Source organism: Thermocatellispora tengchongensis (assembly GCF_014202315.1).
Classification (GTDB): domain Bacteria; phylum Actinomycetota; class Actinomycetes; order Streptosporangiales; family Streptosporangiaceae; genus Thermocatellispora; species Thermocatellispora tengchongensis.
In genome coordinates this window covers 176,496-226,875 of the sequence record NZ_JACHGN010000002.1, presented here as the reverse complement: position 1 = coordinate 226,875, position 50,380 = coordinate 176,496, and the positions used below count along the sequence as shown (strand labels likewise).

The window sequence follows — 50,380 nt, the reverse complement described above, 5'->3', positions numbered from 1 at the left end:
GCACCCACCCGGGGCGGCGGGGCACGGGCCGCACCCACCGCACCCACCCGGGGCGGCGGGGCACGGGCCGCACCCACCGCACCCACCCGGGGCGGCGGGGCACGGGCCGCACCCACCGCACCCACCCGGGGCGGGGGAGCACCCGCACCCACCCGGGGCGGCGGGGCAGGTGCCTTATGGGGCGCATGCGCATGTCACGGGCTATGGGCATGGGACGCGTCCTGGAGGGCCCGGGGACGTGGGGTTCGTGCACGTTCATGGGGCGGGGCCGGAGGGGATGGGGTTCGCGCCTCCACCGCCTCCACCGCCTCCCCTGCCGCCGGTGCCGCCGGTGCCGCCTTTGCCGCCTCATCCTGGGATGCCGGGGGCGTTTCACATGGCGTACGTCGCGGAGGCGGCGGAGCGGGGGTTCGGTGGGGCCGGGTTCGCGCCGCGGGTGCGGCGGGGGGACGTGCGGGCGGCGGCGTTGGTGTTGCTGGCCGAGGAGGAGCGGAACGGGTACCAGATCATTCAGGAGATCCGGGAGCGGAGCGGGGGCTTGTGGCGGCCCAGTCCGGGGTCGGTGTATCCGGCGCTGCAGCAGCTTGAGGACGAAGGGCTGGTCGAGAACGAGGAGGTGGCCGGGAGCCGGCGTTATCGGCTGACCGAGGCCGGGCGGGCGTACGTCGAGGAGCGGGCGGAGGAGCTGGGCGAGCCGTGGGCCGAGGTGGCGCGGTCGGTGCCGGAGGACCGGCATGAGCTGCGGCTGCTGTGGGGGCAGCTCAGTGAGGCGTTCGTGCACCTGACGCACGTGGCGAACGACCGGCAGGTGGCGGCGGCCAAGCGGCTGCTGGCCGGCACCCGCAGGGGGATGTTCGAGATCCTCTCGGACGACGGGGAGGCCGAGGACGAGACGGAGAGCGCGGATGACTGAGACGAGCGGATCGGCCGTGTCCGTACGGGGGCTGAAAAAGGTCTTCGGCAAGGTCGAGGCGGTCAAGGGCATCGACTTCGAGGTGGCCCCCGGCGAGGTTTTCGGGTTTCTCGGGCCCAACGGCGCGGGCAAGACGACCACCATCAGCATGCTGTGCACGCTGGCCCGGCCGTCGGGCGGCACCGCGCTGGTGGCGGGGCACGACGTGGTCAGGGAGCGGGACGAGGTCCGGCGCAACATCGGGCTGGTGTTCCAGGACCCGACGCTGGACGGCTACCTGACCGCCGAGCAGAACCTGCGTTTCCACGCCGAGCTGTACGGCCTGCCGCGCGCGCTCGTCGGCGAGCGGATCAGGCAGGTCATGGAGATGGTGGCGCTGTGGGACCGCAAGGACGGCAAGGTCATGACGTTCTCGGGCGGCATGAAGCGGCGTCTTGAGATCGCCCGCGGCCTGCTGCACTCGCCGCGCGTGCTGTTCCTGGACGAGCCGACCGTGGGCCTGGACCCGCAGACGCGCTCGGCGATCTGGGGCTACATCAACAAGCTGCGCCGTACCGAGGACATCACCATCTTCATGACCACGCACTACATGGACGAGGCGGAGTACTGCGACCGCATCGCGATCATCGACCACGGCGAGATCGTGGTGATCGACTCCCCCGAGGCCCTGAAGGCGAGCGTGGGCAAGGACCGGGTGCAGATCCAGACGGGCGACGACGAGGCGGCCATCGGCGCGCTGCGCGAGCGCTTCGGCGTGGAGGCGGCGGTGCACGAGGGGCAGGTGACGTTCGCGGTGCCGTCGGGCGAGCAGTTCGTGCCGCGTCTGTTCGCCGAGCTGGGCGTGCCGATCAAGTCGGTCAGCGTGTCGCGGCCCTCGCTCGACGACGTGTTCATGTCCTACACCGGTACGACCATCCGCGACGCGGAGTCCGACGCGGGCGGGGCGAACCAGTGGATGCGCGCGATGGCGCGCCGGTGAGGAGGGAGGGCCGTCATGACCGCTGAGACGATTCCGATCCGGGTGCCCGCGCCCGGCGCGGCGCGCGACGTACGCGCGATCAAGGTGGTGCTGCACCGCGAGATGCTGCGGTTCGTCAACGACCGCACCCGGCTGGTGACGATGTTGTTCCAGCCCGTGCTGTGGCTGTTCATCATGGGGACCGGGCTCGGCACCCTGGTGGCGGGGGCGATCCCGGGGCTCGACTTCCGCACCTTCATGTACCCCGGCATGATCGCGATGACCGTGATCTCGACGGCGATGTTCTCGGCCGGGTCGATCGTGTGGGACCGCGAGTTCGGGTTCCTGCGCGAGATGCTGGTGGCCCCGGTGAGCCGGGGCGCGATCGTGCTCGGCAAGTGCCTGGGCGGGGCGATCGTGGCGACCGGGCAGGGCGTGGTCATCCTGGCGATGGCCGGGCTGGTCGGGGTGCCGTACGACCCGTTGCTGATGGTCACGCTCCTGGCCGAGATGTTCCTCGCCGCGTTCACGATCACCGCGTTCGGCGTGACGCTGGCCGCCCGGATGAAGAACATGCAGACGTTCTTCGGCATCATGCAGATGGCGATCATGCCGATGATCTTCCTGTCGGGCGCGATGTTCCCGCTGGCGAACCTGCCGTCGTGGCTGCACGTGCTGACGACGGTGAACCCGCTGACGTACGCGGTCGATCCGATGCGGCAGGCCGTCTTCGCCCACCTGGACGTGGCGCCCCAGGTGAACGCGATGCTCAACCCGGGGGTGAGCTGGTTCGGCTGGCAGGTGCCGATCGCGGTGGAGGCCGGCCTGGTCGCGGCGGCCGGGCTGCTGCTGCTCGGCGTGGCCGTCGCGCAGTTCCGCCGCGCCGACTGACGCCGGCGCGAGGCGGCCCGGGGCGCTGGGCCCCGGGCCGCCGGTGGTCGCCGCCCGGCTACCGCTTCACGCGTACGTAGTCGAGCTTGCTCGCCGAGCCGTGGGTCTCGGAGTCACCGCGGTAGACGGCCCGCCACCACCCCGACTGCCACGCCTTGGCGCGGGTGAAGAACCGGCCGTCGTCATCGGTGCGCACCGTCTTGACGTACTCCCACCTGTGGGAGCCCCTGGCCTTGAACAGCAGCGCGACCCTGGACTCGTAGCCGTCCCAGCCCCAGTCCTCGGCCACCTGGAGCCTGCCGCCGAAGTACAGGTACCTGCCGTACTTCGCGGGCTCGCGGTAGGCGTCGAACCTGGAGACTCGGGTGTCGGCCTTCGACGGCGGGGCGATCACCCGGACGTGCTCGCCGTCGCTCACCGACGGCTTGGCGTCGTCGCCGCCGGCGTACTCGGCGCGCCACCAGCCGGTGGCCTCGGCGCGCACGCCGATCCTGAACCAGCCGCCGCGCCCGGTCGTCACCGTGGCGACGTGCCGGTACGCGTCGGCGCCCCGCTCCCGGAAGGTGATCTTCACGCTCTGGCGGCCGAAGCCGTCCCAGCCGTGCCGGTCCTCGATCTGGAGGCGGCCGGAGGCGACGATGGTGTCGCCCCTCCTCACCCGGTCGGGCGAGGCGTCGAAGCGGGCGATCCTGGTGTCGTAGACCTGCTTGACGGTGAACTCGCCGGTCTTGGACGCCTCGCCCTCGCCGTGGGCGATGGCCAGGTAGGTCCACTTGCCGGCCTTGCTGGACCTGCCGAAGTCCTTGGTGGCGGTCCACTTCGTCTGCTGCCCGTGCGGCTGCGGCGTCAGGTCGAGCTTGGTGTAGACGCCTGCGCCCGGCGGCTTGATCTGGAGTTCGGCCCTGCCCGCCCCGGTGGTGAGCACGGTGAACGTCGTCTTGACCGCCGGTCCGGTCACCACGACCGGATTCGGGTTGACCTGCACCTCGTTCACTGCTGGGGCCGCCCGCGCGGTCGCGGGGGGCGCCAGGGCCAGTGCCCCGGCGGCCACCGCGACGACGACGGCCGCGGCCTGGATGCGTCGCAACATACGGTTCTGATCCTTCCCCGTAGGTCGGAACGCGGCATGAGGGTGCCACGTCTCACTACCAAGTAGACGTTTCAGAGCGGTAAACCGTTGGTAATCCTGACAAACTGTCATTCATGACTGTCGAATAGGACCGCTCCACAACGGATGTCGGCGGGCGCAAGACGGGGCCGCCCTCCTGGCGACATAATCGGCCTTGTGGCGCGCGACACTGTTGAGACGCATTTCACCGAGGCGCTCGCGGCGCTGGAGCCGTGCCCGCCGCGCGACCCCGCCCTTCCGGTCGCACCGGGCACCGAGCTGACCGGGCGGCGCTGTCTTGAGCTGTACGAACACCAGCTCGGCAGCCGGCTGCTCGACATCGCGGCGCGGCTGCTGCGCGAGCAGGGAGAGGGCTTCTACACGATCGGCTCCGCCGGGCACGAGGGCAACGCGGCCATCGCGGCTGCGCTGCGCCCGACCGACCCCGCTCTGCTGCACTACCGCTCGGGCGGGTTCTACCTGACCAGGTCGGCGATGGCCGGGCGGCTGCCCGAGGAGGGGCTGCGCGACGTGCTGCTCGGCCTGACCGCCTCCAGCGAGGAGCCGATCGCGGGCGGCAGACACAAGGTGTTCGGCCACCCCGACCTGGCGGTGATCCCGCAGACCTCGACGATCGCCAGCCACCTGCCGCGCGCCGTGGGGGTGGCCTTCGCCATCGAGCGGGCCCGCAAGCTGGGCGTGCCGTGCCGCTGGCCCGACGACTCGATCGTGGTGTGCAGCTTCGGCGACGCCTCGGCCAACCACGCCAGCGCGCTGACCGGCTTCAACACCGCCGCGTACGGCTCCTACCAGGGCCTGCCGATGCCGATCCTGTTCGTGTGCGAGGACAACGGCCTGGGCATCAGCGTGCGCACCCCCGAGGGCTGGATCGGCGCCGGGCACCACCCGCGCCTTGAGTACCTCACCGCCGACGGCGCCGATCTGTGCGGCCTGTACGAGACCGCCGGCCGCGCCGCCGCCCTCGTACGCGAGCGCCGCGTCCCCGTCCTGCTGCACGTCAGGACCGTGCGGCTGATGGGCCACGCCGGCTCCGACGTCGAGAGCGCCTACCGCACCAAGCGCGAGATCGAGGCCGACCTCGCCCGCGACCCGCTGCTGGCCACCGCGGCCCTGCTGGTGCGCTCGGGGCTGACCACGCCCGACGAGCTGCTGACCCGCTACGAGACCACCCGCGAGCACGTGCTGAAGATGGCCATGGAGAGCACGCGCAGGCCGAAGCTCACCTCGGCCGGCGAGGTCATGGAGCCGCTCGCGCCGCGCACTCCCGGCCGGGTGGCCGAGCTGGTGCGGGTGGCGGCCGAGCCCGCGGCGCGCAACCGCGCCTTCGGCGCCAGTCTGCCGGAGGAGGAGGGGCCGCTCACGCTCGCGCAGGCGATCAACCGCACCCTCGCCGACGCGCTCGCCGCCCACCCCGACATGCTGGTCTTCGGCGAGGACGTCGCGCGCAAGGGCGGCGTGTACGGCGTCACGCGCGGGCTGCAGAAGCGTTTCGGCGCGGGCCGGGTGTTCGACACGCTGCTCGACGAGCAGGCGATCCTGGGCCTGGCGCTGGGCTCGGGCGTGTCGGGCCTGCTGCCGGTCCCGGAGATCCAGTACCTCGCCTACCTGCACAACGCGCTGGACCAGATCCGCGGCGAGGCGGCCACGCAGTCGTTCTTCTCCCGGGGGGCCTACCGCAACCCGCTGGTGGTGCGGGTGCCGGGCTACGCCTACCAGAAGGGCTTCGGCGGCCACTTCCACAACGACAACGCGGTGGCCGCGCTGCGCGACATCCCGGGCGTGGTCATCGCCTCCCCCGCCCGGCCCGACGACGCCGCGGCGATGCTGCGCACCTGCCTGGCGGCGGCCCGCGCCGACGGCTCGGTGTGCGTGTTCCTGGAGCCGATCGCGCTCTACTCGACCCGGGATCTGTTCGACGACGGCGACAACGGCTGGCTGGCGCCGTACGCGCCGCCCTCGCGCTGGCACGAGACCCACGTGCCGCTGGGCCGGGCGCGCAGCTACGGCGACGGGCGCGACCTGACCATCGTCACCTTCGGCAACGGCGTGCGCATGAGCCTGCGCGCCGCGGTCCGGCTCACCGCCGAGCGCTACAGTTGCCGGGTGCTCGACCTGCGCTGGCTGGCGCCGCTGCCCACCGAGGATCTGCTGCGCGCCGCCGAGCTGACCGGCAAGGTCCTCATCGCCGATGAGACCCGGCGCACGGGCGGGGTGTCCGAGGGCGTGATCGCCGAACTCCTCGACGCGGGTTTCGAGGGGCAGATCGCCCGGGTGACCTCGCAGGACAGCTTCGTGCCGCTGGGCGAGGCCGCCAACCGGGTGCTGCTGTCGGAGGCAGAGATCGAGATGGCCGCGCGCAAGATGCTGGGCTGACCAGCCCATCCGCCGCAAGGCGCGCACGTCAGGAGGCGGACGCGCCTGAAGGCGGGCGTCGGGGCCACTGTGCCGTAAGGGCGGCCGTCAGGAGGCGGGGTCGGCGGTCCTGGCGCGCACGTTGGCTTCCAGGGCGTCGGCGAGGCGGGGCACCAGGCGGGTCAGCTCGCGCAGATCCTCCTCGGGCCAGTCGGCCACGACGTCGCGCAGCCACGCCGAGGAGATCGTGCGGCAGCGGGTCATGGCCTCCAGGCCCGCGTCGGTGGGCTCGATCAGCCAGGCCCGGCGGTCGGCGGGATCGGGCAGCCGGCGTATGTAGCCGCGCCGTTCCAGGTGGCCCACGTGCCGGGTGATGTGCGGGCCCTCGACCTGGAGCTCGGCCGCGATCTGGCCGATGCGGCGCGGCTCCCCCGCGTCGCGCAGCACGTTCATGATGGCCAGCCCGGGCCGGTCGATCTGCACACCGGCCTGATTGACCAGCGAGTCGTGCAGCCGGCCCGACTTCAGCACCCGTACCAGCCGGGTCAGCGCGTCGCCCACGGCGTCGATGTCAGCCGCCATAACCTCTTGCCTACCTAAGTTAGGTATGTAGTATCGTCGTCTCCTGCAAGGTTACCTACCTAAGTTACATAAGGAACCTCCTCATGCAGCTCACCGTCTCACCGGAACGGCCCGCGGCGAAGGTCCGCAACCCGTGGCTGGTGGTGGTACCGCTCGCAGTGGCCTCCGCCACCGCCGCGCTGCAGCAGAGTGCGATGGTTCCTCTGCTGCCGACCCTGCCCGAGGCGCTCGGCACCTCGGTAGGCGCCGCGACCTGGGCGTTCACCGCGAGCCTGCTCGTCGGAGCGGTGGCCACCCCGCTGTTGTCGCGCTTCGGCGACATGTACGGCCGCCGCCGCGTCGTCCTCATCGCGCTCGGGCTCCTCGTGATCGGCTCGGTCATCGGCGGCGTGTCCACCACGTTGCCCGGCCTCCTCACCGCCCGCGTGCTCCAGGGATTCTCAGCCGCGCTCATCCCGCTGTCGATCGGGCTCGCCCGGGAGGCGCTCCCCCGCCACCAGCTCGCGACCGGCATCGGGGTGCTGAGCGCCACGCTGGGGTTCGGCAGCGGTGGAGGAATGATACTGGCCGGGGTCGCCGGCGGTTACCGTGCGGTCTTCTGGGTCACCGGGGCCGTCGCGCTGGTCATCACCGTGGTCGTCGCGCTCCTGGTGCGCGAGCCCGCCCCCGCCCCCGGCGGGCGGCCCGACCTGCCCGGCACCATCCTGCTCACCCTCGCCCTGACCGCGCTGCTGCTCGCCATCAGCCAGGGCGGCTCGTGGGGCTGGACCTCGCCGGCCGTGCTCGGCCTGTTCGCCCTCTCGGCGGTGATCGCCGTGATCTGGGTCGCCGTGGAGCGGCGCGTCGCCGAACCGCTGATCGAGATCCCCATGCTCACCCACCGCGGCACCCTCGGCGCCACCGGATCGGGGCTGATCCTCGGCTTCACCCTGTTCCTCAGCATGACGACCATGTCGGGGTTCGCGCAGAGCCAAGGCAGCACCACGCTCCAGGTCGGCGTCTACCTGCTGCCCACCACCATGCTCATGCTGGTCATCTCACTGTTCGCCGGGCGCATGATGCGCCGGCTGAGCGCGCCCACGCTCGTGGCGACCGGATCGCTCGTCGTCGGGGCCGCCGACCTGTGGCTGCTGGCCTTCCACCGCGGCGAGTTCGACATGTACGCCGCCACCACGCTGCTCGGCATCGGCATCGGCGCCGCCTACGCCGCGCTCGGCACCATGGCCGTCCAGCACGTCGAGCCGGCCAAGACCGCGGTGGCCAGCGGCGTGAACTCCCTGATGCGGGTCGTCGGCGGCAGCATGTGCGGCGCGGTCCTCGCCGCGATCCTGGCCGCGCACACCCCCGCCGGCAGCGCCGTCCCCTCGGTCACCGGTTACGAGGTCAGCCTCGCCGTGGCCGCCGCCGGCGCGCTCGTGGCCGCCCTCTTCGCCGCCGGATTCGCCCGGTACGCCCGTGCCGCCGCCCCCGAGCCGGCCCTGGCGGACGCGTAGCCGTCAGAGCCAGTCGCGGCGCTTGAACACCACGTACAGGGTCACGCAGACCAGGCCCATCAGCACCAGCGCGAGCGGGTAGCCCAGCGCCCAGTGCAGCTCGGGCATGTGGTCGAAGTTCATCCCGTAGATCGTGCCGACCAGGGTCGGGGCGAACAGGATGGCCGCCCACGCGGAGATCTTCTTGACCTCCTCGCTCTGCGCGTAGCTGGCCTCGGTGATCTTGCGGACCTCCTCGTTCTGCGCCTGCCCGACCAGGGTCGAGTTCACCACGAGGATGTCCTGCAGCATCTGGCGGAACCCGCCCACCCGCTCCACCACGGTGATCGCGTGGTCGGCGACGTCGCGGAGGTAGCTCTCCAGCTCCTCGTCCACGCCGTACTTCGCCGACCCCGCGATGAAGCCGTCGATCATGCCGAGGAGCGGGCGGGTGGCCCGCTGGAACTCGATCACCTCGCGGGACAGCTCGTAGATGCGCCGCGACACCGCCGGGTCGCCGCTGAAGACCTGCACCTCGATCTCGTCGATGTCGTTCTGCAGGCCGGAGACCACCGGGGCGTAGCCATCGACGATCGCGTCCAGGATCGCGTACAGCACCGCCTGGGGCCCCTGGCGCAGCAGCTCCGGGTCGGACTCCATGCGGCGGCGCACCGTGGACAGGTCGGGCGCCTCGCTGTGCCGGACGGTGATGACGAAGTTGGGGCCGAGGAAGATGTGCAGCTCGCCGAAGTCGACCTCTTCGGTCTCGTCGAGGTAGCGGGCCGCGCGCAGCACGACGAACAGGGTCTCGCCGTAGCGGTCGGCCTTGGGCCGCTGGTGGGCCACGATCGCGTCCTCGACGGCCAGGTCGTGCAGCCCGAACTCCTCGGCGACCTTCGCGATCTCCCAGTCCTTCGGGCGGTACAGGCCGATCCAGGCCATGCTGCCCGGGGTGTTCTTCAGGCTCTCGAACGCGTCGGCGAGCGAGGCGGGGGTGGCCACGCGGCGGCCGTCGACGTACAGGGCGTTGTCGATCACACTCGGCTGGATCGGGCCCAGCTCCTCGGCGCGCGGGTCCATGGACCGCTCGGGCGCCTCGCGCCGCACGTCGTTGCGCCCGCCGCCCCGCAGGAAGGACCGTACGCCGCGCCGCTCCGCCACGCCACGCCCCCTTCCGTCGTGCCCGCTGTGCCCGTCGTATCCGCCGTGCCCACCCGTGCCCGTCGCCTCGCACCCGGTCAGAGTTTAGCCAGGACGTCCGATCCGAACAGCTCTGCGGCATTTCCCCAGCAGACCGCCCGCAGCCAGTCCTCGCCCAGGCCCAGCCGCTCCAGGGCGTGCAACTGGTGGGCGTACGGATGGGGGATGGTCGGGAAGTCGCTGCCGAGCAGCACCTTCCCCTCCAGGCCGAGATCACGCAGCAGGGGCAGCAGCGGCTCCGGGAACGGCGCGACGGCGGCGGCGAAGTCGGTGAAGGCCATGGTGGTGTCCAGGCGCACCCGCTCGAAGCCGCGCGCCATGGCCAGGAACTCCGCGTACTCCGGCATGCCCATGTGCGCGATCACCGCGGCGAGGCGGGGGTGGCGGGCCAGCACCTCGCCGATCGGCACCGGGCCGGTGCAGCGCCCGGGGACCGGCATCGAGCCGGCGTGCACCACGACCGGCACCCCGGCCTCGGCGAGCAGGCCCCACACCTCGTCCAGCTCCTCCTCGCGCGGGTCGAACGCGCCGACCTGGAGGTGCACCTTGAAGATCACCGCGCCCTCCTCCAGCGCGCGGCGCACGTACGCCGCCACCCCGGGCTCGGGGTAGAAGGTCGCCGAGGGCAGGCAGCCGGGCGTCCGGCGGGCGAAGTCCAGGGTCCACTCGTTCAGGCTCTCCGCCATGTCCGGCCGGTGCGCGTACGCCAGGGCGGGGAAGGCCCGCACGCCCATCTCGGCCAGCCGCGCCACGCGCCGCTCCACCGGCCAGCGGTACGTGATCGGCCAGCCGTCGCCGATCAGCGGCCCGCCGTGCGTGAAGTGGTGCCACACCCGGCGCTCCATCCGCTCGGGCAGGAAGTGCACGTGCGCGTCGGCCAGGCCCGGCAGCCCGAGCCCGGCACACCACTCCCTGACCTGGGCGTCCTCCCTGAGCACCGAACCTTGTTCCGACCCCATGCGACGACGATAACCGCGCGCGTACGCTCCAGGTCGCGGGACGGTCAGGTTTCGGGCAAGCTTGAGCCGATGGAGTCGCTGAACGAGGTGTGGGCCCACCTGACCACGGCCCAGCAGGATCCCCCGACGTGGGCGATCCTGCTGTCGGCGCTGGCGGCCCTGGGGGTCGTGTCGTATTCCACCTCCTGGCACATCTCCAGGGGCCTCGTCACCATCGCCCACGAGGGCGGGCACGCGCTGATGGCCGTGCTGACCCGGCGCAAGCTGCAGGGCATCCGGCTGCACTCCGACACCTCCGGCGTCACCCTCACCCGCGGCAAGCCGACCGGCCCCGGCATGATCCTCACCGCGCTGGCGGGCTACGTCGCGCCGTCGCTGCTCGGCCTGGGCGGCGCCTGGCTGGTCTCCGAGGGCTACGTCCGCATCCTGTTATGGCTGGTGCTGGTCCTGCTGGCGTGCATGCTGCTGCTGATCCGCAACCTGTTCGGCGTGGTTTCGCTGCTGGCCACCGGCGGCGCGGTGTTCGCGCTGTCGTGGTTCGCCACCGACGAGCTCCAGGCGGTGTGCGCGCACGCCGCCGTGTGGTTCCTGCTGTTCGGCGGCGTACGCCCGATCTTCGAGCTGCAGCGCAAGCGGCGCGGCAACCGCGCCCCCGACTCCGACGCCGACCAGCTCGCCCGGCTGACCTTCCTGCCCGCCGGGTTCTACATCTTCTTCTTCCTGCTGGTCGCCGGGGCGTCGCTGGTGGCCGGCACGGTGCTCATGGTCCCGTGGCCACTGGATCTCATCTGACACACCACTAAGATCTGGGCGAACGGGGACACAGGGGAGACGACAGCGTGCAGCCAGTGGAGGAGGTCGCGGGCTACCACGTCCTGGACCAGGCCGGGCAGGGCGGCTTCGCCGTGGTGTACCGCGCCTACCAGGAGCGCCTGGACCGCCAGGTGGCGCTGAAGGTGCTCTCCGTGGACCGGGTGGACCAGCGCACGCTGCGCCACTTCCAGCGCGAGCTGAAGCTCACCGGCCGCCTGACCGGCCACCCCAACGTGGTCACGGTCTTCGACACGGGCACGACGCGCAGCGGGCGGCCGTACATCGCGATGGAGTTCTTCGAGGGCGGGTCGCTGCGCGACCGGCTCACCCGCGAGGGGCCCCTGCCCGTGCCCGACGCGCTGCGCGTGGGCGTGAAGCTGGCGGGCGCGCTCGCCGCGGTGCACGAGGCGGGGGTGCTGCACGGCGACATCAAGCCGCAGAACATCCTGATCTCCAAGTACGGCGAGCCGGCCATCGCCGACTTCGGCGTGGCGCGGGTCGTGGACATGGCCGAGGTGTCGGCCTCATCGCACGCCTTCACGCCGCTGCACGCCGCGCCCGAGATCCTGCGCGGGCAGCAGCACAGCGTCCCCTCCGACATCTACTCCCTCGGGTCCACGCTCTACCACCTGCTCGCGGGCCAGCCCGCCTTCCACGACCCGAGCGACCCGTCGATCGCACCGCTGATGCTGCGCGTGCTCAGCCGCCCGCCGCCGCCCATCGGCCGCGGCGACGTGCCTCCCGGCGTGGCCGAGGCGATCCTGCGCGCGATGGCCAAGGAGCCGGCCGAGCGGTACGCGACGGCGCGGGAGTTCGCCCGGCACCTCCAGGCCCTGCAGATCGAGCTGGGCCTCCCGGCCACCGACCTGATCGGCGGCCCCGGCAACCCGCCCGTCGCCGACGGCCACCGCTCCCCCGCCGCGCCCCCACCCTTCGACGGCCGCCCGACACTCGACGGCGGCCCCGTCGCCGTGCCCGCGCCCTTCCCGGCGCCCCCGCCCGCCCCACCCGCCCCGCCACCGCCGTCCCCCTGGGCCCCCGGCGGCCAGGCCCCGGCGTACGCCCCGGCCGGTGGCCCGCAGGCCCCGGCGCAGCCGTACGGCCAGGGCGGCAACGCGCACGCCGCCCCGGCGTACGGAGCGGACGGCGGCGCACAGGCTCCGGCGTACGAACCCGGCGGGGCGCATGCCCCGGCGTACGCCCCGGGCGGCGGGCCCGACCCGCAGGCGACCCCGCGGGTGCCGGCGCGGCCCCGCACGGACGCCGGGCCGGGCCGTTCGCCCGCCGATGCGGTGACGGGACCGGGACGGGCCGAGGGGACACGGGCCGCGGCCCGGTCGGCGCGGCAGTCGCGGTTCCGGCTGCACCTCGTCGTGGGCATGGCCGTGGCCGGCCTGGCCGGGGCGGGCATCGGCGTGGCCGTGTTCGTCGCCGGGCAGGGCGGCTCGGGCGCCACCGCGTCCACCGGTGACCCCGGCCCGACCGCGACGGCCGCCACCAGCGAGGCCGCCCGGCCGAGCGAGTCGGTGGATCCGGCCGCCGTACGCGCGCTCACCCCGCGCCGGGTGCGCGCGGTGGCCGACAACGGGACCACGGTCACGCTGCGCTGGCAACTGCCCGCGGCGGCCCGGCGCTACCCGCTGATCCTGCAGCGCGAACCCGCCGACGGCCAGCAGACGACGGTTCTGGAACGCGGCGCCACCAGCGCGACCGTGGTCGGCCTGCGCCCAAAGACCGGCTACTGCTTCGTGGTCGGGGTGCCGCTCAGCATCGGCGAGAAGTCCACCACCGCCTGGTCCCGCCCGGCCTGCATCCGCGGCGCCGTCGCCCACTGACCGCGTGCCCCCAGCACGGGCGGAGCGGGACGGCCCACCACCGGCCCTCCGGCCCCGCCCTAGCCGGAGCACGGTGAGACGGGCCCCGCCCGCACCGGGGCGATGTGGGGCGAGGCGGCGGGGTGGAACGCACACGCCACCGGCCCCCGCATCAGGAGCGCAGGAGCAGGGCGGGCACGCAACACCCACCCCCGCCTCAGCGCGGGGGGAGTGGGACGGCGCGCCACCGCCCCACTGGTCCCCGGCCTAGCGGGGGCGGGGTGGGATGAGGGTGCGGGGGTGGAGGCGGCGGGTCAGGCGGCGTAGGGGTGGGGTGCGGCGGCGGAGCAGGGTGTGGACGGCGTCGCTGCGGCGCCACGCCTCCTCCGCGTCGTGAGGGCCTGCCCCGTCGGGGGCGTAGCGGGCGAAGTTGGTGATGTCGGCCAAGGGGGCGAGGTGGGCGGCCACGTCGGCGCCGTGGGTCTCGTCGCCGTGGCGTACGACCTCCTGGGCGGTGAGCGCGTCCTCGCCGGTCAGGCCGAGGTCGTCGCAGGTCTGCCGCCAGGCCCCGGCCACGCGGAGCCCGGCGTCGCCGGCGTTGCGCCGGGCGCGGCGGCGCCACCAGGGCAGCAGCAGCGCCAGCGCGACGTACGCGAGCGCGAGCGCGGCCACGGCGAGCACGGCCAGGGCCCAGCCGGGCAGGCCCGCCTCCTCGGGCGCGCTGTCCGGCCGCCGCGTGGGCTTGGTGCTGGGGCGGGGCTTGTCGGCGGTGACCTCGCCGAGTTCCTGGTCCAGCCGCCGGCGTTCCTTCTCCACCGCCGAGGGCACGTCGTGGCGGCTCTGCTCGCCGCTGCGCGGCGGGGTGGGGTCGAAGGCCAGCCAGCCGAGCCCGGCGAAGCGGACCTCGGCCCAGGCGATCACGTCGCCGGTCGTGACCTTGTAGACGCCGCCCTCCTGCGTGCCGGGGCGGAATCCGACCACGACCCGGGTGGGCAGGCCGAGGGTGCGGGCCATGAGCGCGAAGGTGGCGGCGAACTGCTCGGAGGTGCCGCGCCGGGTCTCGCGCAGGAAGAAGTCCAGGCTGGGCAGCGAGTGGCCGGGCGGGGCGGTGATGTCGTACCTGGCCGAGCCGCGCAGGAACTCCTCCAGCATCTCCGCCTGCCGGTACGGCAGCGTCGCCCCGCGCGTCGCCTGCTGGGCCAGCCTGCGGAACTCCTGCTCGTACCGGCCCGCCGGGACGTGCAGCAGCGCGGCGTCGCCCGACGGCGTGGCCGCGCGCAGCTCCTCCTTGGTCGGCTGCTCGATCCGGGAGGTGACCCGGTAGGTCAGGCCCTGGCTGGTCTTCGCGCCCGCGACCAGGGCGCCGCTGTCGGGGTCGGTGACCACGCCGGTCAGGCCGCTGACCCAGGTGGGCCGCTCGGCCGCGGGCAGCCAGCGGTCGCGCAGCGCCTTGACGGTGACGGTCTGCTCCACGTCGTACGCCTTGCCGGTGCGCTCCCCCGGCGGGACCCGGCCCCCGGTCGGCACGAACCTGGCCGAGGAGGTCCAGCGCACGCCGTCGTAGCGGTCGAGCACGGCCAGCCGCCAGTTCAGCGGGGTCCGCGAGCGCACGGTGAACAGCTCGGTCTCCGGCCGCCGCAGCCAGGCCGAGATCCGGTCCAGCGGGCTGACCGCGTCGAAGCGCACCGGCTGGGGCGGCACGGCGTCGGCCCTCGGGTCGTACGGCTCGCGGGCCAGCGGCAGCAGCGGCCCGGCCAGCATCGCCAGCGCGGCCAGCGCGCCCACCGCCGGTACGCCCGCCGCCAGCCACAACGCGGGAAGCCGGTCGCCGAGCAGCGACAGCAGCGCGGTCAGGGCGAGCAGCACGGCGGCGACGGGCAGGTTGGAGCCGGTCCCGCCCACGCCGAGCAGCACCGCGATCCCGAACACGATGATCGCGGGCAGTGCGGGGGCCGCGCGGGTGCGCGAGCGCCCCACCAGCTCGGCGCCGGTCACGGCGGCCAGCCACACCAGCGTGTAGACCAGGATCAGCAGCCGGGGCTCGGCGGGGGCGGGCAGCAGCGTGCCGAGCAGGGCCTGCCAGGAGTTGGCGAGGTCGGCGGGGATGCGGGCCAGTACGGCGGGCGCCACCGTGCCGTAGACGGCCAGGGCCGCGCCCGCGCACCACAGCGGCAGGCCGGCCAGCAGCGCCAGCCACAGCGGGCGCGAGCGGAGCAGCGCGGCGACCAGCACGGGCACCGTGGCGGCCACCGCCACGACCAGCACCAGCGCCCGCGCGTCGAACACCCGGTGGAAGGCCCAGCCCGCCGCGCCCGCGAGCAGCGCCGCGACCGCGAACCGCGCGGCCGTCATCGGGCGGCCCCGCGCCAGGCAGCGGGCAGCGCGTCGAGATCGGGCACGTCGAGCACGGTCACGCCGGGAGCGGCGGGCACCGCGCCGGCGGACCCGGCGTTCAGGCAGACGACCCGGTCGAAGCGGCGGCGGTCGGCGGACGCGGACGCGGTGTCGCGGGCGTCGCCCGTCACCATCACCAGCGCGCCGCCGCCGCGCGCCAGCCGGACGGCCTCGGCCGCGCCCCGCTCACCCGCCGTCACCGTGGCGAGCCGGTCGAGCACCGCCTCGGCGTCGCCGCGTCCGCCCGCGCCCTCAAGCAGCACGCCCTCGCCGGACAGCACCCGCACCGGGAAGCCGGCGCGGGCCGCCGCCACGGCCACGGACGCGGCGACGTCCACGGCCAGCTCGAAGCGGTCCTCCGATCCGTACGCGCCCGCCCGCGTGTCCAGCGCCACCGTGGTCGTGGGCAGGCTGGCGTCCACAAGCTGGCGGACCATGAGAGTGCCGGTGCGAGCGCTGGAGCGCCAGTGCACGTGCCGCAGGTCGTCGCCCACGACGTACTCGCGCAGGGTGTGGAAGGTCGCGGTGCCGGCGGGCGCGCTGTCGCTGGTCGGGCCGTCGAGGTGGTGGGCCCGGCCGGAGGGCAGGACGGCCAGGTCGGCGGTGCGCGGGCGGACCAGCAGCGTGGCCGGCTCGCCGTACTCCCTGACCCGGCGGGTCAGGCCGAGCGGATCGGCGCGCACCAGCAGCAGCGGCCCGACCGGGATCTCGCCGCGCCGCCCGGTCGGCAGCGGGTACGTCACGGTCCGGGAGGAGCGCCTGGGCAGGCGGGGCACGTCCACGCTCTGCTCGGTCTCGCCGAACCTGTCGCGGGCGCGCAGGCCGGACAGCGCCCACCGCCCGGTGTTGCGCACGTGCAGCACGGCGACGGCGGCGTCGCCGCGCGGCACCTTCAGCGGCGTGACCTCCCGGGAGACCTCCAGGCTCGCCTTGGGCGCGGTCCACAGGAACGCGGACGCCAGGGCCAGCGCGCCGCCCGTGGCGAGCACGGCCAGCTCGGGATAGCCGAGCAGGAAGCCGGCGGCGTACAGCGCCAGCGAGACCGCCATCGTCCCCCAGCCGAGTGGCGTCAGCATCGCCGCGCCCCCTACACCCCGGCGAACGCCTGCGGCACGGGCAGGCCCGCGACGATCTCGGAGACGAGCGCGGCCCCGGTTCGCTCGCGCAGCTCGGCCTCGGGGGTCAGCACCAGGCGGTGCGCGATGACCGGCACGGCCAGCGCCTTGACGTCCTCGGGCACGACGTAGTGGCGCCCGGCCGCGGCGGCCTTGACCTTGGCCGCGCGCACCAGGGCCAGGCTGGCCCGCGGGCTGGCGCCCAGGCGGATCTCGGGCGAGGTGCGCGTGGCCGCGACCAGGGCGACCACGTAGTCGTAGATCGGGTCGGCGACGTGGATGCGGGTGGCGAAGTCGATCATGCCGGCGATGTCGGACGCCCGCGCCACCAGCGGGAGCTGCTCGACCTGGGGACCGGTCGGCATGCCCTTGAGCACCTCGACCTCCGCGGCGTGGTCGGGGTAGCCGACCGAGATCCGCATCAGGAACCGGTCGAGCTGCGCCTCGGGCAGCGGGTAGGTGCCGTCCATGTCCACCGGGTTCTGCGTGGCCACCACCAGGAACGGCCGCGGCACCGGGTGCGAGGCGGAGTCCACGGTTACCCGCCGTTCCTCCATGACCTCCAGCAGCGCCGACTGGGTCTTCGGCGAGGCCCGGTTGATCTCGTCGCCGAGCACGATGTTGGCGAAGATCGGCCCTTCGTGGAACTCGAAGGACTGCGTGGCCTGGTTGAAGATCGACACTCCGGTGATGTCGGAGGGCAGCAGGTCGGGGGTGAACTGGATGCGCCGCAGCCGGGCGTCCACGCTGGCCGCGATCGAGCGCGCGAGGGTGGTCTTGCCCGTGCCCGGCACGTCCTCCAGCAGCAGGTGCCCCTCGGCGAACAGGCACACCAGCGCCAGTTCGATCGCCTCGCGCTTGCCCCGGATCACCCGCTCGATGTTCTGCGCCAGCAGCGTGAACCGCTGCGCGAACTGCCCCGCCAGCGCCGCGACGTCCCCGGCCCCCTGCGGCGCGTGCTGGGCCTGCTGGACCTGCTGGGCGTGCTGCGCCTGCTGGCTGTGCCGGCCGTGCTGCTGCGCGTACTGCCCCTGCTGGGGGTGCCCCTGGTAGCCCTGGTTCTGGTACGCCCCCGCGTACGCCGCCTGGGGCTGGGCCTGCGGCGCGGCGTAGGAGACCGGCACGCCCTCGCCCCCGTGGCCGGGATCGGCCGCGTACCGCCCGGCGGCGGCATGGGTCGCCTCGTGGTCGGGGTAGTGGCTGCTCACTGAGTCCCCCTTCTCAGTCGTCACACTGGAACAGCGGCGCCGCGGGGAAGCCGCCCCTCGGCGTGGTCATCAGCGTCTCGCTCAGGTAGCCGACGCCGCCGTTCCACTCGATCCGGTTCCACACGTCGCTGGTCTCGCCGGTCTCGCTCTCGGTGACGGAGGCCCCCTTCACCTGGCAGATCACCGTGATCGAGATGTACTGGCCCTTGGGGATGCGCCCGATCTCGCCGGTCTTGGACGGCCCCGACCGGATCAGCGTGTCCACCTGGTTGTTGTTGGCGTTCTTGTAGGTCCCCCTGGGATAGGCGAGGTCCACCGTGGTGGTGGCCGTGCCCTCGCCTTCGCCGGCGGCGTTCCTGGCCTTGAGCGTGAACTCGTGCTTCTGGTTGTTCTTCAGCCCGGTCACGCTGTAGGAGGTGCCGCTGATGCCGTCCTTGCTCACGGCCCCCGACAGCGTGTACGTCGTGCCGTCGCCGGCGTTCTCCGGGGCGTTCCAGGTCAGGTCGGCCCCCTGGTTCTTGGCCTTGGCCTGGAACCCGGTCGGCGCCCCCGGCGCGACGCACGGCTTGGCGCCCGCGCTCGGCTCGGAGGCGACCTCGCCGCCCGCCCAGTGCGCGACCACGGTGAAGGTGTAGTCGGTGCCGCAGTCGCCGCCGCGGAACTCGAACTGGAACGGCCCCTCGGCGTCCACCCGCTCCGGCGTCAGCGTGCCGCCCGAGGGCGAGACGGTGAGCGTGTAGTGGTCCACCTTGCCGCCGGTCGAGGGCGAGAACATCACATCGATCTTCCCCGGGCCGGACTTGGCGCTCACCGTGCCGGGCGGCTGCGGCGCCGACGGCGTGGCGCTGGGCGTGGGCGTGGGCGTCGGGGTGGGCCGCGGCGGCGGGGTGTTCTTGCGGTGCGTCTTGGTCGGCGCCGGGTCGGGCTCGGCCTCCTCCACCGGGGTGGTCGGGTCGGGCTCGGGCGGCCGGGTGTCCTGCGGGTCGGGCGCGCCGGTCGGCCGGGTCTTCGGCGTCGGCAGCGGCTTGGGGGTGCGGCTCGGGCCCGGGACGTCGCGGTCGTCCTTGTCGATGCCGTGCCTGCGGCCCTCGACGTCGATCACCACGGCCTGGTCGCCGTGGGGGTCGTTGGCCCACAACTGGCCGTCCTTGACGAACACGTCCAGCTCGCCGGGGCCGCGGCGTACCGGGATCTCGGTGGGCTCGCCGCCGGTCGCGCTGTCCCACACGATCAGCCCGCCGGTGCGGCTGTCGGGGATGTACACCTTGGTGCCCAGGACCTCGGGCACGCCGAGCGCGTCGGGATCGGCCACCGAGGACAGCTTGACGCTCTGCGGGGCGCGCTGGTCGGTGTCGATGACGACCACCAGGCCGTCGGCGCCGGGCACCAGGATCGGCGCGAGCGGGCCCTCGGTGGTCAGCGGCGAGAGCACCGGCTCGTCGCCGGCGATCCGCACCTCCTCGGGCAGCTCGATCACACCGGTGCTGCCGTCCTCGCCGATCACGGTCGCCTGCGAGGTGCGCGAGTTGGTCACCACGGGCAGGCCGCCCGCGATGGTCAGCGCCAGCGGGTCGCCGGCCTTCCCGACCCGCACGGCCTTCTCCTGCACGCCGTCGCGCACCCGTACGACGGTGCCGTCGGCCGAGACCGGCACCCACAGCCCGCCGCCGCCGTCGATGCCGGCGGCGCCGAGCGGGCGCGGCAGCGACAGCGGCGTGCCGATCGCGTTGAGCGTGGCGGGGTCGATGCGCTGCACCGTGCCCTCGGGATCGACGGCGTAGGCGACCTTGCCGGACACCACGAACTGCAGCCCGGCGGTGGCGAAGTCGCGGGTCTGGGTGACCTCCAGGCGGCTCGGCTCGATCCGGCTGACCACGCCGGTCCGCTCGTCCACGAGCAGCACGGTCGCGCCGTCCTGGACGACCTTGAGCGACGTGCCCGCCTTGCCGCGCACGTCGATGCGCCCGTCCACCTCACCCGACAGCCCGTTGGCGTGCACGACCGACCCGCGGCCGGTGCTCCACAACCACGCGCCCACGTCGGCGAGCGCGGGGTTGGCGCTGGAGATCCCCACCCCGAACACCGCCGCGACCGCGACGAGGGCGCCGACGACGGCGGTCGCGATCAGGGCCGTTGCCCGATCACCCCGTGGCCTGGGCACCTTCACCCTTGACTCACCCCGTGCCTTGACTCTCGCTTTGTCCCCGTTTTACCGAGGGTCACCCTAGCGTGCCCGCGATGTGACCCGCAGGTATCCGACCCGGCGGTCATGGCTCGGGACGAGCTCAGGACGAACTCAGGACGAACTCAGGACGAGCTCAGGACGAGCTCGGCACGACCCGCGCGCGATGGTCCGAGACTGTCGGGCGCACGCCGTACGGTAGTGCGCGTGCCCGAGACCAACCAGGAGATCACGCTCGACTCCGCGCTCACCGAGGAGGCGGTGCTCGCCACCTACCGGCGCATGTTCGCCGCGCTCGCCCGCGACAGCGGGGCGGTGGTCGACGACCCCGTGCTCGTCGACATCGCCGAGACCCTGTTCGCGGCGTTCGCCGAGGCCGGGGAGGAGTGGCTGACCCACGAGCAGATGCGCCACGCCTGCCGCGACCATCCGGTGGAGCTGTTCGAGAACCGGCTGCGGGTGCTCAAGGGGCTGGGCGCGATCCGCGAGGTGTTCCCCAAGCCCAACCAGCTCCGCTACCGCGCCTCGTTCACCAGCGTGGTCGGGCTGATGTTCGTGCGCCGCATGATGGACGACGGCGGCCAGTCCGAGATGCACCGGCTGCTGGCGCTGGAGGATCTCAACGTCGCCGACCCGCGCACGACGATGGAGGAGGCCCGGCAGAGCGCGCACAACCTGGCGCGGGCGTTCCGGCTGTGGGCGCTGGAGCTGATCACGCTGACCACGGGCACGATCGAGGAGCTGCGCGAGCAGGCCCCCAAGCTGTGGGGCACCGAGGAGATCGCGCGCCGGGCGCAGAGCCTGCACGGCACGATCCTCACCCGCTGGCCCGAGCTCGACCGCACCTGCACCGAGCTGCGCGCGGCGATCTACGCCTACAGCGACGCCTCACGCCGCGCCGCGGGCCGCCTGGCCGACTCCGCGGGCACCACCCGCAACCTGACCCTGCTCCCCGCCGAGACCTGGCGCACGTTCGCCCAGACCGCCTCCAAGGAGCGCCTGGCGGCGGTGCTCGACGGCCTGGTCTTCGACGCCCCCGCCCCCTGGCACGACCCGGCGGCGATCGTGTGGGCGGTGGACGAGGCCCCCCGGCCCGCCCCGGCCCAGCCCACCCCGCCCCGCTCGGCCCTGCCCGACCCGGGGCCGGCCGACGCGTACGACCCGGGCGGCGCCGCCGTCCTGGACCGTCTGACCGCCATGGCCGAGGAGTCCCTGGCCGGGGGCGACTCGGTCCCCCTGGAGGACCTGCTGACCCGCCCCGGCGACTGGACCACCGCCCGCCGCCTCCTCGCCGACCTCGCCACCGTCGATCTGAGGCCCGAGCTGCCCTACCGCCTGCGCTGGTCCGACACCCTCACCGCCGCCCCGGGCGGCGACCCCGCCTGGCTCACCCACGGCGTCCTGGAACGCGCCACCTCCGAGCCCGCCGAGGCCGACCAGGGGGACCGCCCATGACGACCACCCCGCAGGGAGCCCCGCCCTCCGAACCGGCCCCAGAACCGGCCCCCGGCCAGGGGCCCGCCCCGACGCCCGACCTGGCCGACCTGGCACCCGAGACGGCTCACGCCACGGCGCCCGAGACGGCCCACGACACGGCCCACGACATGGCGCTCAACACGGCACCTGAAGTGGCACCTGACATGGCGCCCGGCCTGGCGCACGCGCTGGCCCGTGCGCGGGGTCCGCTCCCTCTCCCCGCCGACCGGCCCGCGCCTCCCGGCATGCTCCGCCTGGCGAGCGCCGCGTCCGGCGTGTCCGCGGTGCCCGTGTGGCCCGACGGGGTGACGCCCGCGCTGCTGGAGGAGTACCAGGTGGCGCCGGTCTCGGTGGAGCGGGCGGGTGAGGCCAGGCGGGTGCTGGCGGCCTGCCTGAAGTGCTGCTGGACCGACCTGGAGGCCGATCCGTGGCCGGGGGTGGCGGCGCCGGTGGAGCTGGTGCTGGCGGCGTACCGGGCGCTGATCGGGCGCAACGACGACCTGATGCGCAACTGGGCGATCGGCGCGCTGCGCCGGCTGCACGACTCCGCATGGATCGTGATGTCCGGCGACGAGGTGCGCCTGGGCCCCAGGTGCGCCACGTGGCGGCCGGAGTCGCACGGCCAGTTGCGCGAGCTGGTCCGCCGGCTGCCCGCCGCCGACCCGTCGGCGCTGCTGCCCATGCCGCCGGCCGAGGCGGGCGCGTCCTCGGCGAGCGCGGCCGGCGACGCCGACGGCGCGGGCTGGGACGAGGACCTGCTCGGGCCGTACGACGAGCGGCGGCGGGCCGAGGTGGTCGCGGCGTTCATGGCGGTCGAGCACGCCGCCGAGCCGGTGCAGGAGGTGCGGTTCGCGGCGCTGCGCGACCCCGCGCTGCGGCGTACGGTCGGCGAGATGCTGGCCCGGCGCGGCCGTACGCTGATCCAGCGGCGCGACCGGTGGACCTCCGGCTACGCCGACGCCACGGCCGCCCGGATCGGCACCACGCTGGGCGAGACCGAGCGTGCGGTGCTCGCGCTGGTGCTGGTCCACTCGGTGGCGATCCCGCGCGCCGAGGGCGTGCTGGCCGAGGACACCTGGCTCTCGCCGCATCCGACGCCGGTGGAGGAGCTGCGCCGGCACACCCAGCTCCCGATCGGCGAGATGGAGGCGGCGCTGCGCTCGCTGCGGCACGCGGGGCTGCTCAGCCAGGTCAAGGCGGGCGAGGAGGCGGGCGGCTACGTGCCGGGGCCGCAGTTCCACCGGCTCACCCAGGCGGCGCGGCGCCGCCTCCAGGAGGAGCTGATCCTGGCCGCGGGCCCGAACACGCCGCTGGCGGCGGCCGTACGCGCCAGGCGCAGGCAGCAGGCCCGCGCCGATGACATCGACACCATGGAACGACGGGAGCAGGGGGACTCGCGGTGACGCCGATGGAGAACGTGGTGGGTGACCGGGTGCTGATCGCCGTGCAGGCGGTCAACATCTCGCGGCTGTCCACGCACCCGGTGCCGACGGTGCCCGGCACCCTGATCGTCGTCGCGGGCGCGGGGCCCAAGGACTCCAACGGGGCGGGCAAGTCGTCGTTCATCGCGGCGATCACGGCGCTGCTCGGCGATGAGCAGTGGCGGTTCGCCTCGGGCGCCAAGACCGTCGCGGAGCTGCTGTTCAACGCCGAGCTGGCCACGGGCGCGGGCGGGCGCCAGTGGGCCAGCGCCGACCACGGCTACATCGTCGGCGTCTTCGGCGACCCGGCCCGCGCGGCCGGCGCCGAACCCGGCGCCGGCCCCGGTGAGCAGCCCGGTGAGCAGCCCGGTGAGGAGCGCGACGACGAGCCCGGTGACGGGCTGGAGCCGATCACGGTCTGGCTGCGGGTCAACCAGGAGGCCCCGCACCTGGAGATCCGGTGGACCTCCGGGGTCTACCTCGCCGCGGCGCCGTCGGAGGCCGAGCGGGTGGCGCGGGCCGACGAGATGTGGCTCACCCTGCCCCGCTCGGCCGGGCGGCGCGACGTCGTGGCGCGCGACCTGACCAAGGTCCTGTACGGCGACCGGGTGCGCTGCGTGTCGTTCCTGTCCACCTCGGTGCGGACCAAGGTGGCCACCAACCTGTTGTCCCAGCCGCTCAACGAGATCTCCCCCGAGCGGGTCTTCGAGGCGGTGGCCGCGCTTACCGGACTGGACGCCGAGCTGGACCAGGAGCGCGAGGCGCGCCGCGACGAGCACGCCAAGCGGGTGCGCGCGGTGCAGGCGGCCCAGCGACTGCGGGAGTTCGAGGCCGAGTCGCGCACCCTGCTCGACACCTTCGACCGGCGCGACGCGGCCCGCGTCCACCTGGCCGAGGCGATGCGGTGCTGGCGCGGGCGGCAGGCGCGGCGGCTGGTGGCGGCGGCCGACCGCGACGAGGCGCTGGCGGCCGAGCTGTCCCGGCACCGGGTCGCGGCCGAGCAGGCCGCCGAGGCCATCGCGGTGGTCCGGGCCGAGATCGGCACGCTGAAGGACGACACGCTGGACCGGCGGCTGGCCGAGGCGCGCCGGGAGCTGGCCGAGGCGCAGGCGCGGGTGGCCAAGCTGGAGGCCGACCGGGCGGTGGCCGAGAACTCCGCCGACGAGCTGCGCGGCCAGATACCGGGCCTGGAGGAGGCGCGGCGGTTCGCCGACGGCCGCGAGGTGCCGGCGGCCGAGCGCGAGCTGGCCGAGGCCGGGCAGCGGCTCAACGCCGCGCTGAAGGCGCTCGGGGTGGCCGACCGCGAGGTCGAGGGCGCGGCGGCGGCGCTGGACGACGCCGAGGGCGGCCCGGCGGCGGCGCAGCTCCGCGCGCTGGCCGAGGCGGGCGTGGCGGCGAGCGGGCTGCTCGACGCGATCGACGTGGCCGAGCACGCCCGCGACGAGACGGGCGGCGGCCGGGCGTACGAAGGGTTGCGCAACTGGCCGCACGAGCACGCGGTGATCGTCGATGCCGCCGAGCTGGAGGCGGCGGCGCGGGCCCTGGCCGGGCTGCCCGGCTCGGTCCTGGTCAGCGCGGCCGGGGTGACCGTCGTGGGGGCCTTCGAGGGCGTGCCCACCGGCCGCGAGGCCCGGATCAAGGCGGCCGAGCAGCGGCTCAACCGCGCCCGCGACGCGCAGGAGGAGGCCGCCCGCGCCGTACGCCGGGCCGAGGACGGCGTGGCCGAGGCGCGGCGGCGGCTCGACGGCGCCAAGGCGGGGGTGCGGCTGGCCGAGATCGAACGGCGGCTGGCCGAGCGGCGTACCCGGCTGGCGGAGCTGTCCGACGCGCTGGCCGAGCTGGTGCCCCGGGTCTCCGAGGCCGAGCGCGAGGTGGCGGCGCTCGACTTCCGCGCCCGTACCCGCGACATGGAGATCGAGCGCCTTGAGGGGCGGCGCGCCCGGCTGGAGGACGAGCGCGACCAGGCCCGCGCCCAGGAGGCCAAGGTCACCGCCGAGCGGGCGGCGCTCGGCCTCGACGCGCTGGCGGCCGAGTGGGGCGGCACGGTCGAGGGCGCCCGCGAGTGGCTGGCGGCGCTGCCCGAGGCGGAGGCCCCGCTCACCGCCGAGGAGTGGTGGCGCGCCGCCGAACGCCGCCTGGAGCAGGCGCTGCGCGGCACGTTCCCCTCCGACGGCCCTTCCGACGGCTCCTCCGACGGCTCCTCGGACGGCGCGGAGTCCGGCTCCGGGGAGATGCCGGACGAGCTGCGCTTCCTGCTCCGGGAGCGCAGCGAGCCTGGCGCGGGCCGCACGGCCCGGGAGCAGGCCACCTTCCCCGGGGTGTGCGGCGCGCTGGCGTCGTACCTGCGCGGTCAGGAGGAGTACGAACGGCACCAGCGCCGGCAGATCGAGGCGCAGCTCGCCACCCGGCAGCGCGACCTGGCCGCGGCCGACAAGGGCGCGGAGGAGGCCGCCCAGTCCACCGCCGTCCACCGCGCCGCGCTCACCGCCGCGATCAAGGCGAGGCTCACCCGGGTTTCTGAGGAGTTCGAGAAGCTCGACCTGGCCTACGGCGGCTACGGCGCGACCCTGGAGTTCCCGGTGCCCGCCGCCCCGTCCGACCCCGAGCAGCGCTGGGCGTGGAAGGTCATCCCCAAGTGGCGCCGCGGCGAGGGCCAGGGCTACGTCCCCTACAACCGCCGCGCCAACACCGCCCTGATGGACGAGAAGGCGGTCAAGCTGGTCTGCGCCGCCGCCATCGCCTCCTCCGGCGGCGGCCACCTGTGCCTGGTCCTGGACGAACTGGGCCGCAACCTGGGCAAGGAACACCGCCGCGAGGCGGTCGCCCTGTTCCGCCGCATCGGCGAGACCTACGGCATCACCGTCATCGGCGCGCTGCAGGACGACATGGAGCCGTACGCGATCGACGCCTGCGGCCAGTACATCAAACTGCGCCGCTCATCCGACGCCATGCCCTACAACGAACCCCCGGTCATCATCGGCCACGACCGCCACGCCCCCCGGGTCCGCGCCCTGATGGACTACGTCACCCGCGCCCCCGCCGCTACCGCCGGGGCCCCGTGAGCACGGCCGGGTCGAACGCCACCTCGAACGGTTCGGTCAGCGCGAGCGTCTGCCCCGCTCGCGCCGACGCGACCGGCACCAGCCCGCCCTCCTTGGCCCGGAACACCTCAACCAGGGGCATGACGCCTTCGCCCTCCAGCTCCACCCGCATGAAGAACGGCACCCCGGCCGCGGCATAGCCGATGTTCACGAAAGTGATCATGCGTGCACGTGGAGCGAGAGGGTGCTGCCCGTGGGGGTCTTGGTGACCGACAGGCGGGCCGGGATTCGGGCGCGGAGTTCGGCCACGTGGCTGACGATGCCGATCGCGCGGCCGCCGTCGCGGAGGGCGTCGAGGATGTCGAGGACGCCGTCCAGGGTGTCCTCGTCCAGGGTGCCGAAGCCCTCGTCGACGAAGAGGGTGCCGATCTCGGTGCCGCCCGACTCGGCGGTGACCACGTCGGCCAGGCCGAGGGCCAGGGCCAGGGAGGTGACGAAGCTCTCGCCGCCCGACAGGGTGGCCGGGTCGCGGTCCACGCCGGTCCAGGCGTCCAGGACGCGCAGGCCGAGGCCGCCGCCGGTGCGCTTGCGGCTGCCCGCGGTGTTGCGCACGTCGTACTGGAGGAGGTAGCGACCGCCGGACATGTGGTCGAGCCGGTCGTTGGCGGCGTCCACCACCTGGCGCAGGCGCTCGCCGAGCACGAACGACGACAGGCGCATGTCGTAGGCGTTGTCGGCGGAGGTGCCGCTGGTCAGCTCGGCCAGGGTGCGGGCGAGGCGGTGGCGCTCCTCGGCCGGGCGCCACTCCGCCTGGCACCGCGCCAGCTCATCGGTGAGCGCGGCGAGCTGGTCGCGGCGGGCGCGGGCCTGGTCGCGGGCGGAGACGTGCTCGCCGTGCGCACGCTCGGCGGCGTCGTGCCGCTCCGCCAGCGCGGCGAGGTCGGGCGGCGGCTGGGCCGCGGCGGCGATCAGCTCGGGGTCGGCGAGCAGGGCATCGACGGCGGCGGCCTCGGCGTCCAGCTCGCGCAGCCGCTCGGCCCTGACCTCGCGCTCCTCGCGGGGGCGTACGGCGGCGCGGGCGTCGGCGACCGAGCCGAACCCGGCCTCGGCGGCAGCGGCGGCGGCCTCCTCGCCGGCGGCGGACGCCTCCACGGCCGACGCACGCGCGGCGTTGGCCGACTCGGCAGCCTCGCCCAGCAGGGCGGCCTCGTCGGCGAGCCGGTCCAGGCGCGCGGCCAGGGTGGGGTCCTCGCCCCTGGCGGCGTCGAGACGCGCGGCGAGCCGGGCCACCTCGGCGGCGAGCTGGTCGCGGCGGGCGCGGGCGGCGGTCAGCTCGCGGTCGATGTCGCGCCCGGTACGCCGCAGCTCGTCGGTCTCGGCGGCCAGCCGCGCGGCCTCGGCGGCGAGGGCGTCATGCCCGGACGCCGCGGCGCGTAAGGCCGCGAGCTCCCGCTCGGCCTCGGCGAGCGCGTGGGCGGCCCGCTCGGCGGTCTCACCGTCGGGGACCGCGCTGCGCGCCTCCTCCCAGGCGGCGGCGACCTCCGCGACCCGGGCCGCCCACTCGCCCGCCCCGGCGAACAGCTCCGCCTCGGCGGTGAGGCGGTCGCGGCGCGCGGCCACCGAGGCGTCGCCGCCGCGGGCGCTCTCCAGACGCGCGGTGAGCCGGTCCAGCTCGGCGCGCAGCTCGGTCCGGCGGCTGGTGCACTCGGCCAGCGCCCGGTCCAGCTCGGCGGCGCGGTCGCGGGCCCGCTCCAGCTCGCGCTCGGCGCGCTCGGCCTCCGCCTCGGCGGCGCCCGCCTCCTCCGCGACGGCCTCCAGCCTGGCCAGCTCGGCCTCGGCGGCGGCCAGCAGCCCGGCGGCCTCGCCCGCCTCGGCGCCCTCGGCCCGCTCCTCGGCGTCGGCCAGCCGGGTGGCCAGGACGGCCGCGTCGCTCTCGGCGGCCTGGCGCTCGGCCTGGGCCTCCTCGTACGCCGCCTGGGCCTCGGCCTCGTCCTCGGCGATCGAGGCGGCGGCCACGGGCGGCGCGGGCGCGGGGTGGTGCTCGGACCCGCACACCACGCACGGCTCGCCGCTGACCAGGGAGCAGGCCAGCTCGCCCGCCATGCCCTCGATCCTGGCCTGGCGCAGCGCGAGCACCCGGTCGCGCAGCTCCTGCGCCCGGTCGGTGGCCTCGCGGCGTACCTGCTCGGCGGCTTCCCACTCGGCGGCGAGCGTGTCGCGCAGCCCTGCGGCGTCGAGCCGGGCCGCCGCCGCCTGCCGCGCCGCCTCGGCGGCCGGGATCGCGGCCGCCTCGCCGCGCAGCGCGGCCAGCCGGTCGTGGATCGCGGCCAGCCGGACGGGCAGCTCGGCGGCGTCGGCCCGGGCCGCGGCCTCCTGCTCGGCGAGGACGTCGATCTCGGCGTCGAGGCGGGCCAGCTCGGCGCGCACCTCGGACAGGCGCTCCTCGTCGGCGCGCAGCGCCTCCAGCGCCGCCGCCCGCTCGCGCCGGTCGCGCTCCATCGCGGCGAGCGCGGCGCGCAGTTCCTTGGCGTCGCCGTCGCCGGGCGGCTCGGGGAGGACCGCGAGGGCGGCGGCCAGGGTCTCGCGGGCCGCCTCCAGCTCGGCGGCGAGCGCGTCGCGGCGGCGGGTGGCGGCCAGGGCGCGGGTGGCGGCCAGGTGGGCGGCCTCGGCGGCGGGGACGGACGCGGCGGCGCGGCCCGCCTCCTCGCGGCGCTCCTCCGCCTCGCGGTGCCGCTCGGGCAGCACGGCCAGCCGCTCGGCGGTGGCGGCCTCGCGTACGGCGAGCGCGGCGAGGTCGCGCTCGGTGGCCTCCAGGTCGCCCGCCAGGGCGTCGCGCCGCCGCTCGTCGTCGCGCAGCTCGGCCAGCCGGGCGATCTCGTCGCGGCGGCCCCGCTCCAGCGCGGCCAGCTCCTCGGGGGACGGCGGGTCGTCCCCCTCGCCGGGCACGAGGGGCAGGGCGCGGGACAGCGCGTCGGCGGCGAGGCGGTGCGCCTTGGCCGCGGCCTCGGCGCGCTGCCCGGCCCGCAGGATCAGCGGCAGTACGCGCTCGGCGCGGGCGGCCTCGTCGAGGATGGCCTCCAGGTCGGCCCGCTCGTCGGCCCGGGCGTCCAGCTCGGCCCGCCGCGCCAGGGCCTCGGCGTGACGGCGGCGCCGGTCGGCGAGCGCCCGGCCCGCCTCCAGCCGCGCCCTTGCCTCGCGCAGGTCGGCCTCGCTGTGCGCACACGCCTGCTCGGCCCGCGTCACGCGCTCGCCGGCCACGGCCACCAGCCCGCGCGCCCACTCCATGGGCTCGTCACCGGCGTCGGTGCTCTCGACGCCGGCGAGAAGCGGGCCCGCGGCGCCGTGGATGCGGTTGACGACCGCATCGACGGCCTGGCGCAGGGCCTGGCGGGCACGGCCGGTCTCGGTGCGGTGCTCGGCCAGCCAGCGCTCCACCGCGGTGTAGAGGCCGACCGAGAAGAGGCGTTCCAGCAGCACCCGGCGCTCGTCGCCGTCGGAGCGCAGGAATCGGGCGAAGTCGCCCTGGGGCAGCATGGCGACCTGCTGGAACTGGTCGGCGTTCATGCCGAGCAGGCCGCCGATCAGGTGGCCGGTCTCGTCGGCGCGGGTGGACAGCGTGACCCAGGAGCCGGTGCCGGTCAGCTCCTCGGCGCGGGCCTTGGCCTTCTCCTCGACCTGGCCGGCGCCGCGCAGCTTGGGGCGGAGCCAGGCGGGCGAACGGGTGATCCGGAGGCGGCGGCCCCGGATCGTGACCTCCAGCTCGACCACGGGGCCGCGGTCGGGCGGGGCGTGGTCGCAGCGCAGGCTCTTGGCATGGTCGCGCTGGCCGGGCACCTGGCCGTACAGGGCGTAGCAGACGGCGTCGAGCACGGTGGTCTTGCCCGCGCCCGTGGGGCCGTGGATCAGGAACAGGCCGGCCTCGCCCAGCGCGTCGAAGTCGACGGTCTCCCGGCCGGGGAAGGACCCGAAGGCGGCCAGGGTCAGGCGGTGCAGCCGCATCTATGCCATCGTCTCCTTGAGTCTGCACGACTCTATCGCCCGGTGCAGCAGCCGCCGCTCGGCCTCGTCGGCGGGCTCGCCGCGTACTTCGCGGACGAAGTCCAGCACCACGTCGATCTCGGGACGGCCGGCGGCGCGCGGCCGGGCGGCGCGCGTACGCTCACCGCCGCCCTCGGGCTCGAAGGCCAGGGCGAGGGTGTGCGGGAAGCGGCGCCGCAGGCGCTCCATGGCCCCCTTGGGCCGCACCGGGTCGGTCAGCACGATGCGCAGCCAGTGGCCGGTGTACCGCTCGTACGCCGGGGAGCCGAGCAGATCGTCGATGGCGCCGCGCAGCTCGGCGACCGGCCGGGGCACCGGGGCGGGCACGAACTCGGCGCCCCGGAAGCCGGAGCCGTCGATGTCCACCAGCCAGGAGCCCTTCAGGTGGGCCGCCTCGGAGAAGGAGTAGGCGAGCGGGGAGCCGGAGTAGCGCACGGTCTCGCTCATCTGCTGGCGGCCGTGGAGGTGGCCGAGCGCGGTGTAGCCGATGCCGTCGAAGACGGTCAGCGGCACATGGGCCACCCCGCCGACGCTGATGTCGCGTTCGCTGTCGCTGGCCGCGCCGCCGGTGACGAACGCGTGGGCGAGCACGACCGACGCGACGCCGCCCCGGCGGGCGAGATCGGCCCGGATCAGCGCCATCGCGTGGCCGAGCGCGGCGCTGTGGCTGCGCTCGGCGAGCTCCCACGGGCCGCGTACGACCTCGGGCTCCAGGTACGGGATGCCGTAGAACGCGACGCCGTCCACGAGCACCGGCCTGGCCACCGCCGCCGGGTCGGTGCGCAGGTGCACCCCGCCCGCCTCGATGAGCTCGGCGCCGAAGCCTAGCCGCCGCGCCGAGTCGTGGTTCCCGCTGATCAGCACCACCCGGGCCCCCGCCCCCACCAGCCGCTGCAGGGCCTCGTCGCACAGCTTGACCGCGTCCACCGGCGGCAGCGCCCGGTCGTAGACGTCTCCGGACACCGCGACCACGCCGACCCGCTCGGCCGTGACGACCTCCACCAGGTGGTCCACGAACGCGGCCTGGGCCGCGAGCAGGCTCTCCCGGTGGAAGGACCGGCCGAGGTGCCAGTCGGAGGTGTGCAGGACCCGCATGTCGCAGGAAGCTAACAGATCCCCGCGCGCCACGAGGGTCACTCGCCCCGGCCCGTCCGGGAGTCCCAGGCCAGGGGCGTACGGCATGCGACGCCCCGCGAGGTGGTCCCCGCGGGGCGCGGCGTTCGCTGGGGTGAACCTGATCACCCAGCCGTCAGAAGCCGTTGTCGTCCTCTGGGTCCTTGCAGTACTTCAGGCGCCACTTGCCCTTCTTGTAGCAGTACTTGCACCAGTAGTCCTCCTCCTCCTGCCACCGGCAGGGCTTGGCGGCGCTGTCCAGAAGGGCTACGGCCTGACCGGTGACGGCGCAGTTCGTGCTCGGAGCGGCGCTGGCGGGCTGGGCACTCATCGCGCCACCGACGACCAGTGTGGAGGCGGCGACGGCGGCCGCGACGATGAGTCTTCTGAGCATGAGATCACTCCGTGATCTGAGGGTTGGGCCCCAGGCCGGGGCCTGGGACCGAACGGAGCGTCGAGCAGGCTTTCCCGGGATACGCCATGACGCGCTACGGACAATTCCACCGTAGCCACGACGCCCCGAATTCTCTCCCTAACGGCGGCAAAACCTGACTTAGCACGATAAATCACATTTCAGCCGCCACTTTCCCCCACTCGAAAACGCCGATATTCACCGACATTCCACCCCAGGCCACCCGCACGAGACCCCAGATGCATCCCCCCAGCTCCTCCCATGCCACCCCCCGACCTCCCCCACCCCCCCGATCCAATCCCAGCATTCCGGAAGACCTAGTAAAAAAGCACAAGGCCCCATGAACTCCCCGAGACCCCCACCCACGCCGCGCCCCCGCGGCACACACCCCCATGAACCGAAGTCAAGCCCACACCATAAGAACGGCGCCCCAAAACCGCCCTTTCCCCGCCCCTCGTCGATTTCTCCACCCCGCCCTCGGCCCGCCCCGAGGGCCCGAGGCGGAGGCCGCCTCAAGCACGCAGGCCCTCACTCACCGCATGCCGGCGCGCGGCAGCAGAACGTCCTCCCGACCAGGCGACCCCACCGCCGTCAGGCGCAGTGGGTGCCGAGTACCGCGACCCGCCCGGAGCACACCCCGCAGCGGAGGCGCGAGGCGGGCGACCTGACAGAAGGCCCACGTGGAGTGGCGGCCCGCAGCACGCCCCGCCGTCACCCGCCCTCCCACCGGCCCCACCCCCGCCCGCCCGGGGAAGCACCGCCCCCATACGGCCCCTCACTCCACGACCCCACTCACAGGAAAGGGCCGGGGCAAAGCGCGGAGCCCCGGCCGCCGTAGGCCAGGAGCCGTCGCCCCCACCCATCGGGCCGGCACGCTTGCCGGCCCCGCCGGTCCCTGTGCGCAGCCCTCGGAAGGGGGCGGGGGCCTGGAGGTTCGAGGCGGCCGCCCCGGGCGGCATCCCCTGGGCCGCCTGCCCCCTGGCAGCCGCCGCACCGGGAAGGTGGCGCTGTGGTGAGGGGTGTGTCATGCCGGGCTGTTTCCGTCCGTGCCGGATCGCGCGTTCGAGGTGTCCGGCCGAGTACCCTGAAAGGTCGGTGGGAATATCACCAACATCGGTTCATCGGCTGGTAAGGCGACCGGTAGGGCGACGATTCGGAGCGGTTCGGGATGCAAGTCGGTCGGGGCACGCTCGGCGTGGCCGCCGGTTTGGTGCTGGCGGTGCTGGCCGCGGTGGGGTATGCGCTGCCGCCCTCGTTCGATCCGCCGCCGTTGAAGCTCGACGGGACTTTCCGGGCGTTACCCGCGCAGCCGGCGGCCGAGCTGGCGCCGGTGGCGGCGGAGGCCGCGATCAGCACCGAGGACGTGGCGATCCCGGCGCGGTATGAGACGCTGCAGGCGACGATCCGGGCGCCGAAGACGCCGGGGCGGCATCCGGCGCTGGTGTTCGTGCAGGGGTCGGGCAACGGGGCGCGGGACGAGTTCACTCCGCAGGCCGAGTGGCTGGCTCGGGCGGGCATCGTCACGCTGGTCTACGACAAGCGCACGGTCGGCTACTCCTTCCGCAACCGCGACTTCGAGCTGCTGGCCGACGACGCGCTGCGCATGGTCGAGCACCTGCGCAAGCGGCCCGACGTCGATCCGGCGCGTACCGGGCTGTGGGGGGTCAGCGAGGGCACGTGGGTGACCCCGATCGCGGCCTCGCGCAGCTCCGATGTGGGGTTCCTGGTGATGGTGTCGGCGCCGAACGTCTCGCCGATGCGCCAGGTGGCGTGGGCGCTGAACGAGCAGTTGCAGCGGCTGCACGCGCCGATCGGCGTGCGCGACCTGCTGACGCGGGCGATGGGGGCGGTCGGGTTCGACTTCCTGCGGCACGACCCGATGCCGGCGCTGCGCGGCATCAGCCAGCCGGTGTTGTCGCTGTACGGCACGATGGACCCGTCGATCCCGTTCGTGGAGAGCACGCGGGCGCTGACCACGGCCCTGGCCGAGGGCGGCAACGACGAGTACACGATCCGGTTCCTGAAGAGCGCCGACCACGCGATGCGGGTGCGCGGCGGTCCGTACGCGCCGGGCTACCTGGAGACGCTGGCGAACTGGATCGTCAAGCTGCCGGGCTCGGCCACGCCGCCGGAGGCGGTGCGGATCGCGGGGGCGACGCCGGTGCAGCGCTACCAGGCCAGCGACGTCCCGGCCGCGCCCTGGTACGCCGGCGACACCGTGATCGGTCTCGCGCTGTGCCTGGCCGCGGTGGGCTACGTGGCGGGGCCCGTCGCCGAGATCGTGGTACGCCTGCGCGGGCGGAGCACCGCCGCCGAGGCCAACGCCCGGCTGTGGCCCCCGATCCGGCGCCGGCTGCGCCGTATGGCGTGGACCGGGCTCGGGCTGCTGGTGTCGGTGGCCGGCTTCATCACGCTGCTGGTGCTGTTCTCGGTGAACCAGGCCGGCGCCTGGCCCGCCGTGCTGGCGGGCTGGCTGGTCGTGCGGGTGCTGGCGGTGCTGATGCTGCTGCAGGAGGTCACCGCGGTGGCCGCGCTGATGTCGGCGCTGCGCGAGGGCTGGCAGCCGGGCCGCTGGCAGCACGTGGCCGTCGCCGGCGTGCTGGGCGGCACCGGGCTGCTGCTCGCGCTCGCGGCCTACTACGGGCTGTACGCGTTCCCCTGGTAGCCCTCACTGCTGGTAGCAGCGCATCCAGCGGTCCATCTCGGCGAAGACGCGCTTGCGGGCGGTCTCGCCCGACAGCACCAGGTCGTGCATGCCGCCCGGTACGCGGATGCAGGTGACGTGGCCGCCGATCCTGGTCGCCCACTTGGCCATGTGCTCGGGGTCGAGCACGACGTCGGCCTCGTGCGCGGCGGGGACGAAGTCGCGTACGCGCAGGCCCTTCTCGGCGGTGAGGACGAGCACCGGCACGTCCACGGCGAGCCCGGCGTGCAGGCGGCGCTGGGCGCGGCGGACGGCGGCCAGCCACACGGCGTGCACCGGGAACCCGGCCAGCGGCTTCAACTCCAGGTCGTAGGACCACTCGCCGTTGTGGTCGCGGTGGATGCTGCTGCCGTACGCCGTGGCGATGCCGAGGGGGAGTACGGCGCGGGCGGAGGCGCGGCCGAGCACGTTGCGCAGCAGGTCGGCGGTGGTGCGCAGGTACGCCGGGACGTTGAGGTCCAGGAACGGGCTGTTCAGCATCAGGCCCTGCACGCGCCCCTTGCCGCGCACCCGGTCGGCCCACAGCGCCGCGATCAGGCCGCCGGTGGAGTGGGCGTTGACGGTGAGGCTCTCGTTGCCGTCCTCCTCGCGGATGATCCGGACCGCCTCGTCGATCTCGGGGAAGTGGTCGGTGAGGCTGCGTACGACGCCGGGGGTCTGGTGCGGGAGCAGCGACCGGCCGTACTTGCGCAGGTCGAGGGCGTAGAAGTTGACGCCCTGGGCGACGAAGTGGTCGGCCAGGTGGGTCTGGAAGAAGTAGTCGGTGAAGCCGTGGATGTACAGGACCGCCCGGCTGGACGGCTCGGGGGCGGGGCGGCTGACCAGCGTGGCGATGACCTCGCCCTCGTGGTCCTCCCCCATCGGGAGCACTCTGGCGGCGTACTCGGGCCCGAGGAAGTCGCGCATGGCGGTCACCCTAGCCCGCAGGGGTTGACGGGCCGGTCCGGGACCTTCAGGGGGAAGCCTCGGTACGCCGCCTCCACCAACTCGCCGCGCATCGCCGGGGTGAAGGCGTTCAGCCGCTCCGGAGGGTTCAATGTGATTGTCGCCACAGCGGCCACGCCCGCCACTCCGGTCGCATCGTGCGACACGTCGTAGTCGATCTCCGTGAAAGCCATGACCGAATCTTATTCCAGTCGCTTTGAGCCCGTCTGTGATGAATTGTGTTCCCGGGGAGTTCACGTCTGCGTCGCCTGCGGGCAGGGTGATCGGGTCTACGATCCCTCCTCAACGCCTGCCGTGGCGGGCCGGGACGAGGGGAACGGGGCTCAAGGGGTGCGAGGGAGATCAGCCACGCCCGGAGTTGGCGCGGTCATCGGCTGGACTTTGCTCTCGGCGTTCGTCCCCGGCTCGGCCCACCTGCGCGCGGGGTGGCGGCGCACCGGCTACGCACTCCTCGGCGTGTACGCCCTGCTGGTGGTCGGCGCGGTGGTCCTGGCGCTGTCGGCCGACTTCGCGTCGCTGCTCGGGCGGCTCACCAGCGCGGCCTGGCTGAACACCATCATGATCGCCACCATGGTGGTCGGCCTGGGCTGGTTCGCGGTGGTCGTGCACTCGTTCGTGGTGCTGCGTCCCGGGCTGCTGCCCACGAAGGGGCAGATCGCGGCCGGCATCACGGCGGGCCTGGTGGCGGTGGCGGCGATCCTGCCCTTCGGCCTGGTCACCCAGTACGTCTCGACCTCCGACGATCTCCTGGATCACGTGTTCGACACCCCCGACCAGACCCAGGCGCAGCCGATCAAGCCCGAGGACCCGTGGAACGGCCAGAAACGGGTGAACATCCTGCTGCTCGGCGGCGACGCCGACGACCACCGGCCCGGCGTGCGGACCGACAGCATCAACCTGGCCAGCGTGGACGTCGAGACCGGCAACACCGTGCTGTTCAGCCTGCCGCGCAACCTGGAGAACGTGCGCTTCCCGCCCGGCTCCCCCATGCGCGCGCAGTTCCCCAACGGCTTCCGGCTGCCGCCCGACCCGGGCGGCGGGCGCTCCGACCTGCTGTTCGCGGTCTGGCAGTACGCCGACAGCCATCCTGAGATCTTCGGCGGCAAGAAGAACCAGGGCGCCAAGACGCTCAAGGAGACGATCGGCTACACGCTCAACCTGAAGGTGGACTACTACGCCCTGGTCAACATGTGGGGTTTCGCCCGGCTGATCGACGCCATCGGCGGCGTGGTGATCCACGTGGACCGGGACGTGGTGTTCGGCAAGTACAACGAGGGCCTGGTCAAGGCGGGCACGCGCCGGCTCAAGGGCGCCGACGCGATGTGGTTCGCCCGCTCCCGCACCTACAGCGACGACTACACCCGGATGCGCCGCCAGCGCTGCGTGCTCGGCGCGCTGCTGGAGCAGGCCGACCCGGCGACCGTGCTGACCAACTTCAACCGGGTGGCGGCGGCCACCAAGACGCTGCTGCGCACCGACATCCCGCGCCCGCTGCTGGAGCACCTGGTGCCGCTCGCGCTGAAGGTGCAGAAGGCCAGGGTCACCAGCGTGCAGTTCGTGCCGCCGCTGATCAACACCGGCTACCCCGACTGGGCCAAGATCCGCACGGTCGCCGCGAAGGCCATCGCGGCCTCGGAGAAGGCGGGCGCCCCGATCACCGCCACCACCTCGGCGTCCCCGGTGCCCACGCCCACCGCGTCGGCCACGGGCAAGGCCAAGAGCAGGCCCAAGGCCGCCAAGACCCCCAAGCCCACGCAGAACGGCGACAGCGGCTTCGCCACCGGGCTCACCGAGGGGTGCTGAGCCGCGCCGTCAGGCGCTGAAGGACTCCTTGGCCAGGCGGCGCAGGCGCGACTCGTCCACGGTGTGGCCGAGGCCGGGCTGGGTGAGCGGCACGGCGATGACGCCGCCCGACGCGCCGACCGGCGGCTCGACGATCTGGGCGTTGCGCGGCGGCTGGGTGACGTCGCACGGCAGGGTGCAGCCCGGCATGCTGGCCACCGCGACCGCCGCCGCGCGGGCCAGGCCGGTGCCCTGGCCGCCCGCGCACAGGATGTCCCAGCCGGCGGACACGGCCCGGTCGTGCGCGCGGCGCACCTCGGCCAGGGTGGCGAAGGCGGACGGGCGCAGCAGCATGGCCCGCGCCGCGCCGGCCTCGATGTACTCCATCAGCCGGCCCTCGGAGCCGGTCTCGACCGCGACCGCCGCGGCCACCTGGTCCTGCAGCTCGGCGTGGCCGACCACGTCCGAGTCGGCGAACGGCCGCTCGATCACCTCGATGTCGTACGCGTCGAGCGCGACGAGCTGCTCGGCGCCGGTGTAGGCGCCGTGGGCGTCCACCGAGATGGCCAGGCCCGGGTAGGCGTTGCGCACGGCCCGCACCGGCTCGACGTCCCAGCCGGGGTGCACGTCCAGCGTGACGTGCGCGTAGCCGCCGCACACCTGCCGGTTGACCCGCGCCACCAGGCTCTCCAGCGAGCGGTCGGCCCCGATGCGCACCGTGGCCATCAGGCTGGTGCGCGTGCCGCCGAGCGCGTGGGACAGCGGCACCCCGCTCATCCGCGCCCACAGGTCCCAGCAGGCCATGTCACCGGCCGTGCCGCCGGCGGCGGGCGGCAGCTCGTCGGGGTGCTCCCAGTCGAGGCCGAGCAGGGCCGGCGCCAGGGTCTCCTCCAGCATGGACCACGCCTTGTCCAGGCAGGGCACCTCGACGACCTCGCCCCAGCCCGTCATGCCGCCGTAGTCGGTCAGCCGCACGAGGATGCTCTCGGGCCGCCTGCCGTAGGGCAGGGCGAGCCTGAAGACCTCGATCTCGCGGACACGCGGCAATGTTCCCCCAGATGATGGACGTTCCTCGCGTTCCATGGTGCCCTCTGCGTCCGGCAAAACCCAAACGCGGCGATCGCCCGGGGGACGGGGCCCCGGTCAGCGGCGGACGCGTCCGGCGGTGAGCACGCCGGTCAGGGCCATCAGGACCGGCACCGCGAAGCACGCCGCGAGCACCGTCGCGGTGTCGCCGAGCGCGGCCAGCGCGGCTCCGGTGACCGCCACGGCGACCACCGAGTACACCGACTCGCCGACGCCCAGGGCCGCGCTGTTCTCGCCCTTCTCCTCGGGGCTGGACAGTTCGAGGACCAGCACCGACAGCGTCGGGTACACCATGCCGATGCCGAAGCCGGTGATCACCCAGGCCGCGAACGCCGCCGCGACCGGGATCTGCTGGAAGACGGTGAGCGCGACCAGCGTGACGCCGGCGGCGATCAGCGCGGTGCCTAGGCGCAGCACCCGTACCCGGTCATAGGCGCGGCGGCCGACGATCCAGGAGGCCAGCGACCAGGTCAGGGCGCCGCCGGTGAGCACCAGGCCCGCCTCGGTGGCCTCCAGCCCGCGCGTGCCCACCAGCATCCGCGGCACCAGCACCTCGGCCGCGAGGAAGCCGCCGGCCGCGAGACCGCGCAGCGCGATCACGGTGGCCAGGCCGCGCGCGGCGAGCAGGGTGCCGGGCGGCAGCAGCCGGGGCAGGGTCAGGGCCAGCAGCGCGAAGCCCGCGGCGAGCAGCGCGATCCCGCCGGGGCCGCGCAGGCCGCCGCCGTACTGCATCATGGCCGCGCCGACGGCTGCGGCGGTCGCCGCCGCGAGCTTGACCCCGATCGGCGTACGCGCGGCGGCCCCGTCCGCTTCGTCCTTCACGCCCTGTGCGTCCTGTGCGTTCTGTACGCCCTGTGCGTCCTGCCCGCCCTGTGCGTCCTGCCCGTCTTTGGCGCCGGGCCCGCCTACGCCACCGGTCGCGGCCAGGCCGCGCCAGAGCAGCAGGGCGGCGGGCGCGGCGAGGACCGGCACCGCCAGGAACACCCAGCGCCAGCCCACGCTCTCGGTGACGGCGCCGGTGATGGCCGGGCCGACCATGGACGGCACCACCCACGCGGCCGAGGTGAGGGAGAACACCTTGGGGTGCGCCTCCGGCGGATAGGCGCGGGCGATCACGACGTAAATGGCGACGGTGAACAGGCCGCCGCCGAGTCCCTGGACGAACCTGCCGGCGATGAACACGTCCATGGTCGGCGCGACGCCGGAGATGACCAGGCCGCCCGCGAAGGCGCCGACCCCCGTCCACAGCGGGGCGAGCGGACCGCGGGTGTCGCTCCACCGGCCGCCGAGGACGTTGGCGAACAGGCTGGTGGCGAGGGAGCCGCTGAACGCCAGCGCGTACAGCGCCATCCCGTCGAGTTCCCGCCCGACGACCGGCATCGCGGTCGCCACCGCCAGGTACTCGAAGGCCACCAGCGCGATCAGCGCGGTCAGGCCGATGCTCAGCGCGCGGTGGCGCCTGCCGAAGACCCCGGGCGTCGTCGCCGGGGAGAGGACGGTCACAGACATGATCGAACCTTATGGGCGATCTGTCCGGATAGGCATCCGACCATGGACCGAAACCGGTCTCGGACGATGGTCCCGGTCACCCGGTCATGCTCTCAGCCGGTCAGCCCGCCAGCTTGCCGATCTGGTCGATGATCGTCAGCACCGAGAAGAAGCCGAAGAACAGGAAGACCAGCCCCAGCACCCCGAGCCGCCAGCCGCGCAGCTCGATCGGCTTGGGCAGGCCGCGCCGGTTGAGGATCATCAGCAGGCCGGAGTAGACGAACATCATGAACCCGCCGACCACGGCGGAGATCACCAGCAGCACCAGCGGCTGGTCGAACCCGGCCAGCAGCACCACGCAGCCGATCGTGATCAGCAGCCACACCACCGCGACGTACAGCCTGGCCTCGCTCCACCAGGTGGCGCGTGCGAAGTAGGTCACCTTGAGCGTGTCGGACACCAGGCGGCCCATGTAGTCCAGGATGCCGAGGGCCGCGGCGAACAGCGAGTACGCTCCGATGATCCAGAAGAACGTGCCGAACCAGCCGGTGGTGTCGTTCAGCACGTCGCCCTCGACCCGCAGGAAGCTCACGTTGTTCTCGACCGCGCCGCCGAAGACCGAGGAGTAGGCCAGCATCGAGGTGGCGGTGATCGTGACCACGGTGATCAGCACGAACGAGACGAGCTGCTCGATGTTGGCGACCTTCCACCAGGCGCGCCAGCGCCGCAGGTTCTCCTCGTTCGGCGGGAAGACGAAGCCGGTCGAGGGCACGGCGCTGGGCTGACCGGTGACCGGCGACATCAGCTTGGGCATGCGCCCGCCCATGCCGAGCCCTTTGTCCCTGATCCAGTTGCTCTGCACCAGGTTCTGCGCCCCGCCCGCGCCCGCGAAGGCCAGGGCGCCCAGGATCAGCGCGGCGCCGAGTTCGAGCGGGAGCCTGGGGGCGGTCACGGCCTGCGCCAGCCCGGGACCGCGCTCGGCGCTGAACGCGAACACCACGGCGCCGGCGACCAGCAGGATCACCGCGCCCACCTTCACGAACTCGATGCGCTCGACCCAGTGGTAGACGACCGGCGCCACGGTCAGGATCACGCCGATCAGCACCAGCTCGACGATGGCCAGCACCACCGGGTCGCCCCGCCCGATGGCGTACGTGAGCACGGTCGCCGAGCTGGTCGCCCACCCCGGCCACATGTTGGCCAGCGTGGCGAGCACGACGAAGACCAGCCCCCAGTGGCGCCACAGCCGGTTGAAGCCGGTGAGCGCGGTCTCGCCGGTGGCCAGGGTGTACCGCTCGATCTCCATGTTGATGAAGAACTGGAACACCACGCCGACGAACGCGCCCCACAGGAAGACCAGGCCGACGTTGGCCGAGATGTAGGGCCACAGCACGAACTCGCCGGAGGCGAGCCCGATCGCCGCCGCGACCACACCGGGGCCGAGCACTCGCGCCAGAGGCTGCGGCTCGGGCAGGTCCGCCGTGGCCAGCTCGGGCAGCCTGCCCCGCGCGGTCGGAAGAGTCCGCATACTTTAACTTTCTACGCGGCCCTGACGAAGATAAACATTCTCCGTAAACAGGTTCGGCTCACCGCCGGACCATGGCCTCCAGACCGGCCAGCAACAGGTCCAGCCCGAAGCGGAACCGCACCTCGCCGTCGCCGCTGATCAGATCGTCCACGTGGTCGACGATGGCCGGGAACCGGTCGCGGGGCAGGCTGCGATAGTAGTCGGCGATGCCCTGGAAGTAGGCCCGGAAGTTCTCCGCGGCCTCCTGCGGCGTGTCGCCCGTGTGCCTGCCCTGGTACAGGGTGCCCTCGTACGCGTCGGCCGCGACGTAGAGCCCGAGCCGGTCCATCATCCACCCCGCCAGCCGGGGCGGCACCCCGCCCGCGATCATGATGGAGAACTGCGCCTCGGCGATCCGCAGCGCGTTCGGCCCGGTGGGGACGGCGGCCAGGCCGACCTTGGCCACGTCCTTGTGCGCCCGGAACACCTCGTACGAGGCCAGCGCGATGGCCCGCATCTGGTCCACCCAGCGCTCGGGGTCGGGCCGTTCGGGCAGCTCGATCTCGCCGAGCACCCGGTCGTAGATCAGCGCGAGCAGTTCCTCCTTGTTGGCCACGTGGGCGTACAGGGATGCGGGGCCGGTGCCCAGCACCTGGGCGACGCGGCGCATGCTCAGCGCGTCGAGCCCCTCGGCGTCCACGATGCGCAGGCCCGTGTCCACGATCACGTCCTGGCTGAGCGGCTCCCGCCGGCTGACCTGCTTGCGCGGCGTACGCCACGGCGGGATCGGCAGGGAGTCGGCGTCGGTGTCCATTCGGCCTCCGGTCCTTCGGGTTACGAACACTGTACTTGACACGAACACTGTTCGGCCATAGAACGGTGTTTGTCTACGAACACCGTTCGTTAGTCGAACACCGTTAACCGGAAGGACAACCGCGATGACCCCCACCCCCGGCCTGGAGGCGCCGCCGTACCGGTGGCGCTGGATCGCGCTGGCCGTGATCCTCGCCGCCGAGGTCATGGACCTCCTCGACGCGCTGGTCACCAACGTCGCCGGCCCCACCATCCAGAAGGAGCTCGGCGGGTCGGCCAGCCTGGTCCAGTGGCTCGGCGCCGGCTACACCACCGCCATGGCCGTCGGCCTGATCACCGGCGGGCGCCTGGGCGACCTGTACGGCCGCAAGCGCATGTTCCTGATCGGCGCCGCCGGGTTCACCGCGTCCTCGCTGCTGTGCGGGGTGGCCGGCTCGCCCGAGATGCTGATCGGCGCCCGCGTGCTCCAGGGCCTGTTCGGGGCCGTGATGCTGCCGCAGGGCCTCGGCCTCATCAAGGAGATGTTCCCGCCCAAGGAGATGGCCGCCGCCTTCGGCGCGTTCGGCCCGATCATGGGCCTGTCCTCGGTCGGCGGGCCGGTGCTGGCCGGCTGGCTGGTGGAGGCCGACTTCTTCGGCACGGGCTGGCGGATGATCTTCCTGATCAACCTGCCGGTCGGACTGCTCGCGCTGGCGGGCGCGATCCGCTTCCTGCCCGAGTCGCGCTCCTCGCACGCCGCCCGGCTCGACCTGCCCGGCGTCGGGCTGGTCTCGCTCGGCGCGTTCCTGCTCATCTTCCCGCTCGTACAGGGTCACGAGCTGGACTGGCCCGCCTGGACCTTCGTCTCGATCGCCGCCTCGCCGGTGGTCTTCGCCTGCTTCGCCTGGTTCGAGGCGCGCAAGCAGCGCCGCGGCGGCGACCCGCTCGTGGTGCCCAGCCTGTTCCGCAAGCGTGCCTTCACCGGCGGCCTGCTCGCCGGGCTGGTGTTCTTCTCCGCCCTGATCGGCTTCTCGCTGGTCTTCACGCTCTACGCCCAGCTCGGCCTGGGGTACGACCCGCTGCACGCCGGCCTGGCCTCGCTGCCGCACGCGATCGGCGGCGTGATCGGCTTCGTGGCCGCGGGCGCCGGCCTGGCCCAGCGGCTCGGCCGGGTGCTCATCCACATCGGCGCGCTGGTCATGGCCGCGGGCGTGGCCGGGCTGGCGCTCACGCTCACCCTGACGGGCCCCGCCGTCACGATCTGGCAGCTCGCCCCGGCGCTGGGCGTGGCCGGGCTCGGCATGGGCCTGTCGATGGCGCCGTTCTTCGACATCGTGCTCGCCGGCGTCGAGCCGCACGAGTCGGGCTCCGCCTCCGGCACCCTCACCGCCATCCAGCAGCTCGGCGGCGCGCTCGGCATCGCCGTGCTCGGCACCGTGTTCTTCAACCTGCTGGACAGCGGCTGGAGCTTCGAGGACGCCGCGCGCCTCACGATCGCCATCGTGAGCGGCATGCTCGTGCTCACCTTCGCGCTGGCCTTCCTGCTGCCGCTGAAGGCCCGCCCCGAGCAGACCCCCGTCGCGGACAAGGAGCCGGTACGCGTCTGACCGGCCGCGCTCAGGCGGACGCGGTCGCCTGCTCCGCCCAGCGGGCGACGTCGCGCCGCTCGATCGCCGCGGCCATCAGATCGGGGAACATGTCGGGCGTGCACGCGAAGGCGGGCACGCCCAGGGCGGCCAGTGCGGCGGCGTTCTCCCTGTCGTACGACGGCGCCCCCTCATCCGACAGCGCCAGCAGCACGATCACCTGTACGCCCGCCGCCGTCAACGCCGCCACCCGGCGCAGCATCTCCTCCCTGACCCCGCCCTCGTACAGGTCGCTGATCAGGATGAGAATCGAGTCGGCGGGCCGGGTGATCAGCTCCTGGCAGTACGCGACGGCCCGGTTGATGTCGGTGCCCCCGCCGAGCTGGGTGCCGAACAGCACCTCCACCGGGTCGTGGAGCTGCGGGGTGAGATCCACCACGGCGGTGTCGAACACCACCAGCGAGGTCTTCAGCGACCGCATCGAGGCCAGCACCGCGCCGAACACGCCCGAGTACACCACCGACGCCGCCATCGACCCGCTCTGGTCCACGCACAGCACGACCTCCCGCTGCACCGCCCGCTGCCGCCGCGCGTAGCCGACCAGCCGGTCGGGCACCACGGTCTCGCGCTCGGGCAGGTAGTTCCGCAGATTGGCGCGGATGGTCCGATCCCAGTCGATCTCCGCGGCCCGGCGCGGCCGGTGGGTGCGCGCCGAGCGGTCCAGCGCCCCCGTGACCGCGGCCCGTGTACGCTGCGCCAGCCGCCGCTCCAGCTCCGCCACCACCGTGCGCACCACCGCCCGCGCCGACTCCCTGGCCTGCTCCGGCATCACCCGGTTCAGCGCGAGCAGGGTGCCCACGAGGTGCACGTCGGGCTCGACGGCCTCCAGCATCTCGGGTTCGAGCAGCAGCCGGGTGAGGTTCAGCCGCTCGATCGCGTCCCGCTGCATCACCTGCACGACCGAACTCGGGAAGTACGTGCGGATGTCCCCCAGCCACCGCGCCACCCGCGGCGCCGACCCGCCCAGCCCGCCGGAGCGGTTCGCCCGCGCGGACCCGCCCCCGTCGTCGCCGCCCTCGCCACCGCCGTAGAGCGCGGCCAGCGCCCCGTCCATCGCCGCATCGGCCCCGGACAGCGCGCACCCGGTGCCGTCGGCGTCCCCGCCCAGCACCAGCCGCCACCGGCGCAGCCGCTCCTCGGCCTCAGCACTCACCGCGCCCTCCCCAGGATTGTCAGGACCGTACGCACGGCCGGGGCCGCGCGCGTCTCGTCGATCTCCGCCTCGGGTTCCTCGGCGCGCCGGCCGCCCTGTGCGCGCACCCGGCGGCCGATGGCCCGGCGTTCCGGCGCCTCGAAGGTGCCGAAGGTGCGCCGCAGCAGGGGCAGCACGTCCACGAACGCCTCCGGGGCGAGCCCGGCCAGCCACCCGTCCACCAGGCCGAGCAGCCTCGGGTCGTGCACCAGCAACAACCCGTCGCCGGACAGGAACCCCTCCACCCAGGCGGCGACCCGCGCGGGCGGGTGCCCGGCCGAGGTGGCCAGGGACATCCGGGACGCCGCCTCCTCCGAGGCCAGCTCGCCCGCGTCGAGCAGGATGCGGGTCAGCCGGCCCGCGACCAGCCCGTGCAGATCACGTCGGCCGGCGACGCCGCGCAGCGCGGCCAGCCACTCCGCGCGCGAGCCCGCGTCGAGCAGCGAGGTCGCCGCGTGCACGCCGTCCACGTGACCGAGCAGCTCGCGGGCCGCGTCGTCGTCGAGCCCGGTCATCGCGGGCGAGAGCCCGGCGCACACGCGGGCGAGCATCGAGCTCACGATCGCGTCCAGCCCGGCGGCCGGAGTGCCGCGCACGTCGCCGTAGCGGCGCGCCCGCGCCATGGCGGGCAGCGCCGCCATCAGGTGGGTGACGTCGGGGTCGAGCGCCGCCCGGTCGGACAGAGCCCGGAGCACGCCCGGCAGCGCCATAGGCAGGTCGGCGAGCAGGCACCGCTCCACCAGCCCGGTCAGCTCCGCGATGGCCCCGGCGTCCCGCGCCAGCGCCAGCACCTGCGCCGTGGCCGCGGCCGGCACGGTGGTGCCCCACGCGCCGGCCTCGATCAGCGCCACGTCGAACTCCGGACTCCAGGCCAGCCGCCACGACTCGCGGAAGGTCCCCTTGCCCTGCGCCTCGCGCGGCGTGCCCCACCGGACGCCGAGCAGCCGCAGCCTGTGCAGCAGGTGGCTGCGCCCCAGGTCGAGCGGCTTGCGCAGGTCGAGATCGAGGTCGCGCTCCAGCGCCTCGGGCTTGAGCTTCAGCCTGCGCTGCTCCTCGCGCAGGTGCCGCTGGAGCGGGACCATCGGGGTGTCCTCGGGCACCCGGCCCAGCCGCTCGCCCACGACCATGCGCCGTTGTATCAGCTCCACGGGCAGGTCGTCGCCCTCGCACAGCACCGCCCTGGCCGCCTCGGTGACCTCCGCCAGCCCGGCCAGCGGCCGCCCGCGCAGGGCCGCCAGGCTGCGCGCCAGGCGTACGGACTCGATGACGTGCGCCGGCGAGACGGCCAGCCCCTCCTCGCGCAGCACCCCCGCCGCATCGGCCAGCCACCGCTCCACCGGCCGGTCGGGCGCCGCGAACAGATGGTGATACCAGCCCGGCGAGGTCACCCCCGCGCCGTACCCGCTCCAGGACGCCAGCCTGCCGTACGTCCACGGCACCCAGGTCATCTCGACCTTGACCTTCGGCAGCCCCCGCAGCAGCCGATCGTCGGCACCGACGGCGGGAAGCCCGGTCAGCGCGGGCACGTGCCACGCCCCGCACACCACCGCGACCCTCTGGAACCCGTCCTTGAGCGCCCGCCGCAGGACACGCCGCATGTACGCCTCCCGCCGCGCCTCGCCCAGGCCCGGCGTGTACCCCTCCCGGACGGCCGCGATGGCCTCCGCGACAGCCTCGAACACCCCGCCCCCGCCCACCCCGGCACCTATGCCCACTGCGGCACCGGTGACCGTACGGGCATCCATGTCGGCACCGGAACGCATGCCCGCCGGAGCGCCTGTGCCCGTCCCGACACGCACCTCCGCCGAAGCACCCCCGCCCGCCCCGACACGCACCTCCGCCGAAGCACCCCCGCCCGCCCCGACACGCACCTCCGCCGAAGCACCCCCGCCCGCCCCGGCACGCACCTCCGCTGGAGCGCCCGTGCCCTCCCGAGCACGGATGTCCGCCCCAGTGCCAGCGCCCGCCCGAGCCCGCATGTCCGTCCCAGTGCCGGCCCCGGCCCCGGCCCCGGTCCCGGTCCCGGTCCCGGTCTCGGTCTCGGTCTCGGTCTCGGCGCCGCGGTGCTCGATGACGTCCTCCCACCACCGCTCCGGGTCGTCGTATCCGGCCGCCTCGGCGAGCACGGCGAGGGGATCGACACGCAGCCCGTCCTCCCGCTCCCGCGCATCCCCGCCGCCGCCCGCATTGCCGCCCTCGCCGGCGTTCACGCCCTCACCGGCATCCCCGCCCTTGCCCGCATCCGCACCCATGCCCGTATCCGCACCCATGCCCGCATCCCCGCCCTCAGGCTCGGCGTCCGCGTCATGGTGCTGTCCGGCCAGGGTGACGGCCGCGGGAAGGTCGCAGAAGCGCACCGGTACGCCGGCGCGCAGGGCGTACTGGATGGCCTGCCACTCGGGCGAGAACGTGGCGAACGGCCAGAAGGCGGATCGTGCGGGCTCCCCCGGCACGTGCGCGAGCAGCGCGACCGGCGGCTCCATGTCACCGGAGCCGGCCAGCGCCACCAGCGCGTCCGCCTCGGGCGGCCCCTCGATCAGCACGATATCGGGCGCGAGCCGTTCCAGCTCGGCCCGCACCGCACGCGCCGACCCGGGCCCGTGGTGCCGCACCCCCAGCACACTGACCCGCCCGCCCACGGCACCCCTCACCGAAGCCCACCTCCCGTAACCGGCGACCACCCCGCACCCCCGTCGGCCCCCGCAACCGGCGACCGCCGCGTGTCCCCAGCGGGCGCCGGCAGCCGCCCCCGCACCCGCCCCCTGTCACTCGGCATCGCGGCAGGCCCGGTAGAAGTCGCGCCAGCCCTCGCGCTCGCGGACCACGGTTTCGAGGTACTCCCGCCACACCACGCGGTCGGAGACGGGGTCCTGCACGACCGCGCCGAGGATGCCGGCCGCCACGTCGGCGGGGCGCAGCACCGCGTCGCCGAAGTGGGCGGCCAGCGCGATCCCGCCGGTGAGCACTGAGATCGCCTCGGCGGTGGACAGGGTGCCGCTGGGGGACTTCACCTTTGTCCGCCCGTCCTCGGTCACCCCCGAGCGCAGCTCGCGGAACACGGTGACCACACGCCGGATCTCCTCCAGCCCGGTCACCGTCTCGGGCAGGTCGAGCGCCCGGCCGAGCTGGGCGACCCGGCGGGAGACGATCTCCACCTCCTCCTCGGCAGTGGCCGGGACGGGCAACACCACGGTGTTGAACCGACGGCGCAGCGCGCTGGACAGCTCGTTGACGCCCCGGTCGCGGTCGTTGGCGGTGGCGATGACGTTGAAGCCGCGCTGTGCCTGGACCTCCTCGTTCAGCTCGGGGATCGGCAGCGTCTTCTCCGACAGGACGGTGATCAGGGCGTCCTGTACGTCGGACGGCATGCGCGTCAGCTCCTCGACCCGGGCGATCCGCCCCTCGGCCATCGCGCGCATCACCGGGCTGGGCGTGAGCGCCGCCCGCGACGGCCCCTCGGCGAGCAGCCGCGCGTAGTTCCAGCCGTAGCGGATCGCCTCCTCGGCCGTGCCCGCCGTGCCCTGGACGAGCAGGGTCGAGTCGCCGCTCACCGCCGCGGCCAGGTGCTCCGACAGCCAGGTCTTGGCGGTGCCGGGCACGCCGAGCAGGAGCAGCGCCCGGTCGGTGGCGAGCGTGGCCACCGCGACCTCCACGATCCGGCGCGGTCCGATGTACTTGGGGGTGATCTGGTCGCCGTCGCCCAGGATGTAGGTGGTCACCGCCCACGGCGACAGTCGCCAGCCCGGCGGCCGGGGACGGTCGTCGGACTTGGCGAGGATCGCCAGCTCCTCCGCGTACTGATCCTCCGCGTGAGGACGCAGGACGTTGGTCAAGAGAGCTCCTTCAACATGTCGCTACGGAAACGGAGGACGGCGGCGATCGCCTGGACGGACGGCTCGGACGACAACCGTTCGGCGGCGGCGTGCAGGCCGGGATCGGCCCGCTCGGCGACCAGCCTGGCCAGCTCGTCCACATTCCACGGCTGCTCGCCCGCCACCTCGACGATCTTCGCCAGCACCGCACGGGTCAGCACCGGGCCCCACGGGGCCTCGGCACCGCCCAGCACCATGATCATCTGCCCGTCAACGGCCTGCTCGCGGACGAACCCGGCCGCCAGCTCCTCCCGCTCGCCAGCGGGCAGCGCGGCCAGCAGCTCGGCCAGCGGGTCCCAGGCGAACAGCGCCCGCGCCCACGCCGGGTCGCGCTGGAGCACGGCGGCCCGGACCCACCCGCCCCGGACCTCGCGCTGCCAGTCGCCGAAGTCCATGCGCACGATGGCATCCGGCTCCGCGCCGAACAGCTCCGTCCAGTACGTCAGCGGCGTGCGCGCCACGATCTGCTGCAGCCACCACCCCTTCTCCCCGGTCCCCCGCGGCGGCGTCGGGCGCACGCCGTCGCGCTGCGCCGCGGCGTCACACGCCGAAGGCGGCTCGACCACGACCCTGCGCACCGGCCCCCTTTCGACCGCACCGGAGCCGGAGCCGGGGCGGGAAGCGGGCCCGGGGCCAGGGCGGGAAGCGGGCCCGGAGCCGGGGCGGGAAGCGAAGCCGGAGCCGGGGCCGGAAGCGAAGCCGGGACCGGGGCCGGAAGCGAAGCCGGGGCGGGCGGAATCGGAGCCGGGGCGGGAAGCGGAACCGGAGTCGCCGGAAGCGGAACCGGAGCCGGAGCCGGAGCCGAAGCCGAAGCCGAAGCCGAAGCCGGAGTCGGAGCCGGAGCCGGAGCCGGAGCCGGAATCGGAATCGGAGCCGGGGCCGGTGTCCGCCGGGCGCAGGCACTGCCCGGCCCGCGCCACCATGCGGCGCGCCAGCCGCGACTCCGGCAGCCTCGTCAGCAGGTCGGCCGCGCACTGCCGCACCTCGCGGCGCCGGTCGTCGAGCGCGGCCTCCAGGAACTCCTCGTCGTCCATCGACAGCCCTTCGCCGAAGGCGGCGAGGAAGGCCGCCCGATCGTCGGGGGTCTCCTTCTCCCAGGTGCCGGCCAGCATCTCGCGAGCCGCGCCGGGATCGTCGCGGCGCATCCGCCGCATCAGCTCGCGCCGGTCGCCGGGCGTGCCGAGCTGCCAGGTCTCGCCGTCGCCGGTCGGCTCCTCCAGCAGGTACGCCCACTGCGCGGCGCCGACGCGCGCCAGCCACCGCCCGCGCTGCCCGGCCAGCGCCCCCGCATGGGACCGCAGCGACCGGTCGCGGGCCGCCCGGTCGAGCACCTCGGGCAGCAGGTACGCCGGCAGCCGCAACCCCGCCCCCGCCGCCGCGGCCAGCCACTCCGGCAGCAGCCGGGGCAGCTCGCCGCCCAGGATGCGGGCCAGCCGGTCGGCCGCCGCCCGCGACACGACCGGCCGGTCCTCCCGGGGAGCGACGGGCAGCGACTCGCCCCTATTGAGCCGCTGCCCGGCTCTCCGCTCCACGGTGCGCACCGCCGCCATCTCCAGCAGCGCCACCGCGGAGTCACGCACCCCCCTGCCGTTCCCCCCTGGATCTCCGTCATCGTGCGTACCGCCCGAACCCCGCCCGAGGTTCCCGCCGCCCGGATCGGCACCACCGACGGCGCCGGCGCTACCGCCCGGATCGGCGCCACCGACCGCGCCGGCGTCACCGACGGCGCCGCCGCTGCCGACCGCATCGGCGTCACCGATCGCGCCGGCGCTGCCGACCGCATCGGCGCCACCGATCGCGCCGGCGCTGCCGACCGCATCGGCGCCACCGACCGCGCCGGCGCTGCCGACCGCATCGGCGCCACCGACCGCGCCGGCGCTGCC

The 50,380-nt window shown here is 74.2% G+C and carries 35 protein-coding genes and 1 pseudogene; 14 read left to right on the top strand and 22 right to left on the bottom strand.

Going from position 1 to position 50,380, the window contains the following annotated elements:
- Positions 1-358 precede the first annotated feature (358 nt).
- Genes HNP84_RS04375 through HNP84_RS04365 form a run of 3 tightly spaced genes read left to right on the top strand, consistent with a single transcriptional unit; the run spans position 359 to position 2,762 of the window.
- Positions 359-913, top strand: coding sequence for a PadR family transcriptional regulator (locus tag HNP84_RS04375; RefSeq protein WP_221335855.1), 555 nt, complete (start codon positions 359-361; stop codon positions 911-913).
- Complete coding sequence (locus tag HNP84_RS04370) at positions 906-1,892, top strand: ATP-binding cassette domain-containing protein (protein WP_185048038.1); 987 nt, start codon at positions 906-908, stop codon at positions 1,890-1,892. Before HNP84_RS04375 ends, HNP84_RS04370 begins: the two co-directional genes overlap by 8 nt.
- 15 nt (positions 1,893-1,907) lie before the next feature.
- Positions 1,908-2,762 carry an ABC transporter permease gene (locus HNP84_RS04365; RefSeq protein ID WP_185048037.1) on the top strand — a complete coding sequence of 285 codons (855 nt, stop codon included), beginning with the start codon at positions 1,908-1,910 and terminating at the stop codon, positions 2,760-2,762.
- A 58-nt stretch (positions 2,763-2,820) separates the two neighbouring features.
- Here HNP84_RS04365 and HNP84_RS04360 read toward each other — a convergent pair whose 3' ends face one another.
- Positions 2,821-3,852 carry a hypothetical protein gene (locus HNP84_RS04360; protein ID WP_185048036.1) on the bottom strand — a complete coding sequence of 344 codons (1,032 nt, stop codon included), beginning with the start codon at positions 3,850-3,852 and terminating at the stop codon, positions 2,821-2,823.
- 195 nt (positions 3,853-4,047) lie between these two features.
- Between HNP84_RS04360 and HNP84_RS04355 the strand changes: the two genes are divergently transcribed.
- Complete coding sequence (locus HNP84_RS04355) at positions 4,048-6,264, top strand: thiamine pyrophosphate-dependent enzyme (RefSeq protein ID WP_312923703.1); 2,217 nt, start codon at positions 4,048-4,050, stop codon at positions 6,262-6,264.
- Between the two features lie 87 nt (positions 6,265-6,351).
- Here the strand turns inward: HNP84_RS04355 and HNP84_RS04350 are convergent, their stop codons facing one another.
- The gene (locus HNP84_RS04350; RefSeq protein ID WP_185048034.1) at positions 6,352-6,825 is read right to left on the bottom strand and encodes a MarR family winged helix-turn-helix transcriptional regulator; all 474 of its coding nucleotides are present in this window, start codon (positions 6,823-6,825) and stop codon (positions 6,352-6,354) included.
- 83 nt (positions 6,826-6,908) lie between these two features.
- On the opposite strand from HNP84_RS04350, the gene HNP84_RS04345 reads away from it, so the two are divergent.
- On the top strand, positions 6,909-8,318 hold the full coding sequence (locus HNP84_RS04345; RefSeq protein WP_185048033.1) for an MFS transporter: 1,410 nt from the start codon (positions 6,909-6,911) through the stop codon (positions 8,316-8,318).
- Between the two features lie 3 nt (positions 8,319-8,321).
- Here the strand turns inward: HNP84_RS04345 and HNP84_RS04340 are convergent, their stop codons facing one another.
- Together HNP84_RS04340 and HNP84_RS04335 are read right to left on the bottom strand one after the other, a co-directional pair.
- Positions 8,322-9,458 carry a magnesium and cobalt transport protein CorA gene (locus tag HNP84_RS04340; RefSeq protein WP_312923698.1) on the bottom strand — a complete coding sequence of 379 codons (1,137 nt, stop codon included), beginning with the start codon at positions 9,456-9,458 and terminating at the stop codon, positions 8,322-8,324.
- 77 nt (positions 9,459-9,535) lie between these two features.
- Complete coding sequence (locus tag HNP84_RS04335; protein ID WP_185048032.1) at positions 9,536-10,456, bottom strand: amidohydrolase family protein; 921 nt, start codon at positions 10,454-10,456, stop codon at positions 9,536-9,538.
- Positions 10,457-10,534: 78 nt separating this feature from the next.
- On the opposite strand from HNP84_RS04335, the gene HNP84_RS04330 reads away from it, so the two are divergent.
- Together HNP84_RS04330 and HNP84_RS54725 are read left to right on the top strand one after the other, a co-directional pair.
- Positions 10,535-11,248 (top strand): M50 family metallopeptidase, encoded by a 714-nt coding sequence (locus HNP84_RS04330; protein WP_246517846.1) that lies wholly within the window; start codon positions 10,535-10,537, stop codon positions 11,246-11,248.
- Positions 11,249-11,295: 47 nt separating this feature from the next.
- Positions 11,296-13,104 carry a serine/threonine-protein kinase gene (locus HNP84_RS54725; protein ID WP_221335854.1) on the top strand — a complete coding sequence of 603 codons (1,809 nt, stop codon included), beginning with the start codon at positions 11,296-11,298 and terminating at the stop codon, positions 13,102-13,104.
- 246 nt (positions 13,105-13,350) lie between these two features.
- Here HNP84_RS54725 and HNP84_RS04320 read toward each other — a convergent pair whose 3' ends face one another.
- The 4 genes from HNP84_RS04320 to HNP84_RS04305 all read right to left on the bottom strand — a co-directional run bounded on the left by HNP84_RS04320 (position 13,351) and on the right by HNP84_RS04305 (position 19,961).
- A complete protein-coding gene (locus HNP84_RS04320) occupies positions 13,351-15,435 on the bottom strand; it encodes a transglutaminase TgpA family protein (protein WP_185048030.1) in 2,085 nt (694 codons plus the stop codon).
- Positions 15,432-16,553, bottom strand: a complete 1,122-nt coding sequence (locus tag HNP84_RS04315; protein WP_185048029.1) for a DUF58 domain-containing protein — start codon at positions 16,551-16,553, stop codon at positions 15,432-15,434. Before HNP84_RS04315 ends, HNP84_RS04320 begins: the two co-directional genes overlap by 4 nt.
- 11 nt (positions 16,554-16,564) lie before the next feature.
- Entirely contained in the window at positions 16,565-17,518 is a 954-nt protein-coding gene (locus HNP84_RS04310; RefSeq protein ID WP_185048424.1) for an AAA family ATPase, read from the bottom strand.
- Positions 17,519-17,813: 295 nt separating this feature from the next.
- Positions 17,814-19,961: a fibronectin type III domain-containing protein gene (locus tag HNP84_RS04305; RefSeq protein WP_185048028.1), complete on the bottom strand. Its 2,148-nt coding sequence runs from the start codon at positions 19,959-19,961 to the stop codon at positions 17,814-17,816.
- A gap of 228 nt (positions 19,962-20,189) precedes the next feature.
- Between HNP84_RS04305 and HNP84_RS04300 the strand changes: the two genes are divergently transcribed.
- The 3 genes from HNP84_RS04300 to HNP84_RS04290 are packed head-to-tail and all read left to right on the top strand — an operon-like array spanning position 20,190 to position 25,941.
- Positions 20,190-21,437: a hypothetical protein gene (locus HNP84_RS04300; RefSeq protein WP_185048027.1), complete on the top strand. Its 1,248-nt coding sequence runs from the start codon at positions 20,190-20,192 to the stop codon at positions 21,435-21,437.
- The gene (locus tag HNP84_RS52555) at positions 21,434-22,861 is read left to right on the top strand and encodes a hypothetical protein (protein ID WP_246517801.1); all 1,428 of its coding nucleotides are present in this window, start codon (positions 21,434-21,436) and stop codon (positions 22,859-22,861) included. Before HNP84_RS04300 ends, HNP84_RS52555 begins: the two co-directional genes overlap by 4 nt.
- A gap of 5 nt (positions 22,862-22,866) precedes the next feature.
- Positions 22,867-25,941 carry a coiled-coil domain-containing protein gene (locus HNP84_RS04290; protein WP_221335853.1) on the top strand — a complete coding sequence of 1,025 codons (3,075 nt, stop codon included), beginning with the start codon at positions 22,867-22,869 and terminating at the stop codon, positions 25,939-25,941.
- On the opposite strand, the gene HNP84_RS04285 is transcribed toward HNP84_RS04290, so the two are convergent.
- From HNP84_RS04285 to HNP84_RS04270, 4 genes are all read right to left on the bottom strand, one after another.
- Complete coding sequence (locus HNP84_RS04285; protein ID WP_185048025.1) at positions 25,922-26,131, bottom strand: hypothetical protein; 210 nt, start codon at positions 26,129-26,131, stop codon at positions 25,922-25,924. The two genes, HNP84_RS04290 and HNP84_RS04285, sit on opposite strands and share 20 nt — an antisense overlap.
- A gap of 8 nt (positions 26,132-26,139) precedes the next feature.
- A complete protein-coding gene (locus tag HNP84_RS04280) occupies positions 26,140-29,919 on the bottom strand; it encodes an AAA family ATPase (protein ID WP_185048024.1) in 3,780 nt (1,259 codons plus the stop codon).
- Positions 29,920-31,053 carry an exonuclease SbcCD subunit D gene (locus HNP84_RS04275; RefSeq protein WP_185048023.1) on the bottom strand — a complete coding sequence of 378 codons (1,134 nt, stop codon included), beginning with the start codon at positions 31,051-31,053 and terminating at the stop codon, positions 29,920-29,922.
- A gap of 154 nt (positions 31,054-31,207) precedes the next feature.
- On the bottom strand, positions 31,208-31,465 hold the full coding sequence (locus tag HNP84_RS04270) for a hypothetical protein (protein WP_185048022.1): 258 nt from the start codon (positions 31,463-31,465) through the stop codon (positions 31,208-31,210).
- A 1,186-nt stretch (positions 31,466-32,651) separates the two neighbouring features.
- Here HNP84_RS04270 and HNP84_RS04265 point away from each other — a divergent pair.
- Positions 32,652-34,148 (top strand): alpha/beta hydrolase family protein, encoded by a 1,497-nt coding sequence (locus HNP84_RS04265; RefSeq protein WP_185048021.1) that lies wholly within the window; start codon positions 32,652-32,654, stop codon positions 34,146-34,148.
- A gap of 3 nt (positions 34,149-34,151) precedes the next feature.
- Here the strand turns inward: HNP84_RS04265 and HNP84_RS04260 are convergent, their stop codons facing one another.
- Together HNP84_RS04260 and HNP84_RS04255 are read right to left on the bottom strand one after the other, a co-directional pair.
- Positions 34,152-35,093: an alpha/beta hydrolase gene (locus HNP84_RS04260; protein WP_185048020.1), complete on the bottom strand. Its 942-nt coding sequence runs from the start codon at positions 35,091-35,093 to the stop codon at positions 34,152-34,154.
- Positions 35,094-35,098: 5 nt separating this feature from the next.
- Positions 35,099-35,305 carry a hypothetical protein gene (locus tag HNP84_RS04255; protein ID WP_185048019.1) on the bottom strand — a complete coding sequence of 69 codons (207 nt, stop codon included), beginning with the start codon at positions 35,303-35,305 and terminating at the stop codon, positions 35,099-35,101.
- A 157-nt stretch (positions 35,306-35,462) separates the two neighbouring features.
- Here HNP84_RS04255 and HNP84_RS04250 point away from each other — a divergent pair, with 157 nt between their 5' ends.
- Positions 35,463-36,935 (top strand): LCP family protein, encoded by a 1,473-nt coding sequence (locus tag HNP84_RS04250; RefSeq protein WP_312923686.1) that lies wholly within the window; start codon positions 35,463-35,465, stop codon positions 36,933-36,935.
- Positions 36,936-36,944: 9 nt separating this feature from the next.
- On the opposite strand, the gene HNP84_RS04245 is transcribed toward HNP84_RS04250, so the two are convergent.
- The 4 genes from HNP84_RS04245 to HNP84_RS04230 form a co-directional block, all read right to left on the bottom strand.
- Positions 36,945-37,961, bottom strand: a complete 1,017-nt coding sequence (locus tag HNP84_RS04245; RefSeq protein ID WP_185048017.1) for an enolase C-terminal domain-like protein — start codon at positions 37,959-37,961, stop codon at positions 36,945-36,947.
- A 96-nt stretch (positions 37,962-38,057) separates the two neighbouring features.
- On the bottom strand, positions 38,058-39,509 hold the full coding sequence (locus HNP84_RS04240) for an MFS transporter (protein ID WP_185048016.1): 1,452 nt from the start codon (positions 39,507-39,509) through the stop codon (positions 38,058-38,060).
- Positions 39,510-39,609: 100 nt separating this feature from the next.
- A complete protein-coding gene (locus tag HNP84_RS04235; RefSeq protein WP_185048015.1) occupies positions 39,610-41,016 on the bottom strand; it encodes an Nramp family divalent metal transporter in 1,407 nt (468 codons plus the stop codon).
- A 58-nt stretch (positions 41,017-41,074) separates the two neighbouring features.
- On the bottom strand, positions 41,075-41,809 hold the full coding sequence (locus HNP84_RS04230) for a TetR/AcrR family transcriptional regulator (protein ID WP_185048014.1): 735 nt from the start codon (positions 41,807-41,809) through the stop codon (positions 41,075-41,077).
- 124 nt (positions 41,810-41,933) lie between these two features.
- Between HNP84_RS04230 and HNP84_RS04225 the strand changes: the two genes are divergently transcribed.
- Positions 41,934-43,394, top strand: a complete 1,461-nt coding sequence (locus HNP84_RS04225) for an MFS transporter (RefSeq protein WP_185048013.1) — start codon at positions 41,934-41,936, stop codon at positions 43,392-43,394.
- Between the two features lie 10 nt (positions 43,395-43,404).
- On the opposite strand, the gene HNP84_RS04220 is transcribed toward HNP84_RS04225, so the two are convergent.
- From HNP84_RS04220 to HNP84_RS52550, 4 genes are all read right to left on the bottom strand, one after another.
- Entirely contained in the window at positions 43,405-44,586 is a 1,182-nt protein-coding gene (locus HNP84_RS04220; RefSeq protein ID WP_185048012.1) for a VWA domain-containing protein, read from the bottom strand.
- Positions 44,583-47,276, bottom strand: a complete 2,694-nt coding sequence (locus tag HNP84_RS04215; RefSeq protein WP_185048011.1) for a DUF5682 family protein — start codon at positions 47,274-47,276, stop codon at positions 44,583-44,585. The genes HNP84_RS04220 and HNP84_RS04215 overlap by 4 nt, the downstream gene beginning before the upstream one ends.
- Positions 47,277-47,390: 114 nt before the next feature.
- The gene (locus tag HNP84_RS04210; RefSeq protein ID WP_185048010.1) at positions 47,391-48,458 is read right to left on the bottom strand and encodes an ATP-binding protein; all 1,068 of its coding nucleotides are present in this window, start codon (positions 48,456-48,458) and stop codon (positions 47,391-47,393) included.
- Complete coding sequence (locus tag HNP84_RS52550; protein WP_185048009.1) at positions 48,455-50,077, bottom strand: DUF5691 domain-containing protein; 1,623 nt, start codon at positions 50,075-50,077, stop codon at positions 48,455-48,457. Before HNP84_RS52550 ends, HNP84_RS04210 begins: the two co-directional genes overlap by 4 nt.
- A 33-nt stretch (positions 50,078-50,110) precedes the next feature.
- Here HNP84_RS52550 and HNP84_RS04200 point away from each other — a divergent pair.
- A pseudogene (locus HNP84_RS04200) lies at positions 50,111-50,380 on the top strand (hypothetical protein); the annotation flags it as partial.

What these genes read in the sequence shown, in the direction of transcription:
- HNP84_RS04375 (WP_221335855.1), top strand. Translation starts at nt 359, where the DNA reads ATGCCGGGGGCGTTTCACATGGCGTACGTCGCGGAGGCGGCGGAGCGG.
- HNP84_RS04370 (WP_185048038.1), top strand. Translation starts at nt 906, where the DNA reads ATGACTGAGACGAGCGGATCGGCCGTGTCCGTACGGGGGCTGAAAAAG.
- HNP84_RS04365 (WP_185048037.1), top strand. Translation starts at nt 1,908, where the DNA reads ATGACCGCTGAGACGATTCCGATCCGGGTGCCCGCGCCCGGCGCGGCG.
- HNP84_RS04360 (WP_185048036.1), bottom strand. Translation starts at nt 3,852, where the DNA reads ATGTTGCGACGCATCCAGGCCGCGGCCGTCGTCGTCGCGGTGGCCGCC.
- HNP84_RS04350 (WP_185048034.1), bottom strand. Translation starts at nt 6,825, where the DNA reads ATGGCGGCTGACATCGACGCCGTGGGCGACGCGCTGACCCGGCTGGTA.
- HNP84_RS04345 (WP_185048033.1), top strand. Translation starts at nt 6,909, where the DNA reads ATGCAGCTCACCGTCTCACCGGAACGGCCCGCGGCGAAGGTCCGCAAC.
- HNP84_RS04335 (WP_185048032.1), bottom strand. Translation starts at nt 10,456, where the DNA reads ATGGGGTCGGAACAAGGTTCGGTGCTCAGGGAGGACGCCCAGGTCAGG.
- HNP84_RS04320 (WP_185048030.1), bottom strand. Translation starts at nt 15,435, where the DNA reads ATGACGGCCGCGCGGTTCGCGGTCGCGGCGCTGCTCGCGGGCGCGGCG.
- HNP84_RS04315 (WP_185048029.1), bottom strand. Translation starts at nt 16,553, where the DNA reads ATGCTGACGCCACTCGGCTGGGGGACGATGGCGGTCTCGCTGGCGCTG.
- HNP84_RS52555 (WP_246517801.1), top strand. Translation starts at nt 21,434, where the DNA reads ATGACGACCACCCCGCAGGGAGCCCCGCCCTCCGAACCGGCCCCAGAA.
- HNP84_RS04290 (WP_221335853.1), top strand. Translation starts at nt 22,867, where the DNA reads ATGGAGAACGTGGTGGGTGACCGGGTGCTGATCGCCGTGCAGGCGGTC.
- HNP84_RS04280 (WP_185048024.1), bottom strand. Translation starts at nt 29,919, where the DNA reads ATGCGGCTGCACCGCCTGACCCTGGCCGCCTTCGGGTCCTTCCCCGGC.
- HNP84_RS04275 (WP_185048023.1), bottom strand. Translation starts at nt 31,053, where the DNA reads ATGCGGGTCCTGCACACCTCCGACTGGCACCTCGGCCGGTCCTTCCAC.
- HNP84_RS04270 (WP_185048022.1), bottom strand. Translation starts at nt 31,465, where the DNA reads ATGCTCAGAAGACTCATCGTCGCGGCCGCCGTCGCCGCCTCCACACTG.
- HNP84_RS04265 (WP_185048021.1), top strand. Translation starts at nt 32,652, where the DNA reads ATGCAAGTCGGTCGGGGCACGCTCGGCGTGGCCGCCGGTTTGGTGCTG.
- HNP84_RS04260 (WP_185048020.1), bottom strand. Translation starts at nt 35,093, where the DNA reads ATGCGCGACTTCCTCGGGCCCGAGTACGCCGCCAGAGTGCTCCCGATG.
- HNP84_RS04255 (WP_185048019.1), bottom strand. Translation starts at nt 35,305, where the DNA reads ATGGCTTTCACGGAGATCGACTACGACGTGTCGCACGATGCGACCGGA.
- HNP84_RS04240 (WP_185048016.1), bottom strand. Translation starts at nt 39,509, where the DNA reads ATGTCTGTGACCGTCCTCTCCCCGGCGACGACGCCCGGGGTCTTCGGC.
- HNP84_RS04235 (WP_185048015.1), bottom strand. Translation starts at nt 41,016, where the DNA reads ATGCGGACTCTTCCGACCGCGCGGGGCAGGCTGCCCGAGCTGGCCACG.
- HNP84_RS04230 (WP_185048014.1), bottom strand. Translation starts at nt 41,809, where the DNA reads ATGGACACCGACGCCGACTCCCTGCCGATCCCGCCGTGGCGTACGCCG.
- HNP84_RS04225 (WP_185048013.1), top strand. Translation starts at nt 41,934, where the DNA reads ATGACCCCCACCCCCGGCCTGGAGGCGCCGCCGTACCGGTGGCGCTGG.